Source organism: Actinobacillus equuli, from assembly GCF_900636745.1.
Taxonomy (GTDB): domain Bacteria; phylum Pseudomonadota; class Gammaproteobacteria; order Enterobacterales; family Pasteurellaceae; genus Actinobacillus; species Actinobacillus equuli.
The window spans coordinates 2039901-2097571 of sequence record NZ_LR134310.1 but is presented as its reverse complement, the minus strand read 5'-3'; the positions used below and the strand labels follow the sequence as shown (position 1 = coordinate 2097571).

General features: G+C 39.6%; 49 protein-coding genes and 1 pseudogene (2 of these 50 cut by a window edge). 10 read left to right on the top strand and 40 right to left on the bottom strand.

From position 1 onward, the window contains the following. Together truA and folE are read right to left on the bottom strand one after the other, a co-directional pair. Positions 1 to 329, bottom strand: the beginning of a protein-coding gene (gene truA, locus EL121_RS09785; RefSeq protein WP_039196409.1) for a tRNA pseudouridine(38-40) synthase TruA. It extends 460 nt beyond the left edge of the window; 329 of the gene's 789 nt are visible here — the first part of the coding sequence; the start codon lies at positions 327 to 329; the stop codon falls past the left edge of the window. Positions 330 to 413: 84 nt separating this feature from the next. Continuing rightward, positions 414 to 1070, bottom strand: a complete 657-nt coding sequence (gene folE / locus EL121_RS09780; protein ID WP_014991210.1) for a GTP cyclohydrolase I FolE — start codon at positions 1068 to 1070, stop codon at positions 414 to 416. Positions 1071 to 1170: 100 nt separating this feature from the next. On the opposite strand from folE, the gene EL121_RS09775 reads away from it, so the two are divergent. Then, positions 1171 to 1875: a 3-deoxy-D-manno-octulosonic acid kinase gene (locus tag EL121_RS09775; protein WP_039196408.1), complete on the top strand. Its 705-nt coding sequence runs from the start codon at positions 1171 to 1173 to the stop codon at positions 1873 to 1875. A gap of 80 nt (positions 1876 to 1955) precedes the next feature. Here the strand turns inward: EL121_RS09775 and EL121_RS09770 are convergent, their stop codons facing one another. The 3 genes from EL121_RS09770 to EL121_RS09760 all read right to left on the bottom strand — a co-directional run bounded on the left by EL121_RS09770 (position 1956) and on the right by EL121_RS09760 (position 4158). Next, entirely contained in the window at positions 1956 to 2294 is a 339-nt protein-coding gene (locus EL121_RS09770) for a cyclophilin-like fold protein (protein ID WP_052190375.1), read from the bottom strand. A 58-nt stretch (positions 2295 to 2352) separates the two neighbouring features. After that, positions 2353 to 2928 (bottom strand): DapH/DapD/GlmU-related protein, encoded by a 576-nt coding sequence (locus EL121_RS09765; protein ID WP_039196407.1) that lies wholly within the window; start codon positions 2926 to 2928, stop codon positions 2353 to 2355. Positions 2929 to 3012: 84 nt separating this feature from the next. Further along, complete coding sequence (locus EL121_RS09760) at positions 3013 to 4158, bottom strand: alpha/beta hydrolase (RefSeq protein WP_039196406.1); 1146 nt, start codon at positions 4156 to 4158, stop codon at positions 3013 to 3015. Between the two features lie 158 nt (positions 4159 to 4316). Here EL121_RS09760 and EL121_RS09755 point away from each other — a divergent pair, with 158 nt between their 5' ends. Next, the gene (locus EL121_RS09755) at positions 4317 to 5201 is read left to right on the top strand and encodes a LysR family transcriptional regulator (protein WP_039196405.1); all 885 of its coding nucleotides are present in this window, start codon (positions 4317 to 4319) and stop codon (positions 5199 to 5201) included. A gap of 43 nt (positions 5202 to 5244) precedes the next feature. Here the strand turns inward: EL121_RS09755 and metQ are convergent, their stop codons facing one another. The 6 genes from metQ to cysS all read right to left on the bottom strand — a co-directional run bounded on the left by metQ (position 5245) and on the right by cysS (position 11171). Then, positions 5245 to 6036, bottom strand: a complete 792-nt coding sequence (metQ, locus tag EL121_RS09750) for a methionine ABC transporter substrate-binding lipoprotein MetQ (RefSeq protein ID WP_039196404.1) — start codon at positions 6034 to 6036, stop codon at positions 5245 to 5247. A gap of 74 nt (positions 6037 to 6110) precedes the next feature. After that, the gene (locus tag EL121_RS09745; protein ID WP_039196403.1) at positions 6111 to 6929 is read right to left on the bottom strand and encodes a MetQ/NlpA family ABC transporter substrate-binding protein; all 819 of its coding nucleotides are present in this window, start codon (positions 6927 to 6929) and stop codon (positions 6111 to 6113) included. 114 nt (positions 6930 to 7043) lie between these two features. Continuing rightward, positions 7044 to 7865 (bottom strand): MetQ/NlpA family lipoprotein, encoded by an 822-nt coding sequence (locus EL121_RS09740; protein WP_039196402.1) that lies wholly within the window; start codon positions 7863 to 7865, stop codon positions 7044 to 7046. A 26-nt stretch (positions 7866 to 7891) separates the two neighbouring features. Continuing rightward, positions 7892 to 8569 carry a methionine ABC transporter permease gene (locus tag EL121_RS09735; protein WP_011848491.1) on the bottom strand — a complete coding sequence of 226 codons (678 nt, stop codon included), beginning with the start codon at positions 8567 to 8569 and terminating at the stop codon, positions 7892 to 7894. Further along, positions 8559 to 9593, bottom strand: coding sequence for a methionine ABC transporter ATP-binding protein MetN (gene metN / locus EL121_RS09730; RefSeq protein ID WP_039196401.1), 1035 nt, complete (start codon positions 9591 to 9593; stop codon positions 8559 to 8561). Before metN ends, EL121_RS09735 begins: the two co-directional genes overlap by 11 nt. 198 nt (positions 9594 to 9791) lie before the next feature. Next, positions 9792 to 11171, bottom strand: coding sequence for a cysteine--tRNA ligase (gene cysS, locus EL121_RS09725; RefSeq protein WP_039196400.1), 1380 nt, complete (start codon positions 11169 to 11171; stop codon positions 9792 to 9794). Between the two features lie 144 nt (positions 11172 to 11315). Here cysS and EL121_RS09720 point away from each other — a divergent pair, with 144 nt between their 5' ends. The 3 genes from EL121_RS09720 to EL121_RS09710 all read left to right on the top strand — a co-directional run bounded on the left by EL121_RS09720 (position 11316) and on the right by EL121_RS09710 (position 16020). Further along, positions 11316 to 11825, top strand: a complete 510-nt coding sequence (locus EL121_RS09720; protein WP_005612256.1) for a peptidylprolyl isomerase — start codon at positions 11316 to 11318, stop codon at positions 11823 to 11825. Between the two features lie 104 nt (positions 11826 to 11929). Next, positions 11930 to 13162 (top strand): multifunctional CCA addition/repair protein, encoded by a 1233-nt coding sequence (locus tag EL121_RS09715; RefSeq protein ID WP_039196399.1) that lies wholly within the window; start codon positions 11930 to 11932, stop codon positions 13160 to 13162. 140 nt (positions 13163 to 13302) lie between these two features. Then, the gene (locus tag EL121_RS09710; RefSeq protein ID WP_039196398.1) at positions 13303 to 16020 is read left to right on the top strand and encodes a TonB-dependent receptor; all 2718 of its coding nucleotides are present in this window, start codon (positions 13303 to 13305) and stop codon (positions 16018 to 16020) included. Positions 16021 to 16104: 84 nt separating this feature from the next. Here the strand turns inward: EL121_RS09710 and iscX are convergent, their stop codons facing one another. The 10 genes from iscX to EL121_RS09660 form a co-directional block, all read right to left on the bottom strand. Beyond that, positions 16105 to 16299: a Fe-S cluster assembly protein IscX gene (gene iscX / locus EL121_RS09705; RefSeq protein ID WP_018651770.1), complete on the bottom strand. Its 195-nt coding sequence runs from the start codon at positions 16297 to 16299 to the stop codon at positions 16105 to 16107. Next, positions 16299 to 16640 (bottom strand): ISC system 2Fe-2S type ferredoxin, encoded by a 342-nt coding sequence (gene fdx, locus EL121_RS09700; RefSeq protein WP_005623313.1) that lies wholly within the window; start codon positions 16638 to 16640, stop codon positions 16299 to 16301. Before fdx ends, iscX begins: the two co-directional genes overlap by 1 nt. 51 nt (positions 16641 to 16691) lie before the next feature. After that, a complete protein-coding gene (gene hscA, locus EL121_RS09695) occupies positions 16692 to 18545 on the bottom strand; it encodes a Fe-S protein assembly chaperone HscA (RefSeq protein ID WP_039196397.1) in 1854 nt (617 codons plus the stop codon). A 115-nt stretch (positions 18546 to 18660) separates the two neighbouring features. Then, positions 18661 to 19293, bottom strand: coding sequence for a DUF2625 family protein (locus tag EL121_RS09690; protein ID WP_039196396.1), 633 nt, complete (start codon positions 19291 to 19293; stop codon positions 18661 to 18663). Positions 19294 to 19320: 27 nt separating this feature from the next. Further along, on the bottom strand, positions 19321 to 19773 hold the full coding sequence (locus EL121_RS09685) for a DMT family transporter (RefSeq protein ID WP_039196395.1): 453 nt from the start codon (positions 19771 to 19773) through the stop codon (positions 19321 to 19323). 47 nt (positions 19774 to 19820) lie between these two features. Next, on the bottom strand, positions 19821 to 20342 hold the full coding sequence (gene hscB / locus EL121_RS09680; protein ID WP_039196394.1) for a Fe-S protein assembly co-chaperone HscB: 522 nt from the start codon (positions 20340 to 20342) through the stop codon (positions 19821 to 19823). A 9-nt stretch (positions 20343 to 20351) separates the two neighbouring features. Beyond that, positions 20352 to 20675 (bottom strand): iron-sulfur cluster assembly protein IscA, encoded by a 324-nt coding sequence (gene iscA / locus EL121_RS09675; RefSeq protein WP_005623319.1) that lies wholly within the window; start codon positions 20673 to 20675, stop codon positions 20352 to 20354. A 140-nt stretch (positions 20676 to 20815) separates the two neighbouring features. Continuing rightward, entirely contained in the window at positions 20816 to 21199 is a 384-nt protein-coding gene (iscU, locus tag EL121_RS09670; RefSeq protein WP_005597611.1) for a Fe-S cluster assembly scaffold IscU, read from the bottom strand. A gap of 132 nt (positions 21200 to 21331) precedes the next feature. Continuing rightward, the gene (locus tag EL121_RS09665; protein WP_039196393.1) at positions 21332 to 22558 is read right to left on the bottom strand and encodes an IscS subfamily cysteine desulfurase; all 1227 of its coding nucleotides are present in this window, start codon (positions 22556 to 22558) and stop codon (positions 21332 to 21334) included. A gap of 54 nt (positions 22559 to 22612) precedes the next feature. Next, a complete protein-coding gene (locus EL121_RS09660) occupies positions 22613 to 23065 on the bottom strand; it encodes an Rrf2 family transcriptional regulator (protein ID WP_039196392.1) in 453 nt (150 codons plus the stop codon). A 457-nt stretch (positions 23066 to 23522) separates the two neighbouring features. Between EL121_RS09660 and EL121_RS09655 the strand changes: the two genes are divergently transcribed. Both EL121_RS09655 and EL121_RS09650 read left to right on the top strand, forming a co-directional pair. After that, positions 23523 to 24896, top strand: coding sequence for a porin (locus EL121_RS09655; protein ID WP_039196391.1), 1374 nt, complete (start codon positions 23523 to 23525; stop codon positions 24894 to 24896). A gap of 84 nt (positions 24897 to 24980) precedes the next feature. Further along, positions 24981 to 25544, top strand: coding sequence for a methylated-DNA--[protein]-cysteine S-methyltransferase (locus EL121_RS09650; RefSeq protein WP_039196390.1), 564 nt, complete (start codon positions 24981 to 24983; stop codon positions 25542 to 25544). A 35-nt stretch (positions 25545 to 25579) separates the two neighbouring features. Here the strand turns inward: EL121_RS09650 and EL121_RS09645 are convergent, their stop codons facing one another. The 8 genes from EL121_RS09645 to bioA form a co-directional block, all read right to left on the bottom strand. Continuing rightward, entirely contained in the window at positions 25580 to 27430 is a 1851-nt protein-coding gene (locus EL121_RS09645; protein ID WP_039196389.1) for an ATP-binding protein, read from the bottom strand. Between the two features lie 106 nt (positions 27431 to 27536). Further along, positions 27537 to 28400, bottom strand: coding sequence for a membrane protein (locus EL121_RS09640; protein WP_039196388.1), 864 nt, complete (start codon positions 28398 to 28400; stop codon positions 27537 to 27539). Positions 28401 to 28514: 114 nt separating this feature from the next. Then, positions 28515 to 29057 carry an endonuclease SmrB gene (smrB, locus tag EL121_RS09635; RefSeq protein ID WP_005597623.1) on the bottom strand — a complete coding sequence of 181 codons (543 nt, stop codon included), beginning with the start codon at positions 29055 to 29057 and terminating at the stop codon, positions 28515 to 28517. Further along, positions 29051 to 29692: a dethiobiotin synthase gene (bioD, locus tag EL121_RS09630; RefSeq protein ID WP_039196387.1), complete on the bottom strand. Its 642-nt coding sequence runs from the start codon at positions 29690 to 29692 to the stop codon at positions 29051 to 29053. Before bioD ends, smrB begins: the two co-directional genes overlap by 7 nt. Continuing rightward, on the bottom strand, positions 29692 to 30462 hold the full coding sequence (gene bioC / locus EL121_RS09625; protein ID WP_039196386.1) for a malonyl-ACP O-methyltransferase BioC: 771 nt from the start codon (positions 30460 to 30462) through the stop codon (positions 29692 to 29694). The genes bioD and bioC overlap by 1 nt, the downstream gene beginning before the upstream one ends. After that, a complete protein-coding gene (locus EL121_RS09620) occupies positions 30450 to 31109 on the bottom strand; it encodes a DUF452 family protein (protein WP_039196385.1) in 660 nt (219 codons plus the stop codon). Before EL121_RS09620 ends, bioC begins: the two co-directional genes overlap by 13 nt. Positions 31110 to 31118: 9 nt before the next feature. After that, the gene (locus tag EL121_RS09615) at positions 31119 to 32282 is read right to left on the bottom strand and encodes an 8-amino-7-oxononanoate synthase (RefSeq protein ID WP_039196384.1); all 1164 of its coding nucleotides are present in this window, start codon (positions 32280 to 32282) and stop codon (positions 31119 to 31121) included. A gap of 26 nt (positions 32283 to 32308) precedes the next feature. Further along, positions 32309 to 33607, bottom strand: a complete 1299-nt coding sequence (gene bioA, locus EL121_RS09610) for an adenosylmethionine--8-amino-7-oxononanoate transaminase (protein ID WP_039196383.1) — start codon at positions 33605 to 33607, stop codon at positions 32309 to 32311. 89 nt (positions 33608 to 33696) lie between these two features. Between bioA and prmB the strand changes: the two genes are divergently transcribed. After that, positions 33697 to 34641, top strand: a complete 945-nt coding sequence (prmB, locus tag EL121_RS09605) for a 50S ribosomal protein L3 N(5)-glutamine methyltransferase (protein WP_039196382.1) — start codon at positions 33697 to 33699, stop codon at positions 34639 to 34641. An 82-nt stretch (positions 34642 to 34723) separates the two neighbouring features. Here prmB and greA read toward each other — a convergent pair whose 3' ends face one another. Next, positions 34724 to 35200, bottom strand: coding sequence for a transcription elongation factor GreA (greA, locus tag EL121_RS09600; protein ID WP_039196381.1), 477 nt, complete (start codon positions 35198 to 35200; stop codon positions 34724 to 34726). A 94-nt stretch (positions 35201 to 35294) separates the two neighbouring features. On the opposite strand from greA, the gene dacB reads away from it, so the two are divergent. Continuing rightward, positions 35295 to 36737 carry a serine-type D-Ala-D-Ala carboxypeptidase gene (gene dacB / locus EL121_RS09595; RefSeq protein WP_039196380.1) on the top strand — a complete coding sequence of 481 codons (1443 nt, stop codon included), beginning with the start codon at positions 35295 to 35297 and terminating at the stop codon, positions 36735 to 36737. Positions 36738 to 36768: 31 nt separating this feature from the next. On the opposite strand, the gene EL121_RS09590 is transcribed toward dacB, so the two are convergent. Further along, a complete protein-coding gene (locus EL121_RS09590) occupies positions 36769 to 37038 on the bottom strand; it encodes a GNAT family N-acetyltransferase (protein WP_039196379.1) in 270 nt (89 codons plus the stop codon). 164 nt (positions 37039 to 37202) lie between these two features. Between EL121_RS09590 and purH the strand changes: the two genes are divergently transcribed. Beyond that, positions 37203 to 38792, top strand: coding sequence for a bifunctional phosphoribosylaminoimidazolecarboxamide formyltransferase/IMP cyclohydrolase (purH, locus tag EL121_RS09585; RefSeq protein WP_039196378.1), 1590 nt, complete (start codon positions 37203 to 37205; stop codon positions 38790 to 38792). 867 nt (positions 38793 to 39659) lie between these two features. On the opposite strand, the gene EL121_RS09580 is transcribed toward purH, so the two are convergent. From EL121_RS09580 to EL121_RS09540, 9 genes and pseudogenes are all read right to left on the bottom strand, one after another. Next, the gene (locus EL121_RS09580; RefSeq protein WP_039196376.1) at positions 39660 to 39857 is read right to left on the bottom strand and encodes a hemagglutinin repeat-containing protein; all 198 of its coding nucleotides are present in this window, start codon (positions 39855 to 39857) and stop codon (positions 39660 to 39662) included. A 228-nt stretch (positions 39858 to 40085) separates the two neighbouring features. Beyond that, positions 40086 to 40427 carry a hypothetical protein gene (locus EL121_RS09575; RefSeq protein WP_039196375.1) on the bottom strand — a complete coding sequence of 114 codons (342 nt, stop codon included), beginning with the start codon at positions 40425 to 40427 and terminating at the stop codon, positions 40086 to 40088. 10 nt (positions 40428 to 40437) lie between these two features. After that, positions 40438 to 50205 carry a two-partner secretion domain-containing protein gene (locus tag EL121_RS09570; protein ID WP_052190374.1) on the bottom strand — a complete coding sequence of 3256 codons (9768 nt, stop codon included), beginning with the start codon at positions 50203 to 50205 and terminating at the stop codon, positions 40438 to 40440. A 44-nt stretch (positions 50206 to 50249) separates the two neighbouring features. Further along, a pseudogene (locus tag EL121_RS09565) lies at positions 50250 to 52002 on the bottom strand (ShlB/FhaC/HecB family hemolysin secretion/activation protein). 225 nt (positions 52003 to 52227) lie between these two features. Further along, positions 52228 to 54558 carry an LPS assembly protein LptD gene (gene lptD / locus EL121_RS09560; protein WP_039196373.1) on the bottom strand — a complete coding sequence of 777 codons (2331 nt, stop codon included), beginning with the start codon at positions 54556 to 54558 and terminating at the stop codon, positions 52228 to 52230. 66 nt (positions 54559 to 54624) lie between these two features. Further along, on the bottom strand, positions 54625 to 55992 hold the full coding sequence (hemN, locus tag EL121_RS09555) for an oxygen-independent coproporphyrinogen III oxidase (RefSeq protein WP_039196372.1): 1368 nt from the start codon (positions 55990 to 55992) through the stop codon (positions 54625 to 54627). 30 nt (positions 55993 to 56022) lie between these two features. Further along, positions 56023 to 56490, bottom strand: coding sequence for a DUF2489 domain-containing protein (locus tag EL121_RS09550; protein ID WP_039196371.1), 468 nt, complete (start codon positions 56488 to 56490; stop codon positions 56023 to 56025). Positions 56491 to 56504: 14 nt separating this feature from the next. Next, positions 56505 to 57083, bottom strand: a complete 579-nt coding sequence (yihI, locus tag EL121_RS09545; RefSeq protein ID WP_014991168.1) for a Der GTPase-activating protein YihI — start codon at positions 57081 to 57083, stop codon at positions 56505 to 56507. Positions 57084 to 57237: 154 nt separating this feature from the next. After that, a protein-coding gene (locus EL121_RS09540) for a putative transporter (protein ID WP_039196370.1) crosses the window boundary here: on the bottom strand, positions 57238 to 57671 show its 3' portion. 1225 nt of this gene lie beyond the right edge of the window; only the last 434 of its 1659 coding nucleotides appear in the window; its start codon lies beyond the right edge, outside the window; the stop codon is at positions 57238 to 57240.

Here is a 57671-nt window from a genome sequence, read left to right as displayed (position 1 = left end):
CGATAACGTCTTGCCGTAGCACTAAAACGAGCGTGAAAATCTTCACTCACCTCAACCGCCCATTTCACCGCAATATCGTCCGGCAAATTCGCATTGGTACCGAAGCACCAACTTTGTAGCGGGCGCACCGCTTCCGTTTCAAAATGCACCACTTGCCCCGTGCCGTGTACGCCGGAGTCTGTACGTCCCGCACAGAAAACCTCTACCGGTGCATTTGCCACAACCGACAATGCTTCTTCCAGCTTTTGTTGCACACTCTCTACTTCGTCTTGACGCTGCCAACCGAAATAACGGCTACCGTCATATTCAATGCCTAACGCTATTTTCATTTGTAAAATTTCTCGTTTTTTTGACCGCTTGTTACGGTCTCATTGCTCTACTCTATATAGCAAAAGTGGGCTTTCGCCCACTGATTATTTATTGATTAAGCCCAAAAATTCTTTGCGTGTTTCTCGGTCTTCTAAGAAAGCGCCGCCGAATGCCGACGTTACCGTATAGCTATTGGTATCTTTTACTCCACGGCATTTCACGCAGAAATGCGTTGCTTTTACATAAACCGCAACATCTTCGGTTTCTAAAATGGTTTGGAATGCGGTCAGAATTTGCTCGGTAAAACGTTCTTGCACCTGTGGGCGTTGCGCAAAGAATTGCACCACACGGTTAATTTTAGATAAACCAATCACCCATTTTTTCGGGTAATACGCTACCGCAACTTTACCGTCAATCGTGACAAAATGATGTTCACACGTGGAAGTAAGGGTAATATCGTCCACTAATACCATTTCGCTAACTTTCATACGATTTTCAATATTGGTAATTTTTGGGAAAGTCGCATAATCTAAGCCGCTAAAAATTTCATCCACATACATCTTAGCTAAGCGGTGCGGGGTTTCTTCCAAACTATCATCTTGTAAATCTAAACCGAGTAATTCCATCACCGAACGCATATGCTGTTGAATTTCTGCGCGACGGGAATCTTTGTCTTTAGTTAATTGAATGGTTGGGGTTTCAATGCCTTTCGCAATTAAGGCTTCACGCACTTTTTGGGCTTCTGCGGAGATAATGCTCATTGGGTTTCCTCTAAAAATTAAGGCAGGAATTTTAACAAATTGACATCAAAAAAAATAGCACTAAAATTTAACTTAATGATAACCAATCTAAATAACTTGTATGATTTTTTACCACTTTAATGCCAAACTTGTCCCTCACTCACAAATCGAAACACTAAAAACGTTACTTAATTGCAAAAATTTTGCCGATTCCGACCGCTTGTTAGGCTCATCCAAAGGCAGAGGCATTACTTGGTTTCTAAACACGCAAGCCGAATTGGGCGTAAATGTGGTGCTTCGCCATTACTATCGAGGTGGGTTATTCGGTAAAATCGTCAAAGATCAGTATCTATTTAACAGGCTGGAAAACACCCGAGCGTTTCAAGAATTTTCCCTATTGGAAAAATTGCACGAATGGCATTTACCCGTTCCTCGACCGATTGCGCTAAAAGTGGCAAAAACATATTGTTGGTATCGAGCCGATATCATGCTAGAAAAAATTGAAGGCACTCAAGATTTAAGTAAATATCTCCAAACTCACACGCTTTCCGACACGCAATATCAGCAAATTGGTAAACTGATTCGCCAATTACATGATCATCAAGTGCATCATTCGGATTTGAATATCCATAATATTTTGCTTGAGCCGACAAGCGGTCAATTTTTCTTAATTGATTTCGATAAATGCAGTATCTCGCAAGACAATGATTGGAAATCAGAAAACTTAGCCCGTTTGTTACGCTCATTTAAAAAAGAGCAAACACGTTTAAATATTTACTTTAACGAACAGAATTGGCAAGCATTGCTCACAGGCTACAATAAATAACATTCTTAATAAAAAAAGAAGAAAGTGTGAAAAGCTTTCTTCTTTAACTATATGAAATATACAAAGTCCACGTACTACGGTTAATTCTCAAAAGAAACCTTTATACTCCCTTTCCCTAATACTTCTTTTAATCCGCTCACATTATGAATTTTACCAATATTAGTATAATGATAAGGGGTATCAAAACTCTTATAAAAAATAACTAATGTATTTCCTTGCCAAAGCAAAATATCGCCTATTTGAATTGAGCCGACTGCGTGATCATACGTGGTCAAATTTTTAGGTAATTCTACAAATTTTTCATTGCGTAGGTGGTCTTGCATTTCCAATGTTAAAGGTAACAATTCTGTAAGTTGCTGTGCAGCCTCGGTATCGGCTAATTCTGCTTCGAAAATTTGTTGTCCTATCGTAATTTGCATCGTTTTCCCCTGTAAAAACGGACTAAAACATAAACTGAAAATCAACCCAATCAGAAGCCTAATTTTCATTGCTAACCTCATCAATTATTTTAACGATTTTAGCCGGTACACCGGCAACAATCGTATTTGCCGGCACATCTTTAGTAACCACACTACCTGCCGCAACAATCGCATTTTCACCAACCGTAACACCAGGTAAAATCGTAGCTCCAGCACCAATCCAAGCATTTTGCTTAATTATTACAGGTTTGACGATCACACCACGACGAGTTTTCGGATCCGTTGGGTGGTTAACCGTAATAATATTTACTCTCGGAGCAAGCAAAACATTATCTTCAAGTATAATCCCACCCAAGTCGGTAAACACACAAGCGGTATTAATAAATACATTTTTACCAATGCGAAGATGACGACCGAAATCACTATATAACGGCAAATTAACGTGTAAAGTTTCATCAATATGCGATTGGGTAATTTCGCTCAATAGACATTGGATTTCAGCTTGCGTTTGAAACTTTCCTGATAATTCGGCAATTTTAGGGGCATTTTCCTCAACAATTCGATGAATATCGTCAAAAATTTGACTGCCCTTAGCAATCAAACTATTCATAGGTAAATCAACAGCATATTGCATTTTTGTTCTCCGGTTTTCAAAAAGATAAGCGGTCAAATTCCTCTCATTTTTTGCAAAAATTTAGAGAAATTTGACCGCTTGTTATTATTTCAAGTTAGCTTTAAAGAACTGTTCAAATTTATCGTATGGAATTTTGCCTGCAACATTGTCATACAAATCGGTGTGAGTGGCATTTGGTACGATATATAATTCTTTATTTTTACTACCTAAAGATTTGAATGCATCTTCACCAAAATAACGTGAATGAGCAATTTCACCATGAACCACAAGTGCTGGCGCTTTTAATTCGCTTGCACGTTGTAACAATGGCATATTGATGAATGATGATGCCATCACAGTGTTCCAACCTACGGTTGAATTGACACTGCGAGGATGGAAGCCTCGTGGTGTTTTATAATAGTTTGAATATTCACGCACAAATCTTGGTGTTTCTGCTGTAATTTTATCTTGCGGTGTTAAATGATCTTCCGCTTTGCCATTTAATGCATAATCATTTGCAGCAGCTTCCCAACGTGCATTAGCTAAATCTTGTTTCATTTCATAACGAGCATCTGTCGTCATTGCTGGCACACGTTCATATTGCCCTTTCGGAGATGGATCCATTTTAATCTCGTAACCATCAGCCATAACTCGAGTCATATCATACATCGTGCTAACAGCTACCGCTTTAATACGAGGGTCTGAAACTGCTGAGTTCAGTGCAAAACCTCCCCAACCACAAATACCTAACACCCCAATTTTTTCACGATCAACATTATCAAGCGAACCTAAAAAATCTACAGCTGATACAAAATCATCAGTATTGATTTCTGGTGAAGCAGTATTACGAGGTAATCCTAAGCTTTCTCCTGTATATGAACCATCAAATGCGATGGTTACAAAACCAAGTTCTGCCAACGTTTGAGCATACAGGCCTGAAGACTGTTCTTTTACTGCACCGAATGGGCCACTTACTGCAATCGCGGGTAATTTGCTCTTCGCTCCTTTAGGTACATATAAATCGCCCACTAACGTAATACCATAACGATTTTTAAAGGTTACTTTGCGGTGTTCTACTTTATCTGATTTTGGGAATGTTTTATCCCATTCTTGAGTTAGTTGAATGGTTTGAGCGGGAACTTCAACCACTGTTGCAGATTGCGGTAAATTTGCCATAGCATTGCCTCCGATGAATGTAGAACTAAGTAGAAGCACACTAGAAAGTGCGGTTAATTTAGTACGAATTCTCATTTGCTTTCCTCATTAATCATTTCAAAAGATGTGTGCATTATAAAAATTTCCATTCAAATGATAATAACCAAAAATTCAATAACATTTATTCATTCAGGTTCTAAATCAAGTAAAATATCGGTTAAATTTCTCCTATTTTTTACCACAAGATTTGTATTATGCTTCAACGAGAAAACTATAATGATCTGTATGCATTTTTATGTGTTGCACGGGAACAAAATTTTACCAAAGCCGCCACTAAGCTGGGTATTTCACAATCTGCATTAAGCCGTACGATTAAACAGTTGGAATCCCGTTTAGGCGTGCAATTATTCGCCCGAACTACCCGTCGATTATCGCTAACCCAAGCAGGAAACCAACTTTTTCAAACGGCAGGACAAACCTTTACAAAACTCGATCAAGAACTGGCAATGTTAGGACATTATCGTGAAACACCGTCCGGTTTAGTACGGATAACCGCCTCACAATATGCTTTAGATAAAGTGTTATTGCCAAAACTGGCAAAATTTCAAACGCGTTACCCAGATATTCAACTTGAGTTAATTAGCGATACCGCATTTTCCGACATTATTTCCGAACAATTTGATGCCGGTGTTCGCTTTGGTGATTTAGTTGCCGAAGGAATGATTGCGGTTAGAATCAGCAATGACGAAGAAATGGCGGTTATTGGCTCACCCTATTATTTTCATGCTCACGGATTTCCAAAAACACCTTCTGATTTAGCTCACCATCAATGCTTAAATTACCGCTACGCCAGCGGAGCGATGTATCATTGGGATTTTGTCGAACATGGAAAGCAAATCCAAGTTAAAGTACAGGGACAATGGACGTTTTCCAACGATTATTCGATTCGAGATGCGGCAAAATTGGGGCTAGGTTTGGGCTATATTTGCAAAGATTTGGTACAAAAAGAATTGGAAAAAGGTGAGTTGATTCAAGTATTAAGCGAGTTTAGTTATACATTTACTGGCTTTCATCTTTATTATCCGCATCGAAATACCTCGCCTGCACTCAAATGCGTTATCGATGCACTAAGGGAATAAAATAAGCGGTCGAGAGTTAAACTCTCAACCGTTTATCCTCTTATTACCAACCTTTTACCATTGCGCCTTTAAACACTTCATTCGCTTTATTAAATACTTCGTCCGTTTGGTATGCTTTCACAAAATCTTGCACTGCTGCTGAATCTTTATTGTCTTCACGGGCAACGATAATATTCACATAAGGCGAATCTTTATCTTCAACAAACAAGCCGTCTTTCGTTGGCGTTAAACCGATTTGCCCCGCATAAGTTGTATTAATCACTGAAAATGCCACATCATCTAGCGTTCTTGGTAACAACGGCGCTTCAATTTCTTTAATTACTAACTGACGAGGATTTTCAATAATATCCACACTTGTCGCTTTCAGCCCTGCGTCTGCTTTCAATTTAATGAGCCCCTGCTTTTCTAATAAAATCAATGCACGAGCTAAATTAGTTGGGTCATTCGGTAATGCAATCGTTGCACCATTTTGCAATTCGTCCAATGATTTAATTTTCTTAGAATACGCTGCAATCGGATAAACAAATGAATTACCGACTGAAACTAATTTATAACCTTTGTCATGAATTTGATTATCTAAATAAGGTTTATGCTGAAACGCATTTAAATCTAAATCGCCTTTATTTAGCGCTTCGTTTGGTGTCGCATAATCGGTAAACACCACTAATTCAACCTCACGCTGATATTTTTCTTTAGCGACTTTTACCGCCACTTCCATTACTTGATGTTCTGGCCCTGAAATCACACCGACCTTTAATTTTTCTTGTTTTTCATTACAAGCGGTTAAAAATACCGAACAAATTGCAACTGCACTTAATACATTTTTTAATTTCATTTTATTCTCCTTCATTTAGAAAAAAGCGGTAATTTTTTGCAAAAAATCCACAAAATCTTACCGCTTATCGTTTATTACCAGCCTTTTACAATACCGCCCGGGAAGTGTTTAAGCGCTTCTTGGTACACTTCTTCGGTTTGGAATGCTTTGACAAAGTCTTTAATTGCCGGATTATCTTTGTTGTCTTCACGAGAAACGATCAAATTCACATACGGAGAATCTTTTGCTTCCACAATCACACCGTCTTTTTCCGGTGTTAAACCGGCTTGGCCTGCATAGTTATTATTAATGATTGCTAGATCCACATCATCTAATGCACGTGTTAGTAATGCCGTATCCACTTGAGTGATTTTCACTTTTTTCGGATTTTCAACAATGTCGATTTCGGTTGCATAAAGATTTGTCGGATCTTTTAATTTGATCACACCATTTGCTTGTAACAAGAGTAATGAACGGCCCGCTGTACTTAACTCATTTGAAATTGCAATTTTTGCCCCTTCTTTTAAGTCAGCAATCGCTTTAACCGTTTTAGAATAGCCTGCAATTGGAAACACAAAAGTATTTGCTTGCGCGACAAATTTATAGCCTTTCTCTTTCATTTCACGCTCAAAGAACGGTACGGATTGGAACGCATTCACATCTAAATCACCGTGGCTAAGTGCATAATTCGGTTGGGTATATTCACTAAATTCAACCAATTTCACATCTAAGTTATATTTTTCTTTTGCGATACGAGCCGCCACTTCGTTTACTTGCGCTTCAGGGCCTTGCATTACGCCAACCGTTAATGTTCTGACTTCTACTTTTGCCGTATCTGCCGCTTTCTCTTCTTTACAACCAGTTAATGCTAAAGCTGAAACAACGACTAAACCGAATAATTTTTTGATATTCATAGAGTAAACCTCTCAATCTAGATAAAAAATAAGCGGTAAAATTCTCTCATTTTTTTGCAAAATTTCGATAAAATCTCACCGCTTGTTTGAGTAACAATTGGAATCAATAAATGATTACCAACCTTTTACTACACCATCTTTAAAGTGTTTTTGCGCTTCGCCGAACACTTCTTCAGTTTGGAATGCATTCACAAAGTTTTTCACCGCTTCACTGTCTTTGTTGTCTTTACGTGCCACAATGATATTTACATACGGAGAATCTTTATCTTCTACAAAAATACCGTCATTCGCACTTAAACCAACTTGACCTGCATAAGTATTGTTTACTACCGCTAAATCCACATCATCTAACGCTTTTGCCGCCACCGAAGTATCTACTTCTTTGATGTTTAATTTTTTCGGATTTTCAACAATATCTAATGTGGTTGAGAATAAGTTTGTGTTGTCTTTTAACTTGATTAAGCCTTGTTTCTCTAAAAGAATTAATGCACGAGCAAGGTTTGAAGGGTCATTAGGCACTGCGACAACCGCACCATCCGCTAACTCAGCTACGTTTTTAATTTTTTTAGAATAACCCGCAAGTGGGAATACAAAGGTATTGCCTACGATTTCAAGGTTAGTTAAGCCTTTTGATTGGCTGTCTTTATCTAAATACGGCTTGTGCTGGAAAACATTCGCATCTAAATCACCTTTGCTTACCGCCGTATTTGGTAACGCATAGTCATTGAATAATACGAATTCCACTTCTAAACCGTATTTTTGTTTAGCCACTTGTGCCGCTTTTTCCGCCACAGTATGTTCCGGGCCAGACATCACGCCGACTTTAATTTTTGAAGTGGCTTGTGCCGCTGCTGCATCCGCTTTTTTCTCTTCGTTACAGCCGGTTAATGCTAAAGCAGACACTAACGCCACGCCTAATACTTTCTTGAAATTCATAGGAAAACTCCTTTTTAATGTTGTGTTTAACGATGATCGTAACGTTTTGCAAGGTTATCGCCGATTTTTTGACTGACCATTACAATCGCTACAATAATAATTGTTGAGATCCATTTTACATAGACCATGTTACGGTGTTCACCGTAACTGATGGCAAGGTTACCCAAACCACCACCGCCAACTGCACCCGCCATTGCTGAGTAGCCAATTAAAGCCACTAAGGTTAACGTGATACCGTTGATTAAAATCGGAAGTGATTCCGGTAAATAGAATTTACGAACCACCTGCCAATTGGTTGCTCCCATTGATTTAGCCGCTTCGGTTAAACCTGCTGGAATTTCTAATAACGCATTTGAAGTTAAACGCGCAAAAAACGGAATTGCCGAAACGCTTAACGGCACAATCGCTGCCGTTGTACCTAGCGTTGTCCCTACCAATAAACGGGTAAAAGGTAACAACACCACTAACAAAATAATAAACGGAACAGAACGACCGATATTGATAACAACATCTAATACCTGATGTAAACGTGGGTTCTCTAAAATCTCACCTTTGCCGGTTAAGAATGCTAAGAAACCGATTGGTAAACCGACTACCACAGCAAGTAAAGTCGCTGCAAAGCCCATATAGAGCGTTTCAAGCGTTGAAGTACCGACTAAGCCCCACATTTGAGGTGTGAGTTCTTGCATAAAACTATCCCACATAACCTAACACCTCCACTTTTACATTATTATCAATTAAATAGAATTTGGCTTCTGCAATCGAATCATTATTACCGGTAACTTCCGCAATCACAAAACCGAATTTGACACCGCCCGCATAATCAATTTGCGACATTAAAATACTGAAATCAATGCCGAATTTTTTCGATGCAATAGAAAGTAACGGCGCATCCACCGAACGACCGGTAAATTCAAATTTAATAATCGGTTTCCCGTTTGGCGTTTGATGATCAGAAAGCTGCTCGGTATATTCCGCCGGTAATTCGTAATGGAATGTCGATTGAATAAATTTCTGTGCCAATTCCGTTTTCGGATTAGAGAAAATTTCACTGACCGAACCGGTTTCAATTAATTGACCTTTATCGATCACCGCCACTCGATCACAAATACGTTTCACCACTTCCATTTCATGGGTAATCAATAAAATAGTTAAGCCTAAACGCTTATTAATGTCTTTTAATAATTGTAAAATCGATTGTGTTGTCGCCGGATCTAACGCACTTGTCGCTTCATCACACAATAAAACGTGCGGATCACTTGCTAACGCACGGGCGATTGCCACACGTTGCTTCTGACCGCCGGATAAATTGCTCGGATAAACGTCTTTACGTTCGGTTAAGCCGACCAATTCAATCAATTCATTTACTTTCTTCTCAATCTGATCTTTCGGCGTATTGCTTAAAGTTAACGGTAATGCAATATTTTCATATACCGTATGTGAAGCCAACAAATTAAAATGCTGGAAAATCATCGCAATATTACGGCGAGCTAAAATTAGCTCTTTTTCCGACATTGCGGTCAAATCCTGTCCATCCACAATCACACTACCGATCGTTGGACGTTCAAGTAAATTCACACAGCGAATAAGCGTACTTTTGCCCGCACCACTCGCCCCGATTACGCCGTAAATCGTCCCCTTCGGCACCTCAAGGTTTACATTGTCTAAGGCGGTAATCTTTTTACCCTTTACCTCAAACTGTTTGCTGATATTTTTCAGCTGAATCATAACAATATATCCATACTATAAATCAATTAAACTAGTTGGCTATTTTAGACGTCTAGATTGCTATGTCAATTCACTAAACCAGTTTTTTTATATTAAAAAAGAATAAAAAAGCAATTAATCATTCTAAGAACGAAAAAAGCGGTTGAATTTGCAAAATTTTTTACAAATTCAACCGCTTGTTGTTTTATCGCTTAATGCTTACGCCTTACGCCATGTTGTGCCGTTTGGTGTGTCTTCCAGCACGATATTCATTGCTTTCAGTTTATCGCGTACTTCATCGGCTACCGCCCAATTTTTCGCTGCTTTTGCTTCGTTACGCTGTTTAATTAACGCTTCAATTTCCGCAACTTCATCATTGTTCGCATCGCCTTGTAAAAACGCTTCCGGATCTTGATAAAGTAAACCTAATACAGCAGCTAATTCTTTTAAACGCACCGCTAACCCGTTAGCTTTCGCCATATCTTCGGTTTTGAGTTTATTCACTTCACGTGCGATTTCAAATAACACCGCTAATGCGCCCGGTGTATTGAAATCATCGTCCATTGCCGCTTTAAACGCTTCGACGTATTGTTCGCCGCCAGCAATCTCAACCGATAAATCACAACCACGTAATGAAGTATATAAACGCTCTAACGCCGAACGAGCTAAATCTAAATTATCTAAACTGTAATTTAATAAGCTACGATAGTGCGCGGTTAAGAAGAAATAACGTAAAGTTTCCGATTCATATTTTTCTAACATGGTGCGAATCGTGAAGAAATTGCCGAGCGATTTTGACATTTTCTCATCATCAATCGTTAGCATACCGGTGTGTAGCCAGTAATTGACATAATCGCCGCCGTGTGCGCAACAAGATTGTGCGATTTCGTTTTCGTGGTGTGGGAACATTAAGTCCGAGCCACCGCCGTGAATATCAAAATGTTCGCCTAATTCTTTGCTGTTCATTGCCGAACATTCAATATGCCAACCCGGGCGACCGTTACCCCACGGGCTTTGCCAGCTCGGTTCGCCTTCTTTCGACATTTTCCATAATACGAAGTCCATCGGATTTTTCTTAACCGATTTAATTTCAACACGTGCGCCGGCTTGTAATTGTTCTAAATTTTGGCGAGATAACGCACCGTATTTTTTGAAACTTTCCACATCAAACATTACATCGCCGTCTGCTGCTACGTAAGCGTGGCCGTTTGCGATCAGTTTTTCCACCATCGCCACAATTTCAGGGATATGTTTGGTTGCACGAGGCTCAACATCCGGGCGAAGAATATTCAGATCATCAAAATCTTTATGCATTTCGGCAATCATACGATCGACTAATTGATCGCAAGTTTCGTTATTTTCTAACGCACGTTTGATGATTTTATCGTCTACATCGGTAATATTACGCACATAACGCAAGTTATAGCCTAAATAACGTAAATAACGTGCAATCACGTCAAATGAAACAAAAGTACGTCCGTGCCCAAAGTGACAGAGATCGTAAACCGTAACACCGCAGACATACATACCAACTTGGTTCGGGTTAATTGGTTTAAATTCTTCTTTTTCACGTTTTAAAGTGTTATAAATTTTGAGCATAGTATCCTCTGTACTGATTTGTTATCGCAATGTTGAGAAGTATAGCGAATAAGCGGTCTAATTTTGAGATTTTTTTGCAATTTCCCGTAAACTTTTTAATAATAACGCACCAAACTTCCCTTTCTCTTTTATAAGGAAATCTAAATGATTACATTACATACGAATTTCGGTGACATTAAAATCGAACTTAACTTTGAAAAAGCACCAGTAACCGCAAAAAACTTTGAAGATTACTGCAAAGAAGGCTTTTATAACGGTACGATTTTCCACCGTGTTATCGATGGTTTTATGATTCAAGGCGGCGGTATGACTTCAGGCTTAATTGAAAAAGCAACCAAAGCGCCGATTCAAAACGAAGCGAACAATCGTTTAAGCAACAAACGCGGCACACTTGCCATGGCACGTACTTCTGATCCACATTCAGCAAGCTCACAGTTCTTTATCAACGTAGCGGACAATACTTTCTTAGATTACCGTTCAAAAGAAATGTTTGGTCGTGAAGTGGTGCAAGAATGGGGCTATGCGGTATTCGGTGAAGTGGTTGAAGGTATGGACGTGGTTGATAAAATCAAAGGCGTGAAAACCGGCAACAAAGGCTTCCACCAAGATGTACCGGTTGAAGATGTAGTAATTGAATCAGTAACCGTTGCATAATCGCAAAATAAGTTAGAAATTTGACCGCTTGCACTCAACACAAGCGGTCAAATTTTTTTATAATTCTGCAAAATGGAATCATCTTTCATAAAAGTAACAAAACTATGCAAATTTATCTCGTTGGCGGTGCAGTCCGTGATCAACTATTAAACTTACCGGTGAAAGATCGGGATTATCTGGTGGTTGGTGCAACGCCCGAACAACTGCTAGCACAGGGCTATCAGCAAGTCGGCAATGACTTCCCCGTTTTTTTACATCCAAAAACCAAAGAAGAATATGCGCTAGCCCGCCAAGAACGTAAAAACGGGGTCGGTTATAGCGGTTTTCTCTGCGACTTTTCGCCCGATGTCACGCTCGAACAAGATTTAATTCGCCGTGATCTAACTGTTAATGCGATTGCCCAAGATGCAAGCGGTCAAATTTTTGACCCATACGGCGGTAAACAAGATTTAGCAAATCGTCTGCTTCGTCATATTTCACCGGCATTTAGTGAAGATCCGCTGCGGGTTTTAAGAGTGGCTCGCTTTGCCGCCCGTTTCCATTCGCTCGGCTTTAAAATCGCGCCTGAAACGGTAAAATTAATGCAAGAAATGACCGCTTGTGGTGAATTGGCTCACTTAACTGCGGAGCGTGTTTGGTTGGAAACTCAAAAAGCATTTGCAACGGATAATCCGCAAATCTATTTTGAAGTATTACGAGAAATCGGTGCGTTAGCCGTATTATTTCCGGAATTCGATCGCTTATTCGGCGTACCTCAACCCGAGCAACATCACCCTGAAATTGATAGTGGAGTTCATACCTTACTGGTAATGGAACAAGCCAAACGACTTGCAAAAAATGCAGAAAATCCGACCGCTTTACTTTGGGCTGCACTTTGCCACGATTTAGGCAAAGGTTTAACCGAAAAAGAGATTCTCCCGCATCATTACGGACATGAAGTAAAAGGTATCAAACCGGCTCGAGAACTTTCAAATCGCCTAAAAGTGCCAACAGACGTAAAAGATTTCGCCATTTTGGTCACTGAATACCACACGCACTGCCATAAAATGGCGGAACTGCGTCCGGAAACCGTATTAAAAGTATTTAATGCACTTGATGTATGGCGTAAACCGCAACGTTTCTGTGATTTTTTACTCGCTTGTGAAGCGGACGCTCGTGGCAGATTGGGTTTTGAAAATAGGGAATATCCACAAGCTGAACTTGCTAAACGTTATTTCGAAGTGGCGAATCAAGTCGATGTACAACAAGTGATTGCGGATGGTTTTGAAAAACAAGCGATTAGAGACGAACTGAATAAACGCCGGGCAAATGCGATCGCAACGCTAAAGAAAAAATAGATTAAACTTTATATTTCTCTTCTTAACCCATATAAACCATAAAAATTTAATGGATTTTATTATTTCCACTATTTTTTTATGGCTTATTCGTTTTATAATGCACCCTTTTAATTATTCTTATCAGGTAAAAGGGGAAAATAATGAAGAAAAATGCCATTACATTGGCGCTGTTCACGGTCTTAAGTCTAACAGTTCAAGCAGAAGAGCATATTGAATTAGAGGAAGTGAAGGTTAATGCACAAGGCAAATTGGGAGATTCTATTCTCAATAATGCCGATAATATCAGCGATCAGGTCGTTGATAAGTCACAGTTAAAACATCGGTCGGCAACCTTAGGTAATGCTTTAGCAGGAGAATTGGGGGTACACTCGAATCCATTTGGCGGCGGTGCGAGTAAGCCGATTATTCGAGGACAAGACGGTGTACGCGTTAAAATTCTGCAAAACGGTACGGATGTGATTGATATGTCCTCTCTCTCTCCCGATCATGTGGTTGCTGCCGATACCTTACTCGCTAGCCAAGTGGAAATTGTGCGAGGTGCAAATACGCTTTTATATAGCACAGCTTCACCAGCCGGCGTAGTAAATGTGGTGGACGGGCGAATCCCAACTCAAATGCCTGTGGGTGCGCTCTTACCTAATTTGGAAGGAGAAGCACTAACTCGCTATAACACAGCTAGCAAAGAAGTGGTGAATACTGCCGGTATTACTTTAGGACTTGGCAATCATTTTGCTCTACGTCTTGAGGGATTAAAACGTAATGCAGATAACTACCGTGTGCCAAGATTCCAAGCGGAATCAGAGCAATTACATTATTTACCTGGAAGTGATAATAAATCACAAGTTGGCACTATCGGGCTTTCTTATATTCACGATAAAGGCTATTTAGGGGCTTCTTATAGCCGTAGAAAAGACCGTTATAGTATTCCTGGACACATTCACTGCAATAGTGATAAAGAACATTTCACGCAATGGTATGGTTCCGGTCGTTATTACCTCTCCATTTATCCGCATTTAATGGGTGATGAAGATATTTATGATAACCCGCATACTCATTGTCTGCATAATCACAATGAACCTAGTGAAGACAACCCAACTGGGATATTAGTTAATCACCTGCACGATAGCCCTTATATTTTGATGAATACCAAGCGATATGATGTACGTGGAGAATTATTACAACCGTTTAAATGGTTAGATAAAGCGAAATTGAGTCTGACTTTTGCCGATTATTACCACGATGAACGCGATCCGGGTAATCCGCAAAGTGCAAACAATCCAAAAAGTATTGAGCGTGATCCAACCGTTGATAAAGGAAGTGAAAATGCGATTTTTAAAAATAAAGGATTTAACAGTCGCTTAGAACTTTATCATACACCGACCAAACATTTTAAAGGAATGTTCGGTTTACAATATCAGACACAAAAAGCCAGCGCTGGCGAAGTATTGCTACCAAGTTATTTTGAATCACCTGAAGCCTATAGCAAAGCATTACATAATAACGTGAACAGTTATCGCCCTTATTTACTTGTACCGCATACCAATAAAAGCATCAGTTTATTTGGCTTGGAACAATTTAATTTAGGTAAATTTAGTTTAGATACTGCAGTTCGTTATGAAAAACAAAGAACACCGGTACATTATGACCAAAAACTGCTGGAGCATGCACTGAATAATTTCCAAAAAGATCCGTCAAGACCTCAGGAATATTCACCGATTAAACCTGATTTAACCCCATACAAGCAAAATGCACTTTCTTATGCGGCAACCACGTCTTGGGATTTTACGCCCGAAAATCGTTTATCGTTTAGCTATTCGCATAACGAACGTATTCCGTCGCCGATGGAGTTGTATTATCAAGGAAGGCATCTTGCAACCAGCTCTTTTGAGCATGGCAATAAAGATTTAACCAAAGAAAAATCAGATAACTATGAATTAGCATTCAGACATGCCGGCGATAAAGTTTTCTATAAAACCAGCGGCTATTACAGTGATTTCGACAACTATATTTTCAATGAAAACGTAGAAAAAGAAGGTAATCTTTACTTACGCCGCTATAACCAAACTACCGCCAAATTCTACGGATTAGAAGCAGAAGTTACTTATCAATTCCATCCGGATCACAGTATCACCTTATTCGGTGATATTGTACGTGGACGTATTGGAAAATTATCGCCGGTTATCGGTAAAAATTTCTATGATAAAGATCCTATCTTAGATGAGGAAAATATCAACGCCGATTGTTTGCTTGGCGGTGGAGATTTAAGCCAATGCGTAGGTTTTACTAATAAAGATGAATTAGTTGCGCCACCAATTGTTTCTTTAGATCCAAGCTGTTCGAAAGATGATATTAAAGAAGCGCCGGAATACTGTGTATTGACGTATCCGGGTAAAATCGGCACGGACAAACTTGAACGTCCTGCGACTAACGCACCACGTGTTCCACCCGTTCGCTTAGGTTTCCGTTGGCAAGGGTATTTCGATCAGAACTGGTCTGCAAATTTAGAATATATTCATGTATTCACACAAAAACGTGTTTCAACTTCAACCATTGCGATTAAACCAAGATTGCATACACCGAAAGGATGTACTAGAGATGATAGTGACTGCGAAATTAAAAACTACGTGAATAATAATTTACCGATGGTCGCTCGTAAAGTAACGGAAAATAAAACGCAAGGCTATAACTTGCTGAATTTAGGGATTGATTACAATCGCATTATCAAAAATGTCGATTACACCTTCTCGTTACGAGCAAATAACGTATTGAATGAACAAATCTATATTCATAACTCATTCTTACCTTACGTGCCGCAAATCGGACGTAACTTTACCTTTGCCGTCAATGTGAAATTCTAGTGATTGAATTTTAGATATAAAAAAGGCAGTGCAATGACTTCGCTCTGCCTTTTCCATTTCTTTTTTGATTTCTTATTTGAATACTTATTCGTATTCTTCTAACCAAATGGTTAAAATCGCTTCTAAAATATGTTCGTTTGATGCTTCCGGATCATCATCAAAATCTTCCATTTCACAGATCCATTTGTGCATATCAGTAAAACGAACTGTCGTCGGATCTAAATCCGGATTCATATCATAAAGATTTTCCGCAATCATGCGTGTATCAGACCATTTCATTAGTGTGCCGCCTCATTTGCGTGATTTAAGTTATATTTCGGAATCTCTACCACTAAGTCTTCCTCACCCACTACACATTGGCAACTTAAACGGCTATCCATTTCCAGCCCCCATGCTTTATCTAGCATATCTTCTTCTTGATCGGTCGTTTCATTTAATGAATCAAACCCTTCACGAATCACCACATGGCAAGTCGTACACGCACAAGAACCGTCACAAGCATGGTGAATTTCTACACCTGCATTGTGCGCTAACTCTAATAAATTGTCGCCGGTTTGCGCTTCAATCACCATACCTTCCGGACAGAACTCTTCATGCGGAAGAAAAACAACTTTTGGCATAATATCCTCTTTTATTTGACTCTTCCCCTCTTTTTCAAAGAAGGGAGCTAATTAAATAATTTCATCAACGGCTTTACCCGCTAATGCTTTTTGGATTGATAAATTCATTCGCTTCGCAGCAAATGTTTGTGTTGCGAGATCTAAATCTTTTACCCCTTGGGCAATTGCTTGTCGATCCGTACCTTGTTTTAATTGAATCAGTTTTGCGATTTCCGCTTCAATTAACTTAAACTCTTCAACGCTTAATACTTCCGCACCGTCTTGTTGCAATGCCGAAATTACCGTATCAATCGTTCTATCTGCTTCAACACGCTGTTCAGCAAGTTGACGAGCTTCCATATCTTCTTTGGCATTGGTCATCGAAGATTTAATCATTTGCGTGACTTCTTCATCGGTTAAACCGTAAGACGGCTTAATTTGAATCGAAGCCTGTACTTTGGTCGATTTTTCCATTGCCGTAACACTGAGCAAACCATCCGCATCCACTTGATAAGTAACACGAATTGTTGCCGCACCGGCAACCATCGGCGGAATGCCTCGTAACGTAAAGCGACCAAGTGAACGACAATCTTCGACTAACTCACGTTCGCCTTGTAACACGTGTACGCTCATTGCGGTTTGACCGTCTTTCGCCGTAGTAAATTCTTGCGCACGTGCAACCGGAATCGTCGTGTTACGCGGAATAATTTTCTCAACTAAACCACCCATCGTTTCGATACCAAGTGAAAGCGGTACCACATCTAACAGCAGCATTTCGCTATCCGGTTTATTACCCACTAGGATATCCGCCTGAATCGCTGCACCTAATGCCACAACTTTATCCGGATCAATTGAGGTTAACGGATTTTTCTCGAAAAATTCGCCGACTTGCTCACGCACAAACGGCACACGGGTTGAACCGCCAACCATTACCACTTCACGAACTTCTTCGGCCTCCACACCGGCATCTTTTAACGCACGGCGGCAAGTCATCAATGAACGTTTAACTAATGGCTGAATTAACTCGTTAAATTGCACACGGCTTACCGTACCTTGCCAATTTGCAAATTTCACTTCAGTTTCGACCGCTTGTGAAAGCACCACTTTAGTTTGGGTGGCTAGCGTTAATAATTCACGTTGTTCATTGGCATTTTGCGGTTTGTAATTTGCCTGTTCCGCAATCCAATCGGCTAGCAAATGGTCGAAATCATCGCCGCCAAGCGCGGTATCACCACCGGTCGCCAACACTTCAAACACACCACGACTTAAACGCAAAATCGAAATATCGAAAGTACCGCCGCCTAAATCATATACTGCGATAACGCCTTCTTGTCCGCTATCTAACCCGTAAGCAATCGCTGCTGCGGTCGGTTCATTTAATAAACGTAATACATTTAAACCGGCAAGACGCGCCGCATCTTTGGTGCTTTGACGTTGTGCGTCATCAAAATACGCCGGTACAGTGATAACTACACCGGATAATTCTCCGCCTAAACGTTGTTCGGCAAAGCGATTTAAATGGCTTAAAATATCCGCTGATACCTCAACCGGACTTTTATTACCTTGTTTAGTCTGAATTAATGGTAAGCCATTATCACTGGCAATAAATTGGTAAGGTAAATCCGGATAACGTGTTTGTACGTCTGCTAATGAGCGACCGATTAAACGTTTCGCCGAAATGACCGTATTCTGCGGGTCAATGCTTGCTTGTGCAAATGCTTCAACCCCAACTGTTTTTTGTTGTTCGCTGTAGTGAACGACTGATGGAACTAACGCACGTTCCTGATCATCTAACAACACCTGCGTTTGCCCGCTACGTACACTTGCCACCAATGAATTGGTTGTGCCAAGGTCAATACCGATTGCTAAACGATGCTGATGTGGTGCAGCTGTCTGCCCCGGCTCAGCAATTTGAAGTAATGCCATTATTTTTTATCTCTCTTTTAATATTGCACTTTCACCTTTGTGAACGAAGTGCTGAATTTCGGTCAGAATGTGGTATCTCTTAACGCTTCTCCCCTTGTGGGAGAGAGTGATACAATTATGCTACGGAGTATCCCATATTTTCCGGTGCAAATACGCCTTGGTAATGGCGTTCGATCGGTACGGCGATTTTACTTTCTAATTCTAATACTTGATGACCTTGTAAATTCGCAATATCCGCTTGCCAGTTTTCCCAACGTAAGTCTTTATAAAAATCGGCTAAATCACCGGCTAATACCCAGCCGAGAAATTCCGAATAACCTAAATTTAACGGTTCCCATTTTTTGGTTTTCGGATTGTGATAGTAAACTTGCCCGAGTTTGTCACCTAAGCCGCCGGCATTAATCGCAAAATAACCGCCGATAGCATCATCCGCCACTAATAAATGGCTCGGTTGTTCGCCTGACTGTTTAAACGTTTTACCGAAATTCCAGTCGAATAAGCCTCTCGGTAGCTTTTCATTGCCGGAACCTAAAATGCGCAACCAGCCGTGATCAATAAAAATGCCACCGGTTTCATACACGATTGCACCCATTGGCGAACGCGTTGAAAGCTGCATTCCAACCAGTGCCGCACCGGCATCTTCCGGATAGCTCGCTAAAATTTCATAATGATTTTTTGCTTGCGTAAACCAATCTCTTAAAATGAGCCACGCTGATTGCTTATCTAATAATTCTTCTAATGCTTTCATTGCAAAATTTCCTTAAAATTCGACCGCTTATTTTCGGGCTAAGAAATAAATCCCTAAACCACAAGCAACCGTTAATAACCCGATTAATTGATTTAATTGGAAAGGTCGAACCGCCATACCAAACAAACCGAAATGATCGATAATCGCTCCTGTGACCAACTGCCCGACAATAATAAAAAACAGCATATTGGTAATGCCGATTTTCGGGGCTAAAAATACCGTGGTAAAGACGAAACCGGCACCTAAAATACCACCGAGCAATTTCCAAAACGGCTGTGACGGAAGCTGTTGTAATGCACCGCTTAAATCCGTTTTCCAAAAACAAAATAGTAGTAGTGCAATCGTACCTGTTGCAAACGAAATTGTCGCTGCCACTAACGGCTGTCCGAGCATTGCTTGCGCTAATCGGCTATTGATTGCCGCTTGGCTTGCGAGTGCGGAACCGGCGACTAATGCCAACAAAATATAGGGTAAAGACATTTGCAAAATTCTCTTAAAATCCGACCGCTTGTATCCGGCTGATACCACTACATCTCGAAGAATTTTTCTTCGACTTTTTCGATTTGAATAATCAGCTTTTTAAAATAGCGTAGGCGATCTGTCAGCCCATTAGCTTGTTGCCATTGTTGCGCTTCAAGCGTTTGTTGCAATTGCTGTAAAACGGATTTTTGTTCGGTTTTAATTTGCTTTAAGAAGGCGGTTAATTCGTCTTCATCATTACGGTGTTCAATCGTTTCGAGCTTCTCGTGCCACTCCATCTGTTGCATTAAGAACTCGATATCTCGCATACTTTTTTCTTCGAGATTTTTTGCTTCACCGGTATGAATTTCAATTATCGCTTCCGCTCGTAAAATCGGATCTTTTAACGTCTGCAATGCTGCATTCACATCTGCCGACTTTTGTACTGCTGCTAATTGTTCCGCTGAAGAGCGGCTGGCAAAATTATCCGGATGAAGCTGTTTTTGTAATGCCAGATAACGTTCGGAAAGCAAAGCATTATCTAATTCAAATTGAACCGGTAAATCAAATAGTGCAAAAGGATTATTCATGATTTTCCTCTATACGTTAAAACTTTCACCGCAACCGCAAGAATCTTTTACATTCGGATTGTTATATTTAAAGCCTTCGTTTAAGCCTTCTTTCACGAAATCCAATTCGGTGCCGTCTAAATAGGCAAGGCTTTTTTCATCCACGATCACTTTTACGCCGTGTTGTTCGAACACTTGATCATCTTCATTTAACACATCAACAAACTCAAGCACATAAGCCAGTCCCGAACAGCCCGATGTTTTCACTCCTAAACGTAAACCGATCCCTTTACCACGGTTTTCTAAGAATGTACGAACTCGATTTGCTGCTGTTTCTGTTAATGTAATTGCCATAAGTTATCCTTTTTAATCTGTTAAGTGAAAACGATCTTTACCACGGAAAACACGGAAATACCCGAAAACGTCAATTTTGCAAAATTTTACGCAAAAATAACCGCTTGTTTTCGTGCTTTCCGTGTTATCCGAACTAAATATTACTTAGCTTGTTTTTCTTTGTAATCGGCAATCGCTGCTTTGATTGCGTCTTCCGCAAGAATTGAACAGTGAACTTTCACCGGTGGTAATTCTAATTCTTCTGCGATGTCGCTGTTTTTGATTGCGCCCGCTTCTTCTAAAGATTTACCTTTAACCCATTCGGTAATTAAAGAACTTGATGCGATTGCAGAACCACAACCGTATGCTTTAAAGCGTGCATCTTCGATAATACCCTGATCGTTCACTTTAATTTGTAAACGTAGAATATCACCACAAGCCGGCGCACCTACCATACCGGTACCGATATCCGCCGCTTCTTTATCAAATGTCCCTACGTTACGTGGGTTCTCGTAATGGTCAATTACTTTTTCGCTGTATGCCATTTTGTATTCCTTCTGTTAAATTCTGTTATCAGTAAAATATTGTTTGCAGTTACTAGGCGAACCGCCACAGACAGTACAATCAGTACGGCAAGACGGTTCAACAACGCAAATACATTGCAATATTTCTACTGATTAGTGGTGATTCCACTCGATTTTTGATAGATCCACACCTTCTTTAAACATTTCCCAAAGTGGAGAAAGTTCACGAAGTTTTACGATTGCTTTTTTCACAAGCTCGATGGTGTAGTCGATTTCTTCTTCTGTTGTCCAACGACCTAAAGTGAAACGAATTGAGCTGTGTGCTAATTCATCGTCACGGCCGATGGCACGTAATACGTATGAAGGCTCTAAACTTGCCGAAGTACATGCAGAACCTGATGAAACCGCAATATCACGTAACGCCATCATTAATGACTCACCTTCAACAAAGTTGAAGCTGATATTTAAGTTTGAATCTACACGTTTGCCTTCTTCCATTGAACCATTTACATACACTTCTTCGATATCTTTGAAGCCGTTGTATAAACGGTCACGTAATGCACGTAAGCGAGGCATTTCTGTTGCCATTTCTTCTTTAGCGATACGATACGCTTCGCCCATACCTACGATTTGGTGTACAGGTAATGTGCCTGAACGCATACCACGCTCATGACCGCCACCGTGAATAATCGCTTCGATACGAACACGAGGTTTACGGCATACATATAAGCCGCCGATACCTTTTGGTCCGTATAATTTGTGGCTTGAGAAAGACATTAAGTCAACTTTTAACTCTTGTACGTCTACCGGAATTTTACCGACCGATTGCGTTGCATCCACGTGGAAAATAATTTTCTTCGCACGGCAAATTTCACCAATTGCTTTGATGTCTTGAATAACACCCATTTCGTTATTTACGTGCATAACAGAAATTAAAATCGTGTCCGGACGAATCGCCGCTTCTAATTTCGCTAAATCTAATAAGCCGTCTTGTTCCGGGTCTAAATAAGTCACTTCAAAACCTTCACGCTCTAGCTGACGGCAAGTATCTAATACCGCTTTGTGCTCGGTTTTAACTGTGATGATATGTTTACCTTTGGTTTGGTAGAAATGTGCAGCACCTTTAATCGCTAAGTTATCAGACTCTGTCGCACCTGAGGTGAATACGATTTCACGGCTATCCGCACCGATTAAATCTGCGATGTGGTTACGTGCAACATCTACAGCTTCTTCCGCTTCCCAACCGAATTTGTGAGAACGTGAAGCCGGGTTACCAAAGATGCCGTCTTTGGTCATATATTGCATCATTTTTTGGGCAACACGCTCATCCATTGGAGTGGTTGCGGCATAATCTAAATAGATAGGTAATTTAACTGACATTGTTACTCCTAACTCGCTTGAAATAAGCGGTCATTTTTATTGAATTTTTTGCAATTAGTGTTTGTGTGAATGATCGTGGCAATGCTCTTTTTCACAATCGTGATCCGAGTGTTCTTCAACAAGCTCCGCCAATGTAATCGTATTTAAAAACACACCGATTTGGTCTTCTAAACGTTCCCATAAATGATGCGTTAAGCACTGTGAGTTTTTACTACAGTTACCACTACCTTTACATTTAGTGACATCAAGATTTTCATTCACCGCCGCAATAATCATACCCACACTGATTTCTTCAGGTTGCTTACCAAGTTGGTAACCGCCACCCGGACCACGTACGCTATGCACGATACCTTCGCGACGTAACTGAGCAAATAATTGTTCTAAATACGACAATGAAATCGCTTGGCGCTCTGAAATATCGGCAAGACTTACGGGTAAAGACTTTCCATGTAACGCAATATCTAAAATTGCGGTTACGGCATAACGCCCTCTTGACGTTAATTTCATAATAATTTCCTCACTTTAGAGCAAAAGTAATGATTTTTAATTAAGTGAATTGTGATATACCCGACTATTTTAGTCAAGAATTTTACACTTATCACATTGAAAGGTTTTACAAATGATTATCGGCATTAATTGCCAAAAACGATAACTCAAAGTTATCAATTAAAAATACTGGAATCAAATCCCTACAATTATAAATGATTTTTGATCTACTTCAAATAATAATCCTGACTGGAATAGTTTGAATAACACTTATTTCCGTATTTTCTAAAAAATAAAGAATAGAAATTTAGTAATCAGTAAACATGTGTTCACTGGTCGGAACTCCGAGTATTTTAAGTAAAGACGCTTGCCCGCTCACTATTGCTACGATTAGAATTCGCGAACTTTAAAAATTGTGAACACTTGTTCGCTAAAAAATAACACATCCGTAAAATCCAATTACAGTAAAGGGCATGAGATGAATAACCAATTTAACAAAACGCTTTTAGCGTCACTTTTAACATTTTCAGCAGCAGGTGTTCACGCTGCAGCTTTCCAATTAGCGGAAATTTCTACTTCTGGTTTAGGTATGGCTTATGCAGGTAATGCTGCTGTCGCAGACAATGCTTCTGTGGTTGCAACCAACCCGGCATTAATGACCAAATTCAAAAGCACGGAATTTTCAGCAGGTGGTATTTTAGTTGACGCAGATGTTAACGTTTCAGGCAAAATTGGACGTGTTTTTGATGCATCTCATGGAAATATTATTCCTAATGCTGTTATTCCAAATCTATATGTTGTCACACCTGTCAATGATCGTTTTTCACTTGGTGGGGGCTTAAACGTAAATTACGGTTTGAAATCTGAATACAACGAGCAATTCAATGCCGGTGTTTACGGTGGTAAAACCGAATTAACTGCGCTTAACTTTAATTTAAGCGGTGCATATAACTTTGGTAACGGTTTAAGTTTCGGTCTTGGTTTAAATGCAATTCATTCTGATGCGGAAGTTCAGCGTCATTTAGGTGTGGGCGGTAAAGCCATTGCACAACAATTAGCAGCACGTGCAAGTCAATTACCAGCTGCTCAAGCTGCACAATTAAGTGCAGTTGCAGGTCAACTCAGCAACATGCCAGCAACCACTTCTGTATCGCAAATCAAAGGCGATGAATGGTCATTCGGTTGGAACGCAGGTTTAAGCTACGAATTAAATGAAAGTCACCGTTGGGGCTTAGCATATCACTCTGCGGTAGACGTAAAATTCAAAGGTAAATATTCTAACGATTTCCCTGTGGCTTATAATGCATTACTTTCACGCCTAGCAAGCTCTGGCATTGCGTTACCAATTAGTGAAGCAACCGGTGGAAAAGCTGTACCGGGTCGCTTAACACTTAATTTACCGGCATACTGGGAATTCTCAGGTTTCCATAAATTGACCGAGAAATTAGCATTACAATATAGCTATAAATACACCGAGTGGGATCGCTTAAAAAGCTTAACTGCTTATGGTTCTAAAGGTAATATTTTATTCCATAAGGATGAAAACTTCAGTAACTCATCACGTTACTCACTTGGTTTCTCTTATGATGTAGATGAAACATTAACTGTGCGTACCGGTTTTGCTTACGATGAAAATGCAAGTGTAAAACACCCGTCAATCTCAATTCCAGATACGGATCGTACATGGTACTCAGTGGGTGCAACTTACCGCTTTACGCCAAACCTTTCTGCTGATGTCGGTTTTGCACACCTTCGTGGTAAAAAGAACAACTTTAAAGAAGGTCAATCAGCGGTATTCCAAGTTAGTTCAAAAGCTAATCTTTACGGTTTAAATCTTAACTATAAATTCTAATGCCTAACTCAAAATAGGCAATTACGAATGCTCAAAAGGCGTGTAAACTCATTACACGCCTTTTTTATTTAAAATGGAGTTAATATGTCATCCAATATTCACTATCAATATTACCACTCACCTGTCGGAAATCTGTTATTGATTGCCAATGATAACGGATTACTCGGCATTGAATTCGAACAAGAACAACTCACCACTGACGCACAAAAATGGCAAATTGCTACTGAAGCAAGCGGTCAAATTTTCGAAATTTTTTGCAAAACACGCCACATTTTAGACCGCTATTTTGCCGGTGAGAAACTGGAATTCCAGCATTTGGATTTTCTGGCGCCACAAGGTACGGAATTCCAAAAATCCGTATGGAAGATTTTATTAACCATTCCTTATGGCAAAACGACCAGTTACGGCGAAATCGCTCAGCAACTTGGCAAACCGAATGCAATGCGTGCTGTCGGTGGAGCGGTAGGTCGCAACCCGATTTCGATTATCGTGCCTTGTCACAGAGTATTAGGAAAAAGCCAAACGCTGACCGGCTTCGGTGGTGGCTTGCCGGCAAAACGCTATTTATTGGAATTGGAAGGGATTGATTTTAAAGATAAAGGCATTGAATTCGTCAACCCTAAACATAAAAAATGGGGAAACGGATAATAAATCCAATCCCCCATTTTCTTTATAAAATCACATTAGTAATTTTCTTTTACCCAATGCTCCGCTAAAGCTAAATCCGCTTGCCATTGCTGCGCAATTTGGAACACCCACTGCGCAATATGCTCTTCCCAAATTTCACCGTTATCGGTTTGGGCATACTGAGCAATTTCTTGCAAGCGTTTTAAGCTGACTGAGGCAAGCGCTCCTTTGATTTTATGCGCTTCATCCGCCGTGTTTTTACGCATTTCCGCTGAATCGGTCGCCTGCCATTCGGTAAGATAGTGTTGTAAATTCTCCAAGTATTCCGGCATGAGCTTCGCAAATAACGCAAAATTAGCTAATACGGCTTTTGCCCCCATCACTTCGATTAATTCGGATAGAATCTTACGATCGTAAGGTAAATTCAGTGTTTCTTCCGTGTCGACAAGCGGTCGAATTTCACCGGTTTTTTCCACAAAATCGCTGTTAAAGTAATGATTCAAACATTCGGATAACGCTTCTAACGAAAGCGGTTTACGCAATACGTCATCCATACCCTGTTGCTGATATTCTTCTTTGGTTTGCATAATATTGGCGGTTAACGCAACTAAAAGCGGCAGGTAATCCACTTCTTCGTTTTCATAACGTTCACGTAACTGTCTTGCAATATCAAAGCCTGTCATATCCGGTAATTGAATATCAAGTAAAATAAGGTCGTAACTGTTCTGCTCGAATAACTCGAACGCTTCATCACCGGTCATCGCAACATCTACGTCACAACCGAATTTTTCTAACATCGCGCGGGCAACCACCACATTTACTTCAATGTCTTCAACTAATAAAACTTTTAACGCATGATCATTGATTTTAACCGCTTTTTTCGCTTCAACCGTATCCGCTTGAATCGTTAAAGTAAAGGTCGAACCTTTGCCTTCCTCACTTTCAAGGGTGAGATCGCCGCCCATTAATTTAGCGATACGTTTTGAGATAGCTAAACCGATACCACTACCTTGCGCTTTTTTCTCTTGTGAGTTTTCCGCTTGGTAGAACATTGCAAATACTTTGCGCTGTTCGTTTTTAGGAATACCGATACCGGTGTCTCGCAAGCTAAAACTAAAATGGTCATCATCTACACGTTGCACATCAAGGTAAATATCTCCACCTGCCGGGGTGAATTTCACCGCATTACTGACCAAATTCCACAATACCTGACTTAAACGTGCGTTATCGACCAAAATGAAATTCGGTAAATTATCCGAATAGCTGATATGGAATTTAATTTTACGTTGATCCGCCATTAAATTGGCAAAATTGCTGATATCACTGATCAATTGAGAAAACTCAACTTCCTTATTGAATAACTCAATACGGCGACTATCAATTTTCTCTAAATCAATAATGTCGCTAAAAATATGCCCTAATGAAACCGCACTAATATTAATTGTTTTTAAATATTCTCGTTGTTGCTGAGTTAGCTCTCCCTCTAACAGAATTCGGCTTAAGCCGATAATGCCATTGAGCGGTGTACGTAATTCATGGCTAATGGTTGCCATTAATACGCTTTTGTCTCGGTTATTTTTTTCAAGTGTGGCATTTAAATGCGCATCCTGCTCACGCAACACACCGAGATCATAAATACTTTGTTCTAGCTGAATACGTGATTTTTCCAGTTTAACAACGATTAAATTGAAAAAATAAATCACAAAAGGGGCGGAAATCAGGCCGAAAGAAATCGAACGTAAAATATCACGCGTTTGAATTTCGCCGGTGAATAAATAGGTTAATGCGCCCTGGACGATAATGGCAAAAAATGCCAACACAAAAAAGCCCAGTAAAGCCGCCTTTGCTCGACCTAAGCGTAGCACCCAATTCACATAATTTTGACTACATTGCTTGATTAGTTTCATTCTTCTCCCCTTAAAACGTAAAAATCCTCTCCATCAGCTAATGGAGAGGATTTATTATAGCTCAAACCGCATTATTGGGTAATTTCGATTATTGATTCAAATCGGATTATTTCCAATAAAATAAGCAAATAATCGCAATAATTGCAATAAAGACACCTAAGTAATTAATTTTATTGATTTTTTCTTTAAATACTAATGCACCGATAAATGTCCCTAAACAAATCACACCGAGGTTCATACCGGTAAACACTAAAGTCGGGTCATCTTTCATCACTTGGTGCGCTTTAATGTAGAACAAAATATTACAGAAATTCAATACGCCTAACACTAAGCCGACAACCACACTCGGCACGTGCCATTGCGTACGCTTCAGTAATAAATAAGCAAACATTAAACAACCGGCAAAAACAAAGGCGATAAACAATGTTACCGGGAAGGCCGAACCTGATTTGGCAATTTGTTTAAACAGCGTATCGGTCATACCATAGCCCAACCATACACAAGCCAAGCTAATAATCGCAATTTTACCGCCTTTACCCATACCGTGATGGGTTTTCCATAACAAACAGCCGAGCGCAACGAAAGCTAATACCAATGCGATTAATTTGTTTTGGGTAATTTGTTCACCGAAAATGGTAAACGCCGCCAAAATCGGTAAAAACAGTGAAAGACGTTGTGCCGCATCGGTACGAATAATACCGGCAAATTCAAGTGATTTGGCTTGAATCAGGAAAATGGTTGGTAATAAGAAACCTAATGCAAAAAATAGATAAGACGAAGGGTTATTCGCTACAATATCAACCACGGTTTGCCCTTTAAAATCCGGATTCAGTAAAAAATAGGTCATCGAAGTCGTGACGATATAGTTCACTGCGATACTTTGATCAATGGCAATTTGCTTTTGACGTGCGACTTTAATCAACACCCCGACAGAGACGCTACATAAAATAGCGATCACAAGTTCTAACATGGAAATCTCCTGTATAAATAAAGGCAGGCATTCTACAAACTTCCTTATGAGATAGATAGATCAAGCGGTCGGATCTGTGCAAAATTTTGCAAAAATACGACCGCTTGTCATGAGTTATTTACGTTCGAATAAACGTCTTTCCGGACTTTCGATTTGTTCTACCAAAATCAAAATTGCCGCATCACCGCCCCACTCTCTTGGCGCTTGGTGTAAAGCGATGATTTTAGGGTGTTGCACCAACCAACGGGGAATTTGATCTTTCAAAGTGCGCGTACCAAAACCGGTCATAATGCTGGCACAATAAACTTGTTCTCTCTCGCACGCCAAAATCAGTGCCGCCAACTCTTTTTTTGCTTGTTCACGAGTTAAACCGTGTAAATCTAAAAAAAGCTCCGGCTGAAAATCGCCACGGCGTAATTGCTTTAAAATATACGGGTCAATATCCGCACGTAAATATTTGATTTTCTCATTTTCTTCTCGTAATAACGGTTCGTATTCATCAGAAAAGAAAAATTCGGTGTCTTTTTGTTCCTGTAACTCTCGTAACTCATTAACTTTTTTACGAGGCGCAGTTTTCGGTACAAAAGTGTCTTGTTTAATTTTTTTCGTGCCTTTTACCGCTTCTTGGAAAAGTGCAAAATCTTCGTTATCTAACATGCTTGTTTGTCCATTACTAAAAATTCCGCTTCTGGGAAATTGCGTTCAATATATTCTCTTAAATAATTTAGCGTACTTTGCTGAATAATTTCGTCTGTTGGCGGATAACTATTATAGATCAAACTGACTAACGGAATCTGTTTTTGTTGGCACGCCATTAAACTGAGCAAGGTATGATTAATCGAACCTAATCTGCCGGAAGTCACTAAAATCAACGGTAATTGCTGCTCCGCAATATAATCAAGCGTGGTATGTCGATTATCATAAGGCACAGCCAAACCGCCCGCCCCCTCTAACAAAACGTAGTCATATTTTTCGGCTAATAATCGGCTGGCTTCGGCAATTTTATGCGTATCAATCGTGATATTTTCCATTTCCGCTGCCAAATGCGGCGAACAAGGATAGCGAAAAAGATAAGGACAAGTAATACCGTCTTTATCCTCTTGGGTTAACGGCATATTCTGCATCTGGCGATGGTGCAGAATATCACTGGAAACGCCTTCACAGCCGGTTTGAATCATTTTTTGCGTAATCACCGAATAACCCTGTTTCATCAAATGTTTAGCATAAAACCCGGTGGCGACCGTTTTGCCTATGTCGGTATCAATGCCCGATACAAAAATGATTTTGCCCATTATTTTTTCACTCCCAAAATAAAAATCGGCTCATAAGTCAAATAAACACCTTGTTCACAGCTAAATTGAGCTTGATATTGTTCACTAAATGCCATCAACTTTTTGCGTGTCCACGTTTGTGTACTAATTGCCGTTACCCCGGTTTTCCGCAGGTGTTGCAACACGGCAAGCGGTGAAGCAAAGGTTAAACGAATCTGCCGTTGCATAATCTGTAACTGGGTAAAGTCTTTACTTAACCAAAAATGCCAATCTTCTTGGCTTGGATAAGTCAGCCCAACACCCGTTAGTTGACGAATTTCCGCTAAATTTTCCGTTGTAAAACTATTAAATAGCAAAATACCATTCGACTGTAACAGATTCGCAGCTTGCGAAACAAAAGTTTGCGGTTGTTCAAACCACTGTACTGCGGACGCAGAACTGATCAAATCAAATTGCCCATCAAAGGCTAAATGTTCCGCATCGCCGGCTATAAATTTAAAGGAAACAAGCGGTCGATTTTCGCCAATTTTTTGCAAGACGCAATCTTGATAGACATCACTCAGATCGTTAATAACCAAATGTTCCACTTGATATTCACGCACTAAATGCTGAGTTAAATCACCCGTGCCACAACCGATTTCCAACACTCGCCGAAAACATTGTTTGTTCGTTTTGGCGAGCAAATTTACCAATTGTCGATTAATCTGTTGTTGAGCGATCGCATGCTCGTCATATTCCGTGATATGGGTTGCAAAACGTTGTGCAATCAATGGCTTATCTAACTTTGCCATAATTGCTCCCACTCAGAAAAATGTTGCCAGAGATAATGCTCACCTTTAGGCATTTGTGTCATACGCACATTTTTATCTTGCCAAAAAGCTAGCTGATTTTGTGCTGAAAAAATACGATCTTTCTCGCCAATAATGACATTTGTCCAATGTAGCTTCGGCGTAACAAGATTTGCCTCGATTGCCGTATTCAATACCTCAAGTTCATGATGAATTTCAGCAAGCGAACGCTGTTCGGGTAATGCGAGGTAAGCATTTAACAACTGTTTATCACCACAAATTCGGCGTTCAAACTTCAAGCGATTTTCTGTATTTAATGTTTGTAATGTGCCGTTAAATATCTGTAGCGGAATCCCCCATTCATCGTGTTTAGGAAAAGGCGTACCGTTAATCGCTGTCGCAGAAGCCAAATTAATCTCCGGTAATACATTTTCCGCCACCCAAACGCCCATCGACCACGCCACTAAGCGGAGGGTTTGGTAACGGCTAAAATCAAAAGCAGGAAAGTTTAAATCTTGGTAATCATAACAAATCAATAAGTCATAACCGTTCGGCAACGCTAAATGTGAGACAACCGATGCCGGTGTGCCCCAACCGGCAAAATAAATAATCAAATTGGCTTGTTGAGTTGAAATTAATTTTGTTTTCACTTTTTCTCCTTATAAACAAGCAATTAAGCGATCTAATTCTTCTGTGGTTAAATCAGCGGTTAATGATAGGCGGATACGAGCCGTACCTTTCGGCACTGTCGGCGGGCGAATCGGCAAGCAATAAAAACCTTGTTGTTGCAATGTTTTGGCTTTTTGCACCGCTTGTTCGTTTTCACCCACTACAAACGGAATAATGCAACTTTGCGTTTGTAACGGATAACTATTTTTCTGCTGTACCGCTTGTTTTAGCTTCTCACTGAGCTGCGCTAAATGCTGTCGTTTAGGTTGAAATTCGGGTAACCGCTCAAATAGAAATGCCGTCCATGCGACATTTAGCGGCGGTAATGCAGTCGAAAAAATCAGCGGACGCATCGTGTTGATTAAGTAATCTTTGATCACTTGATCGCACACCAAATAAGCCCCCATCGAAGCCAATGCTTTGCCAAAGGTACCGACTAAAAAATCGATCTCATCGATACAGTCTAATACTTCCGCCATGCCTAAGCCCTGTTCTCCGTATGCCCCGATTGCATGCGCTTCATCAACATACAGCATAATATGACACTGGCTGGCAAAGGCTTTTTTTAATGCCACGAGTTCAGCCAAAGGCGCAATATCGCCGTCCATACTAAAAATACTTTCGGTCACAATGATAATCCGCTCAAACTGTGCAGCATATTTACTGAGTAATTGAGTTAAATGTTCGAGGTTATTATGTTGATAGCGATAAAAAGACACACCGGCTAAACGGATACCGTCAATCAAACTGGCGTGTACTAACTTATCGGCAAGAATTAGGGTATTTTTATCCGCTAACGCGGGCAAAATACCGATATTGGCATGATAACCACTGTTAAATAACAAAGCCGCTTCTCGCTGAAAACGGTTGGCAATCAGCTGCTCAAAATCTTGGTAAATCGGGAAATTACCGGTCAGTAGACGCGAAGAAGATGAGGTAAGCGGAGTAACAATCGGTTCATTTTCACTGATTTTTTGCAAAAATTGTTTTTGTAAATACTGATCTGAAGCCAATCCCAAATAATCGTTTGAAGAAAAATTTAGCATTCGACGATTATCGGCAATAATCCACTTTCCATCGTGTTGAATCGGTGGTAACACTCGCTTTAAACCGGATTGCGTTAATTCCGCTAACTTTTGTTCGAATACATTCATAAAACCTCCGTGAAATATATGACGTTTTATTCGTTATAAGCTATTTTTAATACTTGCAATAAGGCGGTAGTGAGTTGGGTTAATTCCGCCTGACTAATAATAAACGGCGGCATAATGTAAACCAGTTTGCCAAAAGGGCGAACCCAAATGCCGTGTTCTACAAATAATTTTTGTAGTGATACCAAATCAACCGGCTGTTGCATTTCTAATACACCGATTGCGCCTAATACTCGTACTTCCGCTACCGATTTAAAGTGTTTTGCCGGTGCCAACTCATCTATTAATTGCCGTTCAATACGTTGAATATTAGCTTGCCAATCACTTTCTAATAATAAATTAATCGATTCATAAGCAATCGCACAGGCAAGCGGATTCGCCATAAATGTCGGGCCGTGCATAAAACATTTTGCTTCTCCCTCACAAATGACCGTTGCAACTTTTTCTGTCGTGACGGTTGCCGATAAAGTCAAATAACCGCCGGTTAGCGCTTTGCCCAAACAAATAATATCCGGTACCACCTCAGCGTGTTGCAACGCAAATAATTTCCCCGTACGTCCAAAACCGGTTGCAATTTCATCGAAAATTAACAGAATCCCGAAACGATCACATAATTCTCTCGCTTTTTGTAGATACACCGGCGAATAGAAATACATCCCGCCAGCACCTTGTACAACAGGCTCTAGAATTAATGCTGCAATCTCATCGCCATGTTGTTCAAATAAATCTTGCAGTGGCAAAATCGCTTCATTTCGCCATGCTTCACCAAATTTCACACTCGGTTGCGGCAGAAAATATTGCACGGGTAAACTGGAATTGAATAGACCGTGCATACCGGTAACGGGATCACAAACCGACATTGCATGCCAAGTATCGCCGTGATAACCGGAGCGAATCGTAGCAAATTTAGTGCGTTTTTTAGCACCTTTTTGACCGCTTGCTTGGGCATATTGCAATGCCATTTTCATAGCAACTTCAACCGCTACCGAACCGCTATCTGCAAAGAAAATTTTATTCAGCTCAAGCGGTAAAATTTCCAACAATTTTTGCGAAAGTTTAGCCGCCGGCTCGTGAGTCAAACCACCAAACATGATATGGCTCATTTTGCTTAATTGTTCGGTTGCCGCCTGATTTAAACGAGGATGGTTATAGCCGTGTAGCGCCGCCCACCATGAAGACATTCCGTCAATCAGTTTACGACCGTCCTTTAAGGTAATGATCACGCCGTCCGCTCGTTCTACCGGATAAACAGGAATAGGATTGGTAATGGAAGAATAAGGATGCCAAATATGCTGTTGGTCTAATTCGATAAGCTGAGTTGTTCTCATTTTTATTTTCCTTTAATTTTGCGGAATTCTAGCGCAAAAAAGTATATCGGTATAGAATAAGCCAATTTTTACTCTTAAAAGGGACAATTATGTTCGAATACAACCTAGAATTATTAGAAGAAATCATGGAATCATCTGCCGCAGATGATTTAAAAACGATTCAAGATATGATGCGTTGGGCATATAGCTATTTCAACGCTTCGGATCTCTACTATGGTCACGGATTAGATAACCCTTGGGATGAAGCACACCAACTTGTACTAAGTGCGTTAAGCCTACCGATTGATGTGCCGGAAGCGATGTATTCCTCTAATCTGACTCGTATTGAGAAAGAACGCATTATCGAAATGGTTCAACAACGCTTAGGTATGCGTAAACCGGTGGCATATTTAACTAACTCTACATGGTTCTGCGGTGCCGAATATTATGTAGACGAACGTGTTATTGTGCCTCGCTCACCAATTGGCGAATTAATTCAACAAGGTTTTACCGGTATATTACGTGCCGAACCGAAGCGCATTTTAGATATGTGTACCGGTAGCGGCTGTATTGCAATCGCCTGTGCAAACCGCTTCCCGCATGCTGAAGTTGATGCGGTTGATTTATCGCTTGATGCGTTAGATGTCGCACAAATTAATATTGAGCGTCATCAAGTTGCACATCGTGTGTTCCCAATCAGCTCAGATTTATTTACTGATATTCCGGAAGATAAATATGATTTGATCGTGACTAATCCGCCGTATGTTGACCAAGAAGATTTGGACGATATGCCGCAAGAATTCCACCACGAACCGGAATTAGCATTAGGCTCCGGCGTTGACGGTTTAGACATCACCAAACGCATTCTTGCCGAAGCACCAAATTATCTGGCAGATAACGGTGTATTAGTTTGCGAAGTCGGCAACAGTATGGTGCATTTAATCGAACAATTCCCAAGCGTACCATTCCACTGGGTTGAACTCAAAAACGGCGGACTCGGTGTGTTTGCCCTCACTCGTGAGGAATTAGTGAAACATCATCATTTATTCCAATAAACATAAAAAAGCGGTCATATTTCTTCCATTTTTTGCAAAATATTGAAGAAATATGACCGCTTAACTTTATACGGAATTCGGATTAAATATATTCCACGCTAATAATGTCGAACTCTACTTTACCGCCCGGAGTAACAATACTTACCGAATCGTCAACTTCTTTACCGACTAAGCCACGAGCAATCGGCGAGTTTACTGAAATTAAGCCTTCTTTAATATTCGCTTCATCATCGCCCACAATGCGATAAGTCACTTCTTCATCGGTATCCGCATTCACTAGGCCGACTGTCGCACCGAAAATTACTTTACCGTTGTTCACCATTTTGGTTACGTCAATGATTTGTGCGTTACCTAATTTACCTTCAATTTCTTGAATACGACCTTCACAGAAACCTTGCTGCTCACGTGCCGCGTGGTATTCGGCATTCTCTTTCAAATCGCCGTGTTCGCGTGCTTCTGCAATCGCGTCAATAATTTGTGGGCGGCGAACATTTTTTAGAAATTCTAATTCTTCACGAAGCAATTCTGCTCCACGCACCGTCATAGGAATTTGTTTCATTATTTATCCTTTTATAAAAATTTTAAGGTTTACGAATATAAGCGAAAGGGCTATTATTCAACGTCTTGTTAAAAATATCAACTCCCGAATTTATATGCTGCTTAAATCCATTGGCAAACTCATGCCAAAACTCTCTCTAGTTAGTTTACTTATTCCAAGCATTAGCTATGCGGAAATCAATACTCAAGAACTTATGACTTATCTTCCTGCCGGAAGTTCTGCCACTTTTATCGCTAAAAACCTAGATACAGACCAAATTATTGCACAATACCAAAGCGATACATTTATGCTGCCTGCCAGCACTCAAAAAGTATTTACCGCTTTAGCGGCTAAATTAGCATTACCACAAGATTTCCGTTTTCAAACTGCGTTGCTTACCAATGGCAAAGTTGAAAACAGCGTACTAAAAGGCGATTTAATCGCTAAATTTAGTGGTGATCCTGACCTAACAAGCGGTCAACTTTATCAATTAATTAGCGAATTAAAGAAACAAGGTATTACTAAGATTGATGGCAATTTGATCTTGGATACCGCCGTATTTGCCAGTCATGACAAAGCCGCCGGTTGGATTTGGAATGATTTAACCATGTGCTTTAGTGCACCACCGGCAGCAGTAAATGTCGATAATAACTGTTTTTACGTTACCTTAGATGCAGACCAAGCCGTAGGGGAATTCGCTAAAGTAAATGTCCCTGCTGCCTACCCTGTACAAGTGTTTAGCTCTGCTTACATTGTCGAAAAAGCCCAAGCACCATATTGCCAATTAGATGTGGTGGTAAATGATAACAACCGTTACCAAGTAAAAGGTTGTATGGCTCGCCAAGCAGAGCCTTTCGGGCTCAGTTTTTCGGTACAAGATCCGGCAAGTTACGGCGCCAATCTAATCAAAGCAAATTTGCAACGTCTTGGGATTGCCTTTGAAGGGAAAATTCAAGAACCACTCAATGCGCAAAACGGTACCTTATTAGCCGAACATTGGTCTGCACCGTTACCGGAACTTCTGAAAAAAATGATGAAGAAATCCGATAACCAAATTGCGGACAGCTTATTTAGAACCATTGCCAATCAGCAGCATAATCGTCCGGCATCGTTTCCGCTGGCAAGTCATGTAGTTCGAAATTTGTTAAAAAGCAAAGCAGGAATAAAATTCGATAACAGTGTAGTTGTAGATGGTTCAGGTTTATCTCGTCATAATCAAGTCAGTGCGGCAACCATGTTACAAGCATTGGAATATATTGCGAAAAATGAGCCACAGCTACAGTTATTCGAAACGTTTCCGATTGCAGGTGTAGACGGTACCATTTCCGGCAGAGGCTCTGTTGCTGCCGAGCCGCTGGCGAAAAATCTGATTGCTAAAACAGGCTCTCTGAAAGGTGTATATAATCTGGCGGGCTTTATGAAAAACGCTCGAGGCGAACGCATCGCTTTTGTACAATTTGTAAACGGTTATTCGACCGGTGAACTGGAAAGCAAAACTAAACGTGCGCCATTAAGCAATTTTGAACATAAATTTTATATGGCGCTCTATAACGAATAATGACAAAAGGCACTCCGATGAGTGCCTTTTATTAAGCAATTAAATCCTGATGGCTTCTTTGCATTTTTACTTCAATATAACTACAACTCGGCTTGATTTTTAGCCCTTTTTCTTGAGCAAATGCAATCAATGCGGCATAAAGCTCACCGGCAATCCCCTTTCCTTGAAAGGCTTCATCCACTTTGGTGGTATAAGCGTCAATCACATTATCTTTAATATAACGATAACGTAATTTTCCGGCTTTGATTCCCTCTTCAGTTAGATAGCTAAACTCAAAATTGTCTAAATCATGTTTAATCATAACGCCTCCTATATTTTTGCATTCTACGCTTCTTTCTATTTCCTGCAAGCGGTCATTTTTACAAAAAACTTTGCAAATTCGACCGCTTGCTAATGAAAAAAGCAAACGTTTGCGTTATAATAAAAAAGTATTTATTTAACATTCATTTTAAGGAACTTATAAAAATGGCGATTCAACAGGCGTTATTAAGTGTGTCTGACAAAAAAGGTATTGTAGAATTTGCACAAGGGCTTGTAGCTCGTGGTGTGAAATTACTTTCGACAGGCGGTACGGCAAAGCTTTTAGCTGAAGCAGGTTTACCGGTCACAGAAGTATCAGATTACACAGGCTTCCCTGAAATGATGGATGGTCGCGTAAAAACCCTGCATCCGAAAGTACACGGCGGTATTCTTGGTCGCCGCGGTACGGATGATGAAGTGATGAACCAACACGGTATCGAACGTATTGATATGGTAGTGGTGAACTTATACCCGTTTGCGGCAACCGTTGCGAATCCAAATTGCACCTTAGCGGATGCAGTTGAAAATATTGATATCGGCGGCCCAACCATGGTGCGTTCTGCAGCGAAAAACCATAAAGATGTGGCGATCGTGGTAAATAATAACGATTTTGATGCAATTCTTGCCGAAATGGATCAAAACCAAAACGAATTAACGCTTGAAACGCGTTTCAACCTTGCAATTAAAGCATTCGAACATACTGCACAATATGATTCAATGATTGCGAACTACTTCGGTAAACTTGTTCCGCCATACCAAGGTGCAGAGGAAGAAGATTTAACGCAAGTCTGCGGTCAATTCCCCCGTACCTTAAACCTAAATTTCGTACGCAAACAAACCATGCGTTACGGTGAAAACTCACATCAAAATGCAGCTTTCTATGTTGAAAACGAAGTGAAAGAAGCTTCTGTTTCAACTGCAAAACAATTACAAGGTAAAGCACTTTCTTATAACAATATTGCGGATACCGATGCGGCACTTGAGTGTGTAAAAGAATTTGCAGAACCGGCTTGCGTGATTGTAAAACACGCTAACCCTTGCGGTGTTGCATTAGGTAAAGACATTTTAGAAGCTTATAACCGTGCTTACCAAACCGACCCGACATCTGCATTCGGCGGTATTATTGCTTTTAACCGTGAGTTAGACGGTGAAACGGCACAAACAATCGCAGAACGTCAATTCGTGGAAGTGATTATTGCCCCAACGGTTTCAGAAGCGGCAAAAGAAGCATTAGCTAAGAAGAAAAACGTGCGTGTACTTGAATGTGGTGAATTTACTCAAGCACAAAAACGTTTAGATTTCAAACGTGTAAACGGCGGTTTATTAGTGCAAGATGCGGATCAAGGCTCGGTTTCAATTGACGATTTACAAGTGGTATCTGAACGTAAACCAAGCAAAGAAGAGCTTGAAGACTTATTATTCTGCTGGAAAGTCGCAAAATATGTAAAATCAAATGCGATTGTTTATGCGAAAAACGGTCAAACTATCGGGATCGGCGCTGGACAAATGAGCCGTGTATATTCAGCGAAAATTGCCGGTATAAAAGCGGAAGACGAAGGCTTGCAAGTTGCAGGTTGTGTAATGGCTTCAGATGCGTTCTTCCCATTCCGTGACGGTATTGATGCTGCAGCTAAAGTCGGTATCACTTGCGTAATCCACCCAGGCGGCTCAATGCGAGATCAAGAAGTGATTGATGCGGCTAACGAACACGGTATGGCAATGGTGTTAACCAGTATGCGTCATTTCCGTCACTAATTATGTCCGAACAAGCGGTCTATTTTCTCTAAACCTTTGCAAACTCTCCTCCTCCGTTCTAATTGAATTGCAAAAAATAAAGGAAAATAGACCGCTTTCTTTATTTAATATAGCCACTATAAAAAAGCAAGATTTCTCTCGCTTTTGTTTTATTCAATCGCATGTAAATGTAGTATTAAAACTACAATACGTTATGTCCCCACGGTTACATCTGGCTTGCTATGTTTTGCTCGCCATTTAATGCTCTAACTCCATTTATTACCCTTTCTTTTCCATGCCCTCCTTTCTTTATCAGAAAGAGGAATATTGTCATTCCACCATCTAACAAAATAGCTATTTGCTGAAACACAACAAAAAAATAAAAAGGAATAAAAAATCAAGAATCTCATTTTCTATCTCCTTTATTTTAATTTCAAAAATATCTTTTCTTTTTCATACATTCTTTTCGGTATTTTATTCTTTCCTCCTCTACATGGTCTATGCTATCAGGATACCTTAATTTAGATTCCCTCAAACAATAGCTCCAAGCCTTTCGTTCACCATCAGACATAGGAAGATTACCATTCCACCACCTAACGAAATAGCTATCTGCCGAGAAAGTACATCCCGATAAGAGCAAAAAACTTATAGCTGACACTATTATTGGTTTCATTATTCTTCTCCTTATTTAGGATTAACTATTTTTGGCAATGATGGGTTAGTATCCGTAGAATTCCATTTTTCTTCAAAATCCTTCAAATAATCGTTTTCAATACCTAAATCTTCCGCCCTCAGTAACCCCAGCAGTGATGCCGTCACCGAATTGAATCCCCACACCGACATTAAATCCGCTTGATTGGTTTTTACTGCATTCCAAGTGATTTTCGTCTATCGCTTCAATTTAACTTTGCCGTCCGTTTTTAGGTGCGTACCCGCTTGTCCCGACACATCTGAACCAGCAATTGTAATATCTGATTGTTCGCCTTTACCAGTAGTGAGAATATTGACTTTACCGCTTGAATTTACTTGGTTTTTCTCGGCTATATTACCTTCGCTGTATTGTTTTTTAGGGAGGGAAATATGCAACTTTTCATAAAAAAAGACCGCTTGTAGAAAGCAAACAACTTACAAGCGGTCATTTTTCAGAAAAATTTTGCAAAATTGAAGCAATATCCACCGAATCAGCAAAAATTGCTTTCACTTTTCCTGCTGATTTAGCAAGTTCAGAAACCACTACGCATTACCGGGGCTTTTGTTAAAAATGACTTGGTGGATGTTTTTCATTTTTCTTCTGTTTTGAGAATTCTCTATACTTTATTTTCCCCAAGGCTTCGCATTTGGTTTACTATGCTCCGCACGCCATTGAATACATAAAGGTTGATTCCACATTAACTCATTTTCACAAACTGGACCACCTTTCAAATACCAGCCTTTTCGTTCTAAGCATAAGTTAGTTTTTGCACTACCACTTTCACCAAGAACGGGATCCATTCCACAAGTCCGCATATCTTTTTCTTTTGCATCAACAAGATCTATCAATGACTCAAACTTTTTATTTTTTGAATACCATATATAGTAAAGTTTAGGAGGCTTAAAACCACCAAAAGAACAGCTAACTAGAAAAAACATACTGCAAAGGGTTACCAATAATTTCATACATACTCTCCTATTGTTTATTTCGATTTTTGTTTAAATCATAAATAGTTTGTTCTTTGTTCATCATTAAATCCCCTTCTTTACGATAACCATCTTTTTTACATTGTTCTTGTCCTAAACCGTAACAATTATGCATAGAAGAATTATCACCAAACATATCTATGATTCTTCTTATCAGTCCTCGATTTTGTTCGTTATCGTTCATCGTCGCAGGATTTCCGCCCAATATTATAGGCATACTGCCTACGGGATCCTGCTCGTGGTTTTCAATACGAATTGAACCTTCGCCATTTGCACGAGCTTTGCCTGTTTGTAATCTACTTAATATATTATCGGCATTAGTCACATTGGCAGCTGGACCGATCATTTTTACCTTTGTATCTGACAATACTGTGTTATTTCGGTTTTCTTCTGTATTTAGTGCATTTAACGCATTAGCTACAGTTAATGTCCCTCGACTATGTGAGCCAATGAAGAGATTATCTTTGCCATACTTCGTCATTAAATCTTTCGCTTGTAAGCTGGAATTATCCATACCAAGTAGATTACCAAAAGATGTTTCAAACATTTTTTCATAACCAGCCACAAGCAATTCTGATACAGAATTATTTGCTGTTGGATGGTGAACAAAATAAACATCTTGATGAATACGGTTATCTATTTTTCCTGATTCACCTTCCTTGGCTACGTAGTTCTGCCAAGCAAATTTTGCCGCTGCGTTTTCATCGTTAAAAATACCATTAAATGCGATAACGTATCTTGTTTCAGATTTTCCTGTCACTGAATCGGTATAGGTCACTTGTTTTAGATTATTACGTTCCTGATCGGAGATCTCTCTTAATTGATAGATATTACGTCCTTTAGCTATTTGGTCATTGAGATATTCTTCTCGATCTATACTTTTCTCATCAGCTTCCTTAGCCATATCCTCCAGTAATTTAGAATTCTTTATAGGATCCCCATTTTCATCTATTTTCGCCGTTAGCATCCAATGCTCTGCTATAAACATAGCCCTATAGGCTTCATCTGTTAAACCGGCCATATTTGTATAGAAGCCTTTTTTAATTGCCGTATCTGTCTCTACATCTTTTTGGAGAGAGCGATAATCTTGTTGCTCTAATCGGTTAGTCTGCTCAGTAGTTCCTTTTTTAATATGGCTGATATTTTCCTGCCCTTCTCTATCTCGAATCGTAAACACTCCATCACTGATAACAGATGGGGTAACACTTGAACTATTTATTGATTTCTTCGTATTACTAAGTAAATTTACTGTTCCGATTTTTGCCAAAGCATAGAAATCTGCACTATGTACATCACTTTCTCCTAAACCAAATTTGATTGAATTTGAACTCCCTTTATTCGGATTAGCTTTATCAAAAGTTTCTCCATTTTTTTCACGTTCAGCACGATAAACTTTATTATTTTGTTTATCTTCTTTTGAAGTCTGATCTTTACCCACTGAGAATCCCATACCAAATCCTGACGAACTTGCCGTAGCATCTGAATGATTTATTATGTCCGTAAAACTAAATGTTCTGGCTGATAACGAATTCTTCTCCTTTTCTGCGGAAGAAAGAATTGCGCTGCCAGTAAGCTTTACTTTATTATTTATATTTACATCATAACCTTCATCACCCGCTGATATTCCCGCTTGGGTTTTAACACTGGCATAATCCGAATTGATTTTCGATTTACCGTAACTTCCGCCTACTGATACACCATAACCTACCGTTACTTGTCCGCTTATTCTTTCCTGTTTTCCTTTATACTTAGCGGTATCTTGTAAACTTTCGATATTTAAGTTATCAGCGGTCACTTCTACTCGTTTGCCTTGCACTTGTGAGCCGATAATATTCGCATCACGACCACTTTCAATCGTAGTTTTGCTATCTTGACTACCCACTTGGCTGGCTACCCACGCTTGACTCTCGCCATTGCCGTAACCTTTTGCCACATTTCCGCCAGCAGCAACTCCAGCAGTGATACCGTCACCGAATTGAATTCCCACACCGGCACTAAATCCACTTAATTTATTTTTACTACGTTCAAGATGATTTTCGTCTATCGCTTCAATATTAACTTTGCCGTCCGCTTTTAGGTGCGTCCCCGCTTGTCCCGACACATCTGAACCGGCAATCGTAATATCTGATTGTTCGCCTTTACCAGTAGTGAGAATATTGACTTTACCACCTGCATTTACTTGACTTTTCTCTGCCGTATTGCCTTTGCTATGTTGAGTCTGCTCAGATTTTTGTTGTCCATAAGTAACACTGACTCCTACAGCACCGCCTGTAGCAGATCCTTCTGAAGCCGCTTTCACAATACCTTGCACTTGTTCTGCCGTTCGCATTGCCTCAAAGCCTGCGTTTACCGCACCAAGCGCATTGATTCGGTCATTTTTACTGCTGCCTAACGCTTTTGCAGATTTCAGCGTAGAATCAACCGCTTGTATCGCTGAAGCTATTGCTCCAGTTAAAGTAGCCGTAACACCTTTTTGTTCAAGAGTATATTTGTAGTTACTTTTATAATCCGAACGAGCGGCGGCGATTTCGGCGCTTTGAGCTGAAATATCAACATTGCCTTTACCTGAAGTAACCACACTACCTTTCTGTTGATAATGCCCATCCGTATGAATCATTGTGTTCCCAGAAAGGCTACCTACTCGACTTGAAACTGCTCTTTCTTGGAAATTATCAGTTTCAAGTTGCTCTTTTTTCTTACCGAGAGTGAAACCCAGACCTCCCTTTACCCCCATCAAACCGCTTTTCGTTTTAATGTGTTCATCTTCAACGTAATAAGTATTAGTCGCAGAGGTGATATTTACGCCAGTCTTACTGTTGATATCTAATTTCTTATCCGCTACTACCGTTGAACCATGGACATCTACTTTTCCTGCTTGAGAATAGAGGGTAACACTCTTGCCATCTATCTCGCTACCTACAGCTTCGGTAGTATCGTGATGATGACGGCGGGTTTCAGTTGTTTTACTAAACCAACCTTTTGTCGAACCTTTCGAACTACTTGCTAACTGTTCCGACTGTTCCCCAACTTCAAGACGAACATCACCTTTTGAGCCAATAAAAATATCGCCTCCATCGCTACTCACAATTGCTTGACGTAAAGTTACCCCTTTTTGTCCTCTTAATGAAACGCCTTCCTTGCTGCTAAAAATGCTACCTACTTCAGATTTCTGATCTAAACGATAATAGTTATCCGCATCATGGTTATAATGCTCTTTATTACTGATATTTAAGGTAGTAATTTGCAGCGCATTCTTTGCTGTTGCACTTACTGATCCTTCACTTTCAATATGTGCTGCTTTAACAGTTAAATTGTCATCACTATATAGATTTAATTGACCATGTTTCCCCGTCACTTTTACAGTACCGGTTTGATCTAATATTGTATGGGAGAAGGCATTATGGGCACTTTGTGAAGAAGATAGCGTGCTTACAATTTCTAAACTTTTTCCTGCAGAAAGAGAGAGCGATTTAACCGCTTCAATTTTGCCACCGAGGTTAATCAAGTTTTGCGTTGCGGATAAATCTACGCTATTGCCAAGAATAGTACCTCGATTTTCAAATTGGTTTGAATGAATTCGAGTCAAATCTCGACCAGCAATTACACCTCTATTTTGTAAATTAGCTACGTTACCAATAATTTGATTCGCAGAAATCACCGCCCCACGAGAAGTAATATCACTATCCCGAGCAACAAGATAGACTTGTGGCACGAGTACGGTAACTTTACGACCATCTGCCAAGGTTACTTCTTTATTAACCAACCACACCATATCGGTTGTAAGTTCTGACATCTGCTTGGCAGTTAAGCCGACGCCCACCGCCAGATTAAATTGTTTAGCGTATTTTACCCCGCTATTCATTAGCGCTTGATATTGAGCCAAATCATTGTGGTAACCCCCAATATAACGACGACCTGTGAGCTGATTGATTTGTCCATTGATTAAACGTTGTTCATAAAAACCATCACCTAAACGCTTATAAATGTTATCTTGCTTGTCACGTAATTGTTCAAGCATATAATCGCTACTTAACCATTGCTTTTGGTTAGTAAATTTAGGATCCGTTTCAACTAGATAACCTTTTGGCGCTTCTGGATTAATTTTATAAAGGCTTGCTTGTGGTAAAGATACTTTATTTAAGTGTGTTTTCACCACTGGAAGAGTGATATTGGGTATGTTTTTTGTTCTAAATTGTTCCACCGAAGTATTCGGTGTAGCCATAATCTGCCCTGAATCAATAATCGTATTATTATCAATAGCAGACTTAAATGTAATTTCTGTTTTATTTAATGTCTTTAATTGAGGAGATGAAACAAGTTTATCTACATTTTCTATTTGAGGAGAAACGACAGAAACGGTTTCTAATTTAATATCTTTACTCGGCGTTTTTTCTTCAACACTGGCATTAGACGAAATTGGCATACCAATCGTATTTAATACTCTATTAAAAGAAAAATATTCTGTTGGATGAGCATAGGGTCCATATTTCAATCCATTATGATGATAGTGGTAATGTCCTTTTCTACCTTTTTTCTTACGTACACGATATTCGATTCGATAAGTACCTTCATCTTGGCGATTAATTTCACCTTTAATATCTTCATTATGAAGTTTTACATTACTTCCATTTAGAGAACTATTTTGAGTATTTTCATTAAATACCATATTTCCTAACCAAAGTTGGTTACCAACTAAAAGCTGACTATATTTATTATGAAGATCATTACCATCAAGAACTAATGTGCCTCCGATAGATATTTTTGAAGAGTCAGTATGTTCTAAAGTTGTTGTACTTGTGGTTTGTTTATAGTTCCAAGAATACCAACCTTTTCCCTCTATTCTTGTTCCATTGTTTAATTGGAAATAAGAATTCGGATTTCTCGAACCATTATTTACTCTATAATAGCCGTCTCGTTTTTCTCTATAACGATGAGCGCTTTTTCCTAAAGCATGTTCATTAATTTTTTCAACCTTAGTATCAATCCCAGTCTTAACATAAAGATCATGATTAAGTAAACGGGTAGAACTAATTCTACTATCCCCGAGTACTTCAATTGTTGCACTACCATTATCAATAAAAGAAGCTTTACCTATTGCCTTACTATTTGAATCTAATTTTCCACCGATGAATAACTTATCCAAACTTAAAATCAAAGCGTGATCGCGATTAACTAACTTACCCACACCAAAATCTAGTCGATTTCTCGCTGCGATTGTACCGGCTTTAGTTTCTCCGTTAATCGTTTCCGCTAAGTTCTCAACTGTATTAGAATTGAATGCCAGGTGATTTCCATAAATACGTCCTGTACCTATATTCGTTACCTTAGTGCTATTGACCAATGTTTTGTTACCATCAATTAACCCCCGGTTGGTTAAATGGTTTGAATTTAACGTAGTTTCATTTGCTGAAAGTTCCGCCTTAGCATTGTTCACGATATTGTTTGCCGAAACCGTCATTTTATTTGCAATGGTTTGCTCAATATTGTTAGTAAAATCACCTTCTGTTTTAAACATGAGATTTTCAGCTTCAAATGCATTATTTAAGGTAAAACTGTCTTTTAAGGAAATATTTAAATCACCTTTTGTTTTAATATTTCCTTCTGATTCTAAACCTTTTGCATTAATATCAACGACTTTATTACCTTGAATGAGCCCATTTTCATTATTTAGCATCAAATGACCATGATGTTGTACTTTTACCGTATCGACTGCTAATAATTCTCCTTGTTGTGTATCTATTCGCTCATTGGTAACAATAGATAAATTATTTAAACTATAAATACCGCCTTGTCGGTTATTCAAACTTTGAGTTTGAAGAGTAATATCTCTTCCTTGAATACCTTGTTTTGGTTGTTCGCCTTTTGCTTTTGTATCTTGATTATTCAGTTGTTGAACATTTAAAGTTAAAGAATCTGCATAAATAAGAGATCCATTTTCAGAAATCGCATTATTATTAATACTCTGTGCAGTGATATTACCTACATTTTTAGCAGTAAGTTTACCCGCTTGGTTATCTATTGCAGTGGTCGTAACAATAAGATCACCATTAGATTGAATCGCACCTTGGCTATTGTCGACATTTTGCTTGATCGTTGCTTCAAGACTGTTTTCAGCATAAAACTTACCCTGCTGATTTAATAGGCTATCCACATGATGTAAAATCACATTACCTAATCCCACAATGCCTTGGGCTGTACTTTGAGTATTGCGATTATCAATCTCATTTTGATTAGCATTAATGGAAAGTAGGTTCTCTGCACGGATCAAGCCCTTCTGATTATTGATTTCACCCGAATCAATTTCTGCCTGATTATTCGCAAAAATGCTACCGCCTTGGTTATATAACTTTTGTTGCGCAGTGTTAATAACTAACTGGTTCGAGGAAGCGATATTACCGTGTTTATTTTCCAATCCTTTTATATCAAGTGTCAGTTTGTCCGCCGCACTAATATAGCCTTGTCGATTATTTAAGGCAGCTTGAGTGTGAATACTTAAATTAGCTTTAGTAGAAGCAATCGTTCCTGATTGGTTATAAATCTTATCGGTATTCAATTGCCCATCCTTCACGGCTAAGATTTCACCTGCTTGATTTCGGATATCAGTACTTTGAAGCATCGCCTGATTAAATGAAGTTATACGACCAGCTTGATTATCAAGCTGTTTTGTCTTTAACATCAAATCAGTTACAACTATTCCCTGAGCAATATCCGCAAGCGTATTACGATTATCTACGCTTTGAACTGCGGTAATATCTGCGGTATGAGCACGAATAACTCCTTGTTGATTATCTAGCTTATTTGTCTCTAATTTCAAAGTACCATTTTGCACAGCAATCATACCACCTGCATTATTCAATTCTGACTGATGCGTATTGATCGAAAGTACTTTACCTAGGCTTGCCAATGTACCGTTGTAATTCTGTACACCCTGTTTCACATCAATATGTGCCATTTGGTGTGCTATCAACTTACTGCCTTTATTATCCAAAGTTTGAGACTTAACATTGACTTGCTGACCACTGATTTCACTATTTTGATTAGAACGAATTACTTGAGAAACCAAATTAACTATATTCGCCGTAATTAATCCGGTATTCTGTAAAAGTAAATTCGTATTTATCACAGTCTTATTACGCGAGAAAATATTTCCCTTATCATTATTTAGTAAATCCGTGGTAAGTACTAATGAGTTTAGAGCGATAATACCTTTATCTTGCTTTTCTGATAGCGTATTTTGATTATTGATGGTTTGATTATTACTGTTAAGAGCTACATTATTTGCAAAAATTAAACCCTGCTTATTATCAATCACACCACTATCGATAGTAGCATTTTGATAGGCTATGATAATTCCTTTTTCATTTATTAAACTGTGATTATCAGTATAAATCGTTAAAGAACCTTGTTGACTGCTCAGCGTACCATTAGTGTTATTTAACGTATTACCCGTTCGTATATCACCTTTTTGTTTAGTAATAATACGACTATCTTGATTGGTTAATTTATCTAATGTAGAGATATTTGATGTATCCGCTAAAATTAAACTTTGTGCTGTTGAATTCAGGGCATTTACTTTTAAATTAAGTTTCTGAACTTCAACTACCCCATTCTGTTGACTTAACTTACCCGAAAGAGAAATATCCGCTTGTTTAGCCACACTGATTTTGCCTTTGTCATTAGTGAGATTACTGCCATTTAAAATGAAATCTTGTTGCGTATAAACCAAACCTTGTCGGTTATTGATATCAGCAGTTTGTAAAGTCTGTTTGCCACTACTGATAATACGCCCTTGTTGATTGGATAAAGCTTGTCCTTGTGTGTTAATTGACACATTTTGATTCGATTGGATTAAACCAGCATCATTGATAAGCTCGCCTGAGGTAATTGAAAATGTTTGATTCGACAGCATAATTCCTTGAATTGAATCGACTTCATCTTTTCCTGCATTGACGGTTAATTTACCATTTGCTAATAAACGCCCTTGTCGGTTATTAATACCATTTGCTTTGACGGATAAATCACCTTGTGTTTTGAAAGTACCGCCTTGATTTTGCAGTTTATCGACGACTTCCAGTTTTAACTCACTGAGACCAGTTTGTTCCCACATTGCATCTTGCGTATTGAGAGAACGTTGTTTAGTCGTAATACGTTCTGCTTTTAGATAACTTCCTTTGGTTTCAAGTCCTACCGGCGTATTTAACGTTAAATCGTTCTTTGCAAGTAGCGTGGCGCTATTCGCTTGAACATGACTTTTAGAAGCATCAACATAAATGGAATACGCAGATGTGTAGCTGTTATCTAAATTTGCTTCCGAAGTCTTGACATTAATTCTACCTGAAGCAAGGTGCTTACCTTGTAAAGTGGCTTTCTCTGAGGTTTGAACGGTAATCGTTTTCCCTTCTGCTGAAGCTTTTTCAATTACACGAGTTTCACCTTGTGCCGTATCCTTAACCTCCACACCGGCAGCAATGAGTGAATCCTTAGAAGCGGTGACTTTAGTAGCTTGATAACGAATATTGCCTTTGGCAACCGTTTCACCGTGTTGCGTGATACTTTGATTTGCAGTTTTATGAATATGACCTGCACGGGCAACGATAATGCCGTCTTGGTGAATATCAGCCGGTGTATTAAGGGTAATATTGCCCTGACGATTTTCAATTTTGCCACGATTTTCAATCCCTTTCGTACCGACTAGTTGTACGTCCTTTTTAGCATTTAATGTACCGCTATTAACAATTCTGCCTTGACTATCAATTTTTAAGGTTTCGACACTGGCACCAATATGTCCCGCATTGCGAACCCCCACACCTTTCTCTGTACCAATAAGGTGAATTTTGCCCGAGTACATACCGCCTAATTCACCGACATCCACAGCAAATTTGGGTTGATTTTCGCCTGCAAGCGGTTGTTTTGTGTGAATAATTTGTAAATCTTCCGCATGATTCGACCGCTTGATAGTATTCTTCCCTGTGACCACCTTAGTTTCTTTCTTCGACCAAATACCAGCGTTCACTTCCGTTTCACGAGCCAAAATCTCAGTGTAATCCACACGGCTGTTATCCAAACCTTTACCGGACACTTTTACTTTACCCCTTTCCACCACAAAGCTGTCTAAATTACCTTGTTTGATTTGCGGTTTACCGGTCGTCAGGGTGGCTCTATCCGAATTAATAATGCCGCAGCCTTCGCAATGTAAGCCGCTTGGGTTGGCGATAATCACATCCGCCTTTTTACCCGCCACTTCCACATAGCCTTTTAGCACGCTCGGGTCATTCGAGTTGACTTCGTTTAAAATTACTTTCGCTTCACCACGGGCTAAATAAGGGTTGCCTTGAATCATTCCCGCTTGTTGCGTTTGAGTTTGGGTACGGCTGTTGTTAAGAATCGCCCCTTTGGTATCTACATCAAATTTGCTGTATTTATTGTGTGAAAGCCCTTTGTCATTCGGGGTTTGAATATTGACTTGCGGTAAGCCGTTCGCCGTTTTTAATACTATCGGTTGTGCATGTTTCGGGGCGCTTTTATCCGCTTGAATAACTAATTCCGCCAGCGCATTTTCCGAGAAGCTGACAAAGCCTAAAGCGCAAAATAAGCTAAAGGTAAGCGGTCGGATTTTGCAAAAAATTGACGAAATTAGCCCGCTTGTTGAGCTTGCAGAAGCTTCGCTGCCTTTACCTTCGGATTTGGCTAATTCAGACACTACCACAAGGCGTTGTAGCGTTTTACTAAAAATGACTCGGAAAGATTTTTTATTCATGATGTTATTCCTTTAAAAATGCTTTTAATCAGTAAAATGTTCGGCTAAAAGCTGTAGCCTAAATTAAAGCCGGTAACGTGTTTTGAGGTTCTAAACCCTTCCGGATGGCGCATCGGTCTGCCGACAAAATAGTCGTAATAAAATCCTTTCCATCCGCCTCGTAAACCAATCACTGTGCCCATTAGGTGATGACCTAAACGTGAGTTACCATCTAAGCCGGAAACCCGTCCACCGTCTAATCCCCAATAAAACCAGTGGCCGCGATTCCCGACATTCCAACTCAATTCATTACGCCAATACCAACCGCGTTCACCCGATAGCGATAACTCGCCGTCAAAGCCACGTACACTATGACGACCGCCGATACTCATGCGGTCTTGGGCAATTAATGGGGTTTTATTCCATTGCGCATTGACACTGGTATGAAATTGCCAAGCTTGTCCTTCTAACTCAAACGGCTTTTTATAGTCGATAGAAGCTGTAATGATTTTAGGGCGAGATGTCCCTTCGTTATACGCTTCTTCCGGGGCGCTGATTGTGCCTCTCACGCCGGTACCACGCTTAAAGTGCATATCCATCTCTAAGGTAGCGTTACTTAAATATTCTTTATGCGCAATGCCCGCTTCCCAACCTGCCATTCGGCGGCGTTGTACTTCCACTTCCGCATTATCCACAAAGTTTTTAGAACTGCGTGACCAGAACCCGCCGGACAGTGTGGTTTTACGTACCGCATCGCGGTATAGCACGCGAGAAAGCGTTAACTTGTCGTTTTCACTTTCACCGGCATACAGATAATTTTCAAAAGCTCCAAACACTTGTTGGTGATAGCGGTTACTTGAATGGTTAGCGGTTAACTGCCAATAACCGAAAGGAATAGAATAATAGAAAGAAAGGTTACGGCTGGCACGCTTGCCCTTATCATCCGAATGACGTTTGATGCTGTGGGTAAAGCTGGTATAGAAAAGGTCGTTTGCGGAGAAAATTATTATCCCAAGATAAGGTTGCCGAAGCCTGCCATTTACCGGTTGAGGTCGAGCCGGAATCCTCTAAACCGAGATTAAGGCGAAATGGAATCGCTTGAGCATAGCTGATTTTTAAATCGCTTTCGCCGACTTGACTGCCTTCGCCTTCACTCGGCAAAATTTCAATATTGGCATCCGCTGTCGGTACGCGTTTTAGGTTCTCTAACGATTGTTCAATATCACGTACATTTAAAATATCGCCTTTCTCAAACGTTAAACCGGTCAGCGCATGTAACGGAGTAAAGCGAGGCACAATGCCGCTATCCGCCACCAATGTATGACGTACTTTGCCCGCAATCACGGTCAACACTAAATCACCGGAACGTAAATCTTGTTCCTGTGCCACAACGCGTGTTGTGACATAACCTTTTTCAATAATATTATTTTGTGTTTGCTTCATTAAAATGCCTAAACCTTCTCCACCTAAACAATGCGGTAAAGTCAGTTTTAAATCGGCAACGGCTTTATTAAATGCCCATTGGAATTGGCTAGCTTGATTTAATTCTTCAGCAGAATAATCAATTAAAGAAATACGATGAATGGGATAACAAGGTGATTCATCCGTCGGGATTTGTAAGTGGCTGTCTTGGCGGGTATCCATTCGGATATCGGCTTGCGGGGTAAATTGCGCTTCTCGTTGCTGAGCTTGCTGTTGCTGGCGTTGCTGTTCTACCGCATCCAAATTGTTTAAGACCGGATCGATTGCGGGGGCAGCAAGAGCATCAGTATAAATAGCACAGAAAATGGTAGATGAAACAAGGAATTTAATACACATAATCTTAAATAAATTAACGCTTACTTATTGCGTAAACATTATTCAAGATAATATTTATTGTAAATAAAATTTACACTTTTTAGGCGATTTTAGTTTATTTATAACTCACAATATATTAATTTATCCATATTAGTCTATAATTCTAAATGTATTATAGATTTCAATTAACAAAAAAAGCTAATTCCAAAAATGAAATTAGCTTTTTAAATACCAGGATTTTATAAATTAATTAATTCCATACTGCTCTGTATAAGGAATTAGACCTTTTTTCAACATTTTACGTACGCCGCTACTGTAATTTGTACCGAAACGTAATTCAAAATTCACACCGAATTTATTGTCATAATATAAATCTTTAATAGTATCAGGAGCCCCGATTGGCGTTGCAGTAAGCTTACGGGCTACGTATACATTAGCACTCCAGCAGCAAGTGTTATAGTTCATAGAAAACTGGCTTTCTACTGGTTTTCTGAGTGCAAGATCATGGTAATGACTTGCCATAAATGCGATACGATCCGTCAATTCCCAGCCTACTACCGTGCCAACTTGTTTAATATCTTGTCCATACGCATTACTACGTAAGTTCTGATTAATATAGTCTTTACTTGCGAAACGATAATTAAGCTGAACAAGTTTATCTTGACTCGGTTTATATTGTAACGATGTATTGGCTAATGAAGTTTGGTTTAAACGCGTATCATATTGATAAGCACCGTGCCAATTCCACTTACGGTGGAATTTCCAGTTAGATTCCAATGCCCATGAAGATGAACGGCCTGTAGTGCGAAAATCATCAGAAATTTTAGACGGACTTAAATAATACATTTGTCCTGCACTAAAATTAAACACTTCAGTACCTGTTTTATCACTATAAAAACGTGTTGTTCCACCTGCTGTCAAGCGATTTGCCGATCCAATACGATCTAAACCACTAAATGAACGATCATTAAAGAAGCTATAAAAGTCTTGCTGCAATAAAGTAGAGTCATAACCGAAACTTACACTTCGATTTAAACTCGAACCAATATTACTTTGATCTTTATATGGACGATAAACATATTGTACGCGAGGTTCAAATGTCTGATTGAATCCTTTAAATAATTGCTTATCCGCTTCTAATACCGTTTGAAGATCAATTTTTACTTGAGGAATAACACGAGTAACATTTTTATCAATTTCACCCGCTCGATTACTGTTACCCTTCTCTTGAATATAATGTGTTGCATAGAGCTTTGTTTCGAAATTTAAGCTACCATAGCGGTTTGCAAACGGGAAATTCAGTGTCGGTTCTACATGAAAACGCCATGCTTTCGGCATTAATGTACTATCATTCTCAAAACGAGCCGCTTGTGCAAAAAGTTTAAAATTACTTCCTTTTACCAAGTTATCTTTATAGTAATTAAAATCAATTTGCGGTAATACTCGATATGGTCCGATACTCGGGTTGTCAAATATTTGGAATTTCTTACCCGAAATAGATAAATTATAATTCGGTTGATAATAACCTAATTTAAATTGTTGAGTTGCATAACCATCCGTACTACTGCCATGCTCAGAATCAAAATCAGAGAAATAACGCTTGTCGCTTACTTTGGTATAATCCACATACAAACGCCAGTCAGTTAAGAAACTCATATTATGACGCCAGTGCATTAAATAACGCTTACGGTCATTATCATCCGGTTTATATTCGTCTAAACGATCCTTACCAAGATATTCACCAGCAATAACACCTTGACCTAATTGGGTTAGATAACGATATTCCGGGCTAATTTGCCAGCCTCTGCGTGAGTAATAAGTTGGCGTAATCGTTGCATCCATATTCGGCGCAATATTCCAATAAAACGGCTGAGAATAAGTAAAACCATCTTTGCTCGAACGGCTAAAACTTGGAATCAGTAATCCTGAGCGGCGGCGATCGCCAATTGGAAATTGCAGATAAGGTGAATAAAATACCGGCATACCTAGTACTTTAAAACGCGCATGCCAAATTTCAGCATATTCCTCATCAACATGCTGAATCATTTCATTGCCTTCAATAGACCACGCATTGTCATTCGGCAAACACGCTGTAAAAGTAGCATTTCTTAATATACGTTTATTCTTACTAAACGAACCGCTTTCCGCTGTACCCCGCCCTTGACGACCAACTAATTGGAATTCGGTATTTTGTAGATCCGCAGTTTCAGCACTGAGATTCATTGCCGCATCACGACCTTGTGCTTGAATAAGGTTATCTTGATATTGATATTTCCCTTTCAAAAATGCTCGACGGGACTGCTCACCATTTTGTTCTACTCGTACTTCATCTGCAAAGATAGAACGGTTACCTTGTTTAATCGCAACATCGCCGGTATAAGTCGCATCTTTAGGCTGATTAATCACTGCGCTATCCGCTTCGATTTCAACCGGTAACAAGGTTTGATCACCCTGAATTACTTCACCTTGAAAATGCGGTACACCTAATAGACACTGTTCTCTCAAATCCGCTTGCGCATACTGAGCATAAAACGCTGTCATCATTGCAACAGAAAGAACACTATAACGAGTTTTCATAATAGTTCCTTATGTGGATGGGCTCGCCCATCGTAAATTCTAAAAGTGTGTAAACACACCTTTTACTTAAATAATTCTTGAGAATTGCTGTCTTTTCGCAAGCTGTCTTGAATATACGTCAAAACATAAACAAATATTACGAATTAACAAGCGGCCTCTAGGCGAAACCACAATGCTGTTTTCGGTAATTTCTAATAAACCGTCTTTTGCTAACGGCTCAAGTAGAGCTAAATCTTCGGCAAAGTACTGTTTAAAATCAATTTGATACTCAGCCTGCAAGCGGTCAAATTCCAACTTAAAGTTGCAAATCAGCGCTTTAATTACATCACGGCGAATACAATCGTCTTTGCTTAATGCCAAGCCTTTATGTAACGCAATGCCACGCTCTTCTACATTTGCATAATATTGCTGTAATTCTTTATGGTTTTGTGCGTAAGTATCGCCAAGTAAACTAATCGCTGATACACCCATGCCTAATAAATCACATTCTTCTTGGGTAGTATAGCCTTGGAAGTTGCGATGTAGCACACCTTGTTGTTGTGCAATCGCAAGTTCGTCATCCGGTTTAGCAAAGTGATCCATACCGATAAATTTATAACCGTTACCGCCTAAAAATTCGATCGTTTTCTGCAGAATCGTTAATTTGGTTTCCGGAGCCGGCAACATATCATCTTTAATTTTGATTTGTGCGGCAAAACGGCTTGGTAAATGCGCATAATTAAACACGCTCATACGATCCGGATTCAGCTCAATCACACGTTCCAGCGTATACATAAAGCTTTCGACATTTTGTTTCGGTAAACCGTAAATCAAATCAATATTGGTTGAAGTGAAACCAAGTTCTTTCGCTCGTTTCATTAAAGCAAAAATAAATTCTTCGTCTTGCTCACGATTCACCAATTTTTGCACTTCTTTATTGAAATCCTGAATCCCCATACTGATACGATTAAAACCAATCGTCTTCAGGTGATCCAACATATTCAATTCAATTTCACGCGGATCCATTTCGATACTGATTTCAGCATCATCACTCACGTTAAAATGCTTGCGTAACATCGCCATTAAACGCTCTGATTGCGCTTCATCCAAATAAGTCGGCGTACCACCGCCCCAGTGAATTTGCGTTACTGTACGATGAGTAAAGAGTGGCGCTCTTGTTTTAATTTCTTTTTCAAGATAATCCAAATAAATATCTACTTTATGCTGATGACGGGTAATAATTTTATTACAGGCACAGAAATAGCATAATTTATGGCAGAATGGGATGTGCACATAAAGTGATAATGGACGATTCGGGTAACGTGCCGCAGCCGCTTTAAAATCATCATCATTGTAACTTTCACTAAACTCTAACGCCGTCGGATAAGACGTATAACGAGGACCTGATTGGTTGTATTTTTGGATAAGGGCTAAATCCCAAATAATTTCTGACATTGGATTTCCTTCAAAGATAGGAGTCACTCACTATAATGTAATCTTCAACTGTGCTATATCAATGAGTAATTGATGGCATTCCGCTTTAATTTGCTCTTCTAACTCGACTTCTTTCGATTGACGAAGTAAATCTTGCTTCATACGTTCATTACGTTTTAACGCCTTGCGCTCGTCTAAAATCGGCATATTTTCGACAACTTGATACAGCGCCCACATCGCTGGATATTGACTTAGTTGTTTGCCTAATACGTCAAGTAGCGGTTTTAAACGAAGCACACCTTCCGAAAAATCACATTGTTCGGAAAGCATTGCGCGCGCAATCACATCAATACTATCAATAATTCGCTCAAAACGTGCTTTCTGAGCCTGCTCGGCTTGCACTAATAATGCCTTGTGTTGAATATTCTGTTTGCGTAATTTCAACATCAAGTAAACCGCATAGCCAGCCATTGAAAGCACGATCAATATTGCAAGAATAATGAGAAAAAATCGAATCATACGCTTTTGTAATTTTATCTAAATTGGTTAATATCCATGGTTTCGAATTGGCGAAGTAACGCATCACCGTTATCTTCATCCTCATCTTGGATACCTAATTCAGTCATTAATTCGTCAATACGATCTAAACATTCATCCACAAATTTTTGATCTTTAGCCGATAACGTTTTACCCGCTTCAATTTCATCTAATAATTGATTTAAGATCTCATTATTCTCTAATTGTTCAAGCTCTAGTTCTGGAGATAAATGCGGTTTATATTCTTCTAACGGCACCGGCTTAATCGTTTGACCTTTCTCCGGTTTATTCACAAATTCGACCATAAGTGGAATTTTCTTACGACTACCGATACGAGGATCTTTCACCTCTTTAACCACTGCTTTTTTCTGTTCCGCCGGATCTACATTGCGTGAACCTGTCGGCAAGCCTTTATGTTTACGCTTTTTCTTTTCTTCACGGGCTTTTGCATCAAGTTCATAACGTGTAGGTTTACGGTTTTTACCGCCACCTAATTTAGGTTGTTCCGGTTTTTTATCTGCTTTTCTAGCAGGCATAATGTCGGTAATACGACGTGTTTTTTTAGTACGGCTCATAATATCTATTCTTTTCTATAAAAAATTAAACGATTATTCTACAAGGAATCTGATTTGCTGAACAGAGATGAAATGAAAATAGCGGTCAGATTCTCGGAGAATTTTGCAAAAATTCCTTTAAATCCGACCGCTATCTATTGTTAAAAACTTTTAACTAACCGGCTGCCCACAACAAAATAGCGAGCAATTGAGGTAAAATAATACGTAAAAACATCACTAGCGGGTAAACGGTCGCATAAGAAAGCGCTGCCGCACCGTTCCCGTCTTTAATTTCATTTGCAAATGCCAATGCCGGCGGATCTGTCATTGAGCCGGCAAGTAAACCACACAATGAAAGATAATTCATCTTGCCATAAATACGTGCAATCAATGCCGTTACCATTAACGGAACAAAGGTAATAATAGCGCCGTATCCCATCCATGAAAGTCCTTCCGGACTGAGCAAGGTATCAAGGAAATTCGCCCCTGCTTTCAAGCCAACCACAGAAAGGAATAATACGATCCCAATTTCACGTAATGCCAAATTCGCACTTGGCGGCATAAACCAATAAAGCTTACCGATACTGCCGATTCTCGCTAAAATTAGCG

What these genes read in the sequence shown, in the direction of transcription:
- folE (WP_014991210.1), bottom strand. Translation starts at nt 1,070, where the DNA reads ATGAGCATTATCTCCGCAGAAGCCCAAAAAGTGCGTGAAGCCTTAATT.
- EL121_RS09775 (WP_039196408.1), top strand. Translation starts at nt 1,171, where the DNA reads ATGATTTTTTACCACTTTAATGCCAAACTTGTCCCTCACTCACAAATC.
- EL121_RS09770 (WP_052190375.1), bottom strand. Translation starts at nt 2,294, where the DNA reads ATGCAAATTACGATAGGACAACAAATTTTCGAAGCAGAATTAGCCGAT.
- EL121_RS09765 (WP_039196407.1), bottom strand. Translation starts at nt 2,928, where the DNA reads ATGCAATATGCTGTTGATTTACCTATGAATAGTTTGATTGCTAAGGGC.
- EL121_RS09760 (WP_039196406.1), bottom strand. Translation starts at nt 4,158, where the DNA reads ATGAGAATTCGTACTAAATTAACCGCACTTTCTAGTGTGCTTCTACTT.
- EL121_RS09755 (WP_039196405.1), top strand. Translation starts at nt 4,317, where the DNA reads ATGCTTCAACGAGAAAACTATAATGATCTGTATGCATTTTTATGTGTT.
- metQ (WP_039196404.1), bottom strand. Translation starts at nt 6,036, where the DNA reads ATGAAATTAAAAAATGTATTAAGTGCAGTTGCAATTTGTTCGGTATTT.
- EL121_RS09745 (WP_039196403.1), bottom strand. Translation starts at nt 6,929, where the DNA reads ATGAATATCAAAAAATTATTCGGTTTAGTCGTTGTTTCAGCTTTAGCA.
- EL121_RS09740 (WP_039196402.1), bottom strand. Translation starts at nt 7,865, where the DNA reads ATGAATTTCAAGAAAGTATTAGGCGTGGCGTTAGTGTCTGCTTTAGCA.
- EL121_RS09735 (WP_011848491.1), bottom strand. Translation starts at nt 8,569, where the DNA reads ATGTGGGATAGTTTTATGCAAGAACTCACACCTCAAATGTGGGGCTTA.
- metN (WP_039196401.1), bottom strand. Translation starts at nt 9,593, where the DNA reads ATGATTCAGCTGAAAAATATCAGCAAACAGTTTGAGGTAAAGGGTAAA.
- cysS (WP_039196400.1), bottom strand. Translation starts at nt 11,171, where the DNA reads ATGCTCAAAATTTATAACACTTTAAAACGTGAAAAAGAAGAATTTAAA.
- EL121_RS09720 (WP_005612256.1), top strand. Translation starts at nt 11,316, where the DNA reads ATGATTACATTACATACGAATTTCGGTGACATTAAAATCGAACTTAAC.
- EL121_RS09715 (WP_039196399.1), top strand. Translation starts at nt 11,930, where the DNA reads ATGCAAATTTATCTCGTTGGCGGTGCAGTCCGTGATCAACTATTAAAC.
- EL121_RS09710 (WP_039196398.1), top strand. Translation starts at nt 13,303, where the DNA reads ATGAAGAAAAATGCCATTACATTGGCGCTGTTCACGGTCTTAAGTCTA.
- iscX (WP_018651770.1), bottom strand. Translation starts at nt 16,299, where the DNA reads ATGAAATGGTCTGATACACGCATGATTGCGGAAAATCTTTATGATATG.
- fdx (WP_005623313.1), bottom strand. Translation starts at nt 16,640, where the DNA reads ATGCCAAAAGTTGTTTTTCTTCCGCATGAAGAGTTCTGTCCGGAAGGT.
- hscA (WP_039196397.1), bottom strand. Translation starts at nt 18,545, where the DNA reads ATGGCATTACTTCAAATTGCTGAGCCGGGGCAGACAGCTGCACCACAT.
- EL121_RS09690 (WP_039196396.1), bottom strand. Translation starts at nt 19,293, where the DNA reads ATGAAAGCATTAGAAGAATTATTAGATAAGCAATCAGCGTGGCTCATT.
- EL121_RS09685 (WP_039196395.1), bottom strand. Translation starts at nt 19,773, where the DNA reads ATGTCTTTACCCTATATTTTGTTGGCATTAGTCGCCGGTTCCGCACTC.
- hscB (WP_039196394.1), bottom strand. Translation starts at nt 20,342, where the DNA reads ATGAATAATCCTTTTGCACTATTTGATTTACCGGTTCAATTTGAATTA.
- iscA (WP_005623319.1), bottom strand. Translation starts at nt 20,675, where the DNA reads ATGGCAATTACATTAACAGAAACAGCAGCAAATCGAGTTCGTACATTC.
- iscU (WP_005597611.1), bottom strand. Translation starts at nt 21,199, where the DNA reads ATGGCATACAGCGAAAAAGTAATTGACCATTACGAGAACCCACGTAAC.
- EL121_RS09665 (WP_039196393.1), bottom strand. Translation starts at nt 22,558, where the DNA reads ATGTCAGTTAAATTACCTATCTATTTAGATTATGCCGCAACCACTCCA.
- EL121_RS09660 (WP_039196392.1), bottom strand. Translation starts at nt 23,065, where the DNA reads ATGAAATTAACGTCAAGAGGGCGTTATGCCGTAACCGCAATTTTAGAT.
- EL121_RS09655 (WP_039196391.1), top strand. Translation starts at nt 23,523, where the DNA reads ATGAATAACCAATTTAACAAAACGCTTTTAGCGTCACTTTTAACATTT.
- EL121_RS09650 (WP_039196390.1), top strand. Translation starts at nt 24,981, where the DNA reads ATGTCATCCAATATTCACTATCAATATTACCACTCACCTGTCGGAAAT.
- EL121_RS09645 (WP_039196389.1), bottom strand. Translation starts at nt 27,430, where the DNA reads ATGAAACTAATCAAGCAATGTAGTCAAAATTATGTGAATTGGGTGCTA.
- EL121_RS09640 (WP_039196388.1), bottom strand. Translation starts at nt 28,400, where the DNA reads ATGTTAGAACTTGTGATCGCTATTTTATGTAGCGTCTCTGTCGGGGTG.
- smrB (WP_005597623.1), bottom strand. Translation starts at nt 29,057, where the DNA reads ATGTTAGATAACGAAGATTTTGCACTTTTCCAAGAAGCGGTAAAAGGC.
- bioD (WP_039196387.1), bottom strand. Translation starts at nt 29,692, where the DNA reads ATGGGCAAAATCATTTTTGTATCGGGCATTGATACCGACATAGGCAAA.
- bioC (WP_039196386.1), bottom strand. Translation starts at nt 30,462, where the DNA reads ATGGCAAAGTTAGATAAGCCATTGATTGCACAACGTTTTGCAACCCAT.
- EL121_RS09615 (WP_039196384.1), bottom strand. Translation starts at nt 32,282, where the DNA reads ATGAATGTATTCGAACAAAAGTTAGCGGAATTAACGCAATCCGGTTTA.
- bioA (WP_039196383.1), bottom strand. Translation starts at nt 33,607, where the DNA reads ATGAGAACAACTCAGCTTATCGAATTAGACCAACAGCATATTTGGCAT.
- prmB (WP_039196382.1), top strand. Translation starts at nt 33,697, where the DNA reads ATGTTCGAATACAACCTAGAATTATTAGAAGAAATCATGGAATCATCT.
- greA (WP_039196381.1), bottom strand. Translation starts at nt 35,200, where the DNA reads ATGAAACAAATTCCTATGACGGTGCGTGGAGCAGAATTGCTTCGTGAA.
- dacB (WP_039196380.1), top strand. Translation starts at nt 35,295, where the DNA reads ATGCTGCTTAAATCCATTGGCAAACTCATGCCAAAACTCTCTCTAGTT.
- EL121_RS09590 (WP_039196379.1), bottom strand. Translation starts at nt 37,038, where the DNA reads ATGATTAAACATGATTTAGACAATTTTGAGTTTAGCTATCTAACTGAA.
- purH (WP_039196378.1), top strand. Translation starts at nt 37,203, where the DNA reads ATGGCGATTCAACAGGCGTTATTAAGTGTGTCTGACAAAAAAGGTATT.
- EL121_RS09575 (WP_039196375.1), bottom strand. Translation starts at nt 40,427, where the DNA reads ATGAAATTATTGGTAACCCTTTGCAGTATGTTTTTTCTAGTTAGCTGT.
- EL121_RS09570 (WP_052190374.1), bottom strand. Translation starts at nt 50,205, where the DNA reads ATGAATAAAAAATCTTTCCGAGTCATTTTTAGTAAAACGCTACAACGC.
- lptD (WP_039196373.1), bottom strand. Translation starts at nt 54,558, where the DNA reads ATGAAAACTCGTTATAGTGTTCTTTCTGTTGCAATGATGACAGCGTTT.
- hemN (WP_039196372.1), bottom strand. Translation starts at nt 55,992, where the DNA reads ATGTCAGAAATTATTTGGGATTTAGCCCTTATCCAAAAATACAACCAA.
- EL121_RS09550 (WP_039196371.1), bottom strand. Translation starts at nt 56,490, where the DNA reads ATGATTCGATTTTTTCTCATTATTCTTGCAATATTGATCGTGCTTTCA.
- yihI (WP_014991168.1), bottom strand. Translation starts at nt 57,083, where the DNA reads ATGAGCCGTACTAAAAAAACACGTCGTATTACCGACATTATGCCTGCT.